The organism is Bradyrhizobium sp. BR13661, from assembly GCF_029892425.1.
GTDB lineage: Bacteria > Pseudomonadota > Alphaproteobacteria > Rhizobiales > Xanthobacteraceae > Bradyrhizobium.
The window spans coordinates 57672-113402 of record NZ_JARXWB010000008.1; the positions used below are offsets into that span (position 1 = coordinate 57672).

Sequence of the window (55731 nt, forward strand, 5' to 3'; positions counted from 1 at the left end):
GACCAGCAGCGTGGTAAAGCCCTTGCGCTGCCAGAGCGAGACCAGCTCGGCCTGCATGGTGATGCGCGTGAGCGAGTCGAGCTTGCCGAGCGGCTCGTCCAGGATCAGGATTTTGGGATCGTTGACCAGCGCCCGCGCCAGTGCGACGCGCTGTGCCATGCCGCCGGAAAGCTGATGCGGATAGGCGTTGCGGAAGTCCGACAGCCCGACCAGATCGAGCGCGGCGTCGACGCGGTGGCGCTGGCTCTTCAAAATGCCCTGGGCTTCCAGCCCCAGCGCAACATTGTCCCAGACCGTTCGCCAGGGAAACAGCGTCGGATCCTGGAACACCACCACGCGCGACGGATGCGGGCTTTTGATGCGAACCTCATCCTCGCGCAGGCTTCCGGCCTTGGGCTTGTCGAGCCCCGCGACCAGCCGCAGCAAGGTCGACTTGCCGCAACCGGACGGACCGAGCAGCGCGACGAACTCACCGGGCTCGACCGCGATGCTGACGTCGCTCAGCACCGGCAGCTCGGCACCGTCGATGTCGAAAGCGTGGCTGACTTGTTCGATGTCGAGCGCGGCGCCCGCCGAGAAATGGCTGATCGCTTCGGCAAGAGCGGCTACCATTTCACGGTCCCCTTCTGCCAGACCAAGAGACGGTCGCGGACTGCGAACAGCAGCGTGATCGCGCCGGAGCAGAGCAGCGACATCACGATCAGCGCCGCATACATGTTGGCATAGGCCGCCCAGCCCTGCGCCCATTGCAGGTACCAGCCAAGGCCGGCCTTGACGCCGATCATCTCGGCGATGACGAGCACGGCAAAGGACGCGCCGAGCCCCATGAACAGGCCGACGAAGACATGCGGGAGCGCGGCAGGGATCGCGACCTTCAGCACCAGGAAGGACGGCTTGGCACCGAGCGTGCGCGCGACGTCGTAATAAGCGCTGCTGACGCTCGCGACGCCCGACCAGGTCAGCACGGTGACGGGGAAACCGGTCGCAAGCGCGATCAGGAAGGTCGAGGCGCTCCAGCTCGACGGGAAGGTGAAGAAGGCGATCGGCAGCCAGGCAGTCGCCGGCAGCGGACCGATGAAGCGCAGCACCGGATGCACCCAATAGCCGACCGCGCGCGACCAGCCGATCGAGACGCCGGTCAGGAAACCGACCGTGGCGCCGATGATGTAGCCGCCGAGCTGAAGCTTGACCGAGGCGATGACGCTGTCGAGCAGTTTTGGCAGGTCATCGGTATAGACCTCGATGATGGCCTGCGGCGGCGGGAAGAACGGCAGCGGCAGCCACGCGAACTTTGCGGTCGCGACTTCCCACACCGTCAGGAACGCCCCGAGCGCGACGAGCCAGGGGGCGCGCTGGCGCAAGCCGCGGCCCGCCGAGCCGAGATAGTCGGCGCCGACGGTCCCGAACAGCGCGATCGCGGCGATGACGAAGGCGGCAATGCCGAGCGAATGCGAGCGCGACCAGTCGCCGACATCCTGCCACCACAGGCAGGAGAAGCCGAACGCGATCCAGGCGACGCTGGCGGCGACGCCGACGCCGGACTCCCGGAGCCAGATCGCGAGCACCGGCGCGCGCGATAGCCGCGGCGCGCCGGAAGCGAGCCCATCAGACAGCGAATACGTCGACATAGATGCGCTCCGCGAATTTGGCGGTATCGGTGCTCTGCTTGAAGACCTGCACGCTCTTGAGATCGTCGGCGTAGCCCTTCAGCTCGCGCTTGAGCACTTCGCCGACGGGATGATGATGATGAGTGTGGTAGCGCACCATGCCCTCGATATCGGCAAGCGACGCCGTCTTCGGCGCATACGGTTGGAACGACTTTGCCGTCACGGCCGGATTCTGCGCGGTGAACATCGCGGCATCGAGCAGCGCCTGCGTGAGGGCGCGCGCGACGTGAGGTTCTTCGCGAACCAGCGAGCCGCGCAGACCGAGGATGCAGCAGCTCTTGTCGCGATACTCGCCGTCGAGATTGGAGGCGACTTCCTTGTACTGCGTGTCCTTGAGCCAGAGATAGCCCAGCGGATCGGAGGACAGGAAGGCCTGCACTTCGCCCTTCTGAACCGCGACATCGAGCAGATTGCCCGGATAGGCGCGCCAGTCGACATCCTTGTTCGGATCAATGCCGAGTTTCGTCAGTTGGATCGAGAAGAAGTTCTTGTCGGGACCAGCGAGATCGCCGACCGCGACAATCTTGCCCTTGAGATCGGCGAGCTTGTTTACGCCGGAATCGGCCCGGCTGAGCACGCGCATGCAGCCACCATGAGTGCCCGCGGCAATCTTGACATCAAAGCCCTGCTCCAGCGGCTTCAGCCAGCGCAGCGCCATGCCGAGGCCGGCATCGCTCTTTCCGGTCGCGATGGCTTCGAGCAGCTGGTCGGTCGAACCGGAGTAATTGACGAGTTCGACGTCGAGATTTTGTTTCTGGAAGAAGCCGTGCTCGATGGCGACCGGCACAGGCGCAAGACAGACCGCGCCGGCATTCCACGACAGTTTGAGCTTGCGCGGCGCACCAGTGAGCACGGGCGCGTCCGAGGCTGTCCGGCACAGCGGAAATTCCGACAGATCGACACCGGGCGCGATCGCCTGCGGCGCAAAGGCCTGTGCCGCACCGAAGGCGCCGAGCGGCGCGGCAAACGCCGCAGCCAACCCCGCCTGGAGCAAATGACGTCGGTCGAGGCCCGATCCACCGCGCTTGTTGTCGTTGCCCATCAGCCCCACTCCTGAGTTGGCAAGGCTCCGCTATTGGCGCAACGCTTCGCGTTGCGCATGTTCCGTACGGAGCTGCGTTGAGAGAATATTCTTCGCAGGCGCTTCCTGCGCCGCGTTGATGCGATGCGTAAATCATGCGGCGCGGGTACCGCATCGTCAATGAAATGGAATTTCGAATGTGGCGCGACGCGAAGTCATTCTCTCCTTCGGCGCAGGGAATGGCGATGAAACGATTTTCGCTGCTGCCTGGTACAGCAAGGATGCGCCGCGACTCCACGGCCTGCTTCATTCCTGCGCATCCGCGGCCGTGCACACCCGGCATTCTCGAAAGCGACACCGCGCTGAAACGTCCTTGCCCGATGCGCGCGCAATACGGTTGGCCATTTCATTGACTGACGACCGCGCGATCATACACTTGATCGTCTCGCTGCATCGTTCGCTCACACGTCGTGAGCCAAGCACCAACCGGGCAACAAGACAGAACACATGAGCATCAACTCGCCTTCAGACCATTCCATCGCGCGCCGGTTCGCCGCCTCGCTGCTTGCAGCCGCCATCACGCTCTCGACCGCGGCTGCGTCGTTCGCCGCCGATGCGGTCGTGCTGCGCGTCGGCGACCAGAAGGGCGGCAATCGCTCGCTGCTCGAGATATCAGGCTATGCCAAGGACCTGCCCTACAGGATCGAATGGTCGGAATTCCCGGCGGCCGCTCCAATTCTGGAAGCGCTCAATGCCGGCGCGCTCGACGTCGGCTACACCGGCGATCTCTCCTTCCTGTCGGTTTATGCGGCGGGCGCGCCGATCAAGGCGATCGGCGGCACCAGGTCGGATGCGAAGACGCAGGCGATTCTGGTGCGCCAGGATTCGCCGATCAAATCGGCCGCCGACCTCAAGGGCAAGCGTCTCGCCGGCACGCGCGGCGGCTGGGGCCAGTTCCTGATCGATGCAACGCTGGAAAAGGCGCAGATCAAGCTGGAAGACGCGACCTTCGCGCCGCTCGGCCCTGTGGATGCCAAGGTCGCGCTGGTCGCAGGCTCGATCGACGCCTGGGCAGTGTGGGAGCCCTATGTCTCGTTCGCGACGCTGAAAGACAAGGCCCGCGTGATCGCCGATGGCGAGGGCCTGACGCCGACCATCACCTTCATCGTCGCCAGCGACAGCGCCATCGCCACCAAGCGCGCGGCGGTGCAGGACCTGGTCGAGCGGCTGAACAAGGCGCGTCTGTGGTCGCTCGATCATATTGCCGAATACGCAAAGAGCACGGCCGAGCTGACAAAACTGCCGGAAGACGTGCTGCTGTCGGCTTACACCGCGCAGCGCACCAGCCCGATCGTGATCGACGAGGTCGTAGTGAAGGAAATTCAGGCAGCCTCGGATCGCTCGACGCGATATGGCATCCTGCCGAAGACGCTCGACGTCAGCAAAGCCGTCGACCGCAGCTTCACGGCTGCAGCCGCGGGGTCAAATTAACGGCTGACGAGATGAGACGCGCTTGGCGCCCGGACGTCGGTGTGTTCCCTCCCCCCTTGTGGGGGAGGGCTAGGGAGGGGGGTAGCTCAGCAAAAAGTGCGACTGATGATGCATCAAAGTGTGCACAACAGAAAGAGTCCCCGAGTGGCCCCCCCTCCCTGCCCCTCCCCCACAAGGGGGAGGGAACGGAGAGAGCGCTGCTGTGGCCAGACTCAATTCGACTTCAATTTCACCCGCTCAAAGCGACAGCTTCGAAAATCGCGCACCTCGCATCACAGCCGGCCCGCTGCATCTCGCCGCGATCGTGCTCGCGCATTTCGCGTGTATGAGCCTGATCGTGTGGTTGTCGCTCTAGTCACCAGTACCCACGGTAATAGTGACGATAGTACGGGCGGTAATAGGGCCGGTAGTAGCCGTAGCGATATCCGTAATAGGGACGGTAGGGCCGGTAATAGCGAGGATAGACCGGCCCGTAGCCGTAGCCGTAATAGGCCGGCGCATAACCATAGCCGTAACCCGGATAGCCGCCGTAATACGGTCCCCCACCGTAATAGCCATAGGGCGCGCCGGCGATGGCGCTGCCGATGATCGCACCGGCCGCAAAGCCACCGAGGCCCCAGCCCCAGCCGCCACCACGCCAATGAACCTGGGTGACGTCATCGCCGACCGCGGCCTTCATGGTCGCGACATGGGTCGGCATCGGCGCCGCCACCGCCTGCCCGATCTGGCCGGTCATGACGCCGACCGTCAACGAGCAGGCAATTGCCATTTTCCAGACACTCATCGTCTTACTCCCTGTCTGACGTTTCGTTCGGGAAAGCATCGCATGCCATGATCTTGCATCCTTGCGCGAAGTCAAAGTCTGGAATTCTGCGTGCAGCGCACAAGACGGCTGCGCAGGCCTGATTTGTGAACGCCGGACGACGGCGCCGGAGGAGCCTCCCGCCGCGGCCAAAGCATTAAGCTTCCCGTGCGTTCGCAACCAACAAGCACCTTCCCGATTGACTATTCGTACCGTTACTATCGGTTCCAATGATGCGCGGCCGGAAGGCTTTTTCGCGGAGGCCTTGGTTGACGCCAGAATTTGGCTTGCGCGAGACGAGTGGGAGGATGACATGAGTGCCGCCGGAAATGAGCCGCTTGCCCGCCAGGCCTTGGCGTTTGTCCTGGCCGGTGGCCGCGGCAGCCGGCTGCTGGAATTGACCGACCGGCGCGCCAAGCCCGCGGTCTATTTCGGCGGCAAATCCCGCATCATCGATTTTGCGCTGTCGAACGCCGTGAACTCCGGCATCCGCCGCATCGCGGTCGCCACCCAATACAAGGCGCACAGCCTGATCCGGCATCTGCAGATGGGCTGGAACTTCTTCCGCCCCGAGCGCAACGAGAGCTTCGACATCCTGCCTGCGAGCCAGCGTGTCTCGGAGAACATGTGGTATGTCGGAACCGCGGATGCGATCTACCAGAACATCGACATCATCGAGGCGCACGCCTGCCGGTTCATCGTCGTGCTCGCGGGCGACCACATCTACAAGATGGATTACGAGGTGATGCTGCGCCAGCATGTCGACAGCGGTGCCGACGTCACCATCGGCTGCCTCGAAATGCCGCGCCAAGAATCTTCCGGCTTCGGCATCATGCATGTCGACGAGAACGGCTGGATCCAGCAATTCCTCGAGAAGCCCAAGGATCCGCCGCCAATGCCGGGCAAGCCCGACGTTTCGCTCGCCAGCATGGGCATCTACGTGTTCGACGCCAAATTCCTGTTCGACCAGCTCAAGCGCGACGCCGAGGATACGAACTCGAGTCACGATTTCGGCAAGGACATCATCCCCTACATCGTCAAGAACGGCCGCGCCATCGCGCATCAGTTCTCGACCTCGTGCGTGCGGACCGGCACCGAACCGCGCTCCTACTGGCGCGATGTCGGAACCGTCGATGCGTACTGGGCGGCCAATATCGACCTCACGGACGTGGTGCCGGAGCTTGATCTGTTCGACCGCGCTTGGCCGATCTGGTCCTATTCGGAAATCACGCCGCCCGCCAAGTTCGTCCATGACGAGGAGAGCCGGCGCGGTTATGCCGTGAGCTCGCTGGTCTCGGGCGGCTGCATCATCTCCGGCGCCTCGCTGCGCCGCTCGCTGCTGTTCACCGGCGTGCGCATCAACTCCTATGCCAGTGTCGAGAACGCCGTGATCATGCCTTACGTGAACGTCGGCCGCGGCGCGCGCTTGAAGAACGTCGTGATCGACCGCGGCATCGATATCCCCGAAGGCCTCGTCGTCGGCGAGGATCCCGAGCTCGACGCAAAGCGCTTCCGCACCACCGAGCAGGGCATATCGCTGATCACCCAATCGATGATCGACAGGCTCAATACATGACGCCTGTTCGCGTCCTCGCGGTCGCCTCCGAAGTCTATCCCATCGTCAAGACCGGCGGCCTCGCGGACGTCGCCGGCGCGCTGCCGATCGCGCTGAAAGCGCACGGCGTCGAGATGCGCACGCTGATGCCGGGCTATCCCGACGTGATGCGACGGCTCGCGGGCGCGCAGGAAATCCGGCGCTGGCCGGACTATTTCGGCGGCCCGGGCCGCCTGCTCGCCGGCTCCCATGAAGGCCTCGACCTGTTCGTGCTCGACGTGCCGCATCTCTATGGACGGCCCGGCAACCCTTACCTCACCCCTGATGGCGTCGATTGGCCGGACAACGGCGTGCGCTTCGCGGCGCTCTCGCGCGTTGCGGCCGATATCGGCCACGGCCTCGTGCCGGCCTTCGTTCCCGAAATCGTGCATGCCCATGACTGGCAGGCCGGGCTCGCACCGGCCTATCTGCATTATGACGGGGGGCAGCGACCGGGCACGGTGATGACCATTCACAACATGGCCTATCAGGGCAAGTTCGACCGCGCACTGGCAGACTCGATCGGGCTGCCCGCGGCAGCCTCGTTCGACGTCCACGGCCTCGAATATTTCGGCGGCATCAGCTTCCTGAAAGCGGGCCTGCAACTCGCCGATCGCATCACCACGGTGTCGCCGACCTATGCGCATGAAATCCAGAGCGATGAAGGCGGCATGGGACTCGGTGGCCTCTTGCGCGAACGCGCAAGCGTGCTGAGCGGCATCCTCAACGGCATCGACGTCGATGTCTGGAATCCGCAAGAAGATCCACACATCGCCTATCGCTTCGGCGCCCAGGACCTCACGTTCCGGGCCGCGAACAAGGCGGTGCTGCAGCAGCAGTTCAATCTCGATTCCTCCGACGAAGCTCCGCTGCTCGGCGTCATCAGCCGGCTGTCCTGGCAGAAGGGGCTCGACCTCCTGCTCGAGGCGATCCCGACAATTCTCGAGCAAGGCATGCAGCTCGCGCTGCTCGGCAGCGGCGACCGCGATCTTCAGGATCGCTATCAGGCGGCCGCGCGCGCCAATCCCGGCCGGATCGGTGTTCTGATCGGCTATGACGAGATACTGGCCCACCTGATCCAGGCCGGCTCCGACGCGCTGCTCGTGCCGTCGCGGTTCGAGCCGTGCGGTCTCACCCAGCTCTGCGCGCTGCGCTATGGCGCAGTCCCCATCGTCTCCCGCGTCGGTGGCCTCGAGGATACGATCGTTGATATCGACGAGACCGGACGTGACGCCACTGGGTTCAAGTTTGCTCCGGTGACGGCAGACGCCCTCGCCGGCACGCTGCGCAAGGCCAACACCGCCTTCCACGACAAGGCAGCCTGGCGGCGGCTGCAAAGAAGCGGCCTTGCGACCGACGTGTCCTGGCGCCACCGCGCCGGCGAGTACGCCGCGCTTTATCGCGGCCTGATGGCAGCGCGCCATACGTGAGGCTTTTCGTCGCCTCTCCCGCTTGCGGGGGGCAATCGCATATGGTCGCACGATGCAGCGGCATCGGCATTGGGCTCCCTCTCCCACTGCAGAGATTGATCGGAAGCCGAAGTCGCGGTGACCTTGCAGATTTGCAAAAATCCGGCAGAGTCTCGTCATCACCCGGTGAGAAGACAGGGCAAATGACGGTTGAACTGCATGGCTACCAGTACAGCGTGTATTCCTGGATTGCTCGGTTGGCTCTCCATGAAAAGGGCGTGATGCACAATTGGATCGAAGTAAATCCGTTCTCCGAAAATGTGCCTGCAAGCTACCTCGCCACCCATCCGTTCAAGCGCGTGCCCGCGCTGGTTCACAACGCATTCGCCGTTTACGAGACGGGCGCCATCACGCGATACGTGGATGAGGCCTTTGATGTTCCGAAGCTCCAGCCAACCGAGCCAAGAGAACGAGCCCGCTGCAATCAGATCATGTCGATCGTAGACAGCTATGCTTATTGGCCTCTGGTGAGACAGGTCTTTTCGCACAGGGTTTTCCGGCCCGCCCTGAGGCGACCGGTTGAAGAGAGCGAGGTTGAACGGGGCCTCGAATCAGCGCCAAGGGTACTTGCGGCTCTGGAGACAATTGCTGGCCAGGGGCAATACCTGACCGGCGAGGATCTGTCGTTAGCTGATATCCACCTCGCTCCGATGATCGGCTACTTCGTGTTGGCCCCCGAAGGGCTGGCACTTCTGCAGAAGCACATCAGGCTCAATCGTTGGTGGTCCGCGCTCTCCGGGAGAACTGCGCTCCTGGCCACGATGCCGCAATTGCCCCAAGCACCACAGTAACGACGGTTCCTGGCCCTTGGCACCGCGGCTCAACTACGGAAGTCCTCTTGTCATCGTAAAGGGATTGAAACCAGTTTCTGCGAGGGCAGCCCACGAAGCTGCGCCAAGATGCGGCAATCGGAAATAGAGTCGTGGCCTGGTCGGATCGGTATCCAACACGAACCCGGTCGGTAACGCTCGGGCACTTGTGGCGTAGAACCCGCCATCCGGCGACCTCTGGGATTCGATTGCAGCGATCAACGCCTTTGCCCTCTCGGTCCTGCCGAGCAATTCCATCAAGAGAGCCATTTGGCCCGTCCCTTCGGTCCACATGCCGTCTCGGTCTTCACCGTAAGAAAAGCCCTGGTCGACACTCATTCGCTGTTCGACGGTAGCAGTTGCCGATGCAAATTCCTTGGCCGCTCCGGGCAGCGCTGTTAAAGGCCAGACTTGAGCATCCAGAGCCAAAATCGGATTGCGCGTAACGCCGTCTTCGGCCGTGCCCGCTGCGAAACAGGCGCATGCCGAATCCCACATCACATCTACGAAGTGCTCAGCGGCCTTTGCCATATCACGCCAGTGCGAATTGCCTGTGCGGATTGCAAGAAGGCCAAATGCGGCGGCGAGATCAGTATTGTGTTCGGTCGATTTCCAAGTCCGGACTTCCGGCGTCGGTTCGTGGCCAAACGTACCGCCCATGAAACCGCCTGCACCGCGCGTATCGGCCCATTGCGCCACCCAGGCGCCAATCCGTGCTGCCCCGTCGCGGAACCGAGAGCCGGTGCTCACATCGTCAATCGACAGCAAAGCCAACATGGCCCATGCCATGTTGCCGTTATCGCCACCTACCTGATATCGATCTTCTAACCATTTGTTCTGAGTGTTGTCCCACCACCCCGGAAGTTTGATGCGGCCGTTCGCCACCGCGCCCGCGGCGTAAGCATTCCGGAGCCGGCCATCATGCCAGGTGCGGTCGTTGTCGATGGCCCAGAGAATCGCTGCGCCAATCCGGTCCGCTTTGTCTTGCTGACCGCAACCGACCAATGCGATGGCGGCAACCGCATTGTCATAAAGGTAGGCGGCATCATGGAGAGGCCCGGATTCGACAGTCGGATAGCTGGGCAAGAACAAAGGCCCAGGCGGCGCGTTATCGATTAGCCCAGCGAGGTATCCGCACGCCGACACTGTTGGTGTTGCTAGAGCCTGTGGTAACGCGGCGGCCATAATGATCATGACAGTCATTACGGTCCAGGCGTGAAAGAAGAGCCTGCGATAAGAGTAGAAACAATAAGTAGTTGGCTCCGGTAGCATCTCGCTGCCTCTCGGGTCTTCTTCAACCAATCGCCACAGAAGCACAGCGGACGCGGTCACAGTCGCAAGACGCCGCCGGGTTTGGAGCTACGCGACCCAATCTGTCCGACGAGTGCTACACCTTCACCCAAACACATACGAAGCCATCGCAACGTTTGCGACCTCGTCCACAAAAACGCGCATGCCCACGTCGCTGCCGGCAGCGCCAGCCGCGACCATCAGCGGCAACAAATGATCCTCGCGTGGATGCGCCAGGCGTGCGCTCGGCGCATTCTCCCAATCGACCAGCATCGCGTTGCGGCGCGCCGCATCCGGATTGCTGATGGCCTCGTTCAGATAGGCCTCGAAATCATACGAGACGGGCTTGGACTCGGCGCGTCCGAAACCGCGCATGTTGTGATAGGTGAGCCCGCTGCCGACAATCAAAATGCCCTCGTCGCGCAGCGAGGCGATCGTCTGCCCGACCTTGATGTGTTCGGCCGCGTCGTAGCTCGACTTCAGCGACAGCAGCACGATCGGCATATCGGCGTCAGGATACATCAGGCCGAGCGGCACGAAGGTGCCGTGGTCAAAGCCCTGATTGGGATCTTCCCGGCAATCGAAGCCCGCGTGTTTGAGCAGCGCCCTCACCTCCGCTGCCAGCTCGGGCTTGCCCGGCGCCGGATAGGTGATGTGATAGGTATGCTCGGGGAAACCGTAATAGTCGTACACCATCGGCGGATGCGCCGAGGTCGACACGGTGAAGGCATCGGCCTCCCAATGGCCGGTGATGACCAGCACCGCCTTCGGTCTTTCAGGCAGAAGCTGCGGCAGCCGGGCGAACTCCGCAGCGGTCTTGGCATATTGCACCCGCCGGTCCTCCATGAAGGGCCAGGGGCCGCCGCCGTGGGACAGGAACAGGGTCGGAAATCGCGTCATGTTTTCAGGCTCATCTCGATGACATTTTGCGCGGGCTTAAACGCCCCCGCGCTTCGCAGCGAGCATAGGCAAACCGGTATGGTTAGCAAGTCGTTAACGATTTGCCGCTCACAATCCTGATGTGGCCGAAGGAATCGGCCAGAAGACATGCGAGACGTTACGATGAAGAAGTTTGCGCTGGGGGACGTCGTCAACTCTGACAAGGGCCGCCGCGGCGTCGTTCGCGCCGCCTATCGGTCCAGGGAAGGCCAGCAGTTCTATGCCGTCGAGAAGGACGGTGCGATGGACTATCTGGAAGAAGACCGCCTGACGCTGGCGCCGCGCGTCGAGCTCGCGGCTTAAATCCAACTCATCTCCTGCTCTCGATTGCGAGCCGGTCCAGGCGCTCCGCCCAGGGGTCGTCGCCGCTCGCGATGCGATCGTTTGCGATCATCAGCAGATGGTCGCGGTCCGCAGCCCCATCCCAATGCGGCAACTCCTGAGCGTTGGGATCGCCGCTCTTCGCGAAGTTGATCCAGTAGGCCCGCATCCGGTTTGCGATCTCGCGATCCCGTCGCGAGAAGATGCCCGCGCCCGGCACGCCCTCGACGCCGAAGATGAACTGCAACTCGCGCCCATGGCCTTCGTCGGGATTGCCGCGACGGGCTTCCGGCACATAAGCAAAACGGTAGCGGAAGGTCGGCGCGCCGGTTGCAGCATGAAACCGTGCGAGCATCCGCACCGGCTCGGAGAAAACCCGGTCGGTGTAGACGCCAGCTGCAAGATCGGACGGCCTCTTGATGTCAGGATAGAGCTTGCGCAGCTCAGCGACGCTCTCGCCCGAGGATGACAGCGCCTCCTTGACCTCCGCCTCGCTGTCGAAGGTGGTCTCGTCATCGTTCGAACCGATGATGAGGGGAATGCGGCTCTCATGCCCGGCGGCAAATCCGGCAGCGATGTCTTCCGTCAGGAGGTTTCCGTCGATCGCCGGCGCAAAGCTGCGGGGAGCTTTGTCCAGCAGACGCTTTTCCGCGGCGAGCAGACGCTTCGGGGCGACCGCGCGCAAATCCGCCTCTTGCCCGAGTGCGGCGACAAACTGCTTAGCTGCGGTTTCGGCCTCCCGCGACGACGGCAGGCGCGCGCGGCCGGGCACCGACTGCAGAATGGCCTTCTGGAAGAGATCGCGTGATTGGGCGCATAGCATCAAGAGCGCGATCGATGTCGCGCCGGCGCCGTTGCCGAACAGCGTGACATTGTTCGCATCGCCGCCGAACGCGGCGATGTTGTCGTGCACCCAGCGCAGTGCCGCGATCTGGTCCATCAGGCCAAAATTGCCGGCGCCGCCGTCCGACAGCGCGGGATGCGCGAGCCAGCCGAGCGCGCCGAGACGATAATTCACGGTCACGACGATGAGCCCGGCCTGCGCGAGCCGTGAACCGTCGAGCAGCGGATCATTGGCGGTGCCCGTGACAAATCCGCCGCCATGGATGAACATCATCACCGGCAGCGGCCCGTCGACCCCGAACGGGCGAAACACGTTGAGCGTGAGGCAATCCTCGCGCGCGGCCGGCAGCGACGGTTGCAGACAGGGCGCGCCATAGTCGTAGGCGGTGCTCATCTCCGAACTTTCGGGCAAGCCTTGTGGCGGACGCCAGCGCAGGCTGCCTGCCGGCGGCGCTGCATAAGCGAGCCCCTTGAAGGACGCCACTTCGCCCTCGACGGCGCCGAGCATCTGGCCTTCACGCGTCAACGCAAATGGAAATTGGCCGACCGACTGGGCCATGGCCGCGCCGGGACAGAGCCATGCAAAGACTGCGATGAGCGCAAGCAGGGACCGCATCTTCGGGGAATCTCGATGCGCGGACATGTTCCCGGCAGGTTACGTCCGCGACGCGCGCAGAGGCAAGCGCTGTGGCAGCAGCTAGCCGCCCTTGGCGATAATCTCCGCCAGCGCGCGCCGCGCAATGATGCCGAGTTCGCCGAGCGTGGAATGTCCGGACTGCGCGGCTTCGATCAGACGCTCGGCGATGAACCTGCGGCTGTCGTGATCGCCGCCATGCGGCAGTTGCCGGCACGTCTCCTCGAGGACGACGTCCATGTTCGCTTTGGTTCGCTCACTCAACTCTGTCATGACGGATCAGTCGGTCGATGCGCGTGGCTAGTAACCGCAAGCATACACAGACGGATCGTCCATGATTAGCCCGGGTAATCACGGCCATTGTGCGTCGCGATGCGTGCATTGAAGCAAACGTTCGCGCCGCCACGATGATGCCGCAAACGGGACTACCGAAGATTGCACTTGGTCTGATGACAAGCCGGGCCTGCAGCGCTAGCCTGCCGGCAAAACAAGAGACACGGGAGGAAACACCATGCCGGAAGCTATGGTCGCCGCACGTGAGTCCGACGCGGCTGATGGAACCGTCCAACAATGCGATGTTGCCGTGGTCGGCGCCGGATTTGCCGGCCTCTATCTTCTCCATCGCCTGCGCAAGGCCGGCCTCTCGGCCGTCGGTCTCGAGGAAGCCGGCGATGTCGGCGGCACCTGGTACTGGAACCGTTATCCCGGCGCGCGCTGCGATATCCAGACCATCGACTACAGCTACACGTTCGATCCGGAACTCGACAAGCTTTGGACCTGGTCGGAGAAATACGCGACGCAGCCCGAAATCCTGCGCTATCTCGGCTTCGTCGCCGATCGCTACGATCTGCGTCGCGACATCCGCTTCAAGACCAAGGTCACCGAGGCCAAATGGGACGAGAAGGCCGAGCGCTGGCTCATCACCACCAACAATGGCGCGCCGGTCTCCTGCCGCCATTACATCATGGCCACAGGCTGCCTCTCCGCGCCCAAGCCGCCGGAGATCGACGGCGTCAAGGATTTCGAGGGCGAGGTCTATTTCACCGGACGCTGGCCGCATGACGGCGTCAATCTCGCCGGCAAGCGTGCCGCCGTGATCGGCACGGGGTCGTCGGGCATCCAATCGATCCCGCTGATTGCCGAACAGGCCGCGCATCTCACCGTATTCCAGCGCACGCCGAATTTCGCGCTGCCCGCGCATAACGGCCCCTCGCCGGCCGATCGCAGGGACATGTTCCAAAGCGACCGCGCGGCCTATCGCGAGCAGGCGCGCCAGTCGATGACCGGCGTTCCCTATCCGCAGCAATCCGTCGTGAGCTGGCAGCTCAGCGACGCCGAGCGTCGCGAGCGGTTCGAGCGCGCCTGGGCGGCTGGCGATCTCGTGCACATCCTGACGCAGCTCTGGGCCGACCAGGGCGTCGATGTCGACGGCAACAAGATCATCCAGGACCTGATCCGCGAGAAAATCTCGGCGGCCGTGAAGGACCCGGAAACTGCGGCCGCGCTGATGCCGCATGATCATCCCTTCGGCGCCAAGCGTCCCTGCCTCGATACCAATTATTATGCGACCTACAACCGACCGAACGTCACGCTGGTCAATCTGCGGCAGGAACCCATCAAGGAAATCACCGCAGGCGGCATCACCACCGACAAGCGCAGCTTCGATGTCGACGTGATCGTGTTCGCGACCGGCTTCGACGCGATGACCGGCGCGATCCGCGCGGTGCATCCGATCACCGGGCGTGGCGGCAGATCGCTCACCGATGTCTGGGCGCAGGGGCCGCAGAGCTATCTCGGGCTCATGGTCGCGGGCTTCCCGAATTTCTTCATGATCACCGGACCCGGCAGCCCGTCGGTGCTGTCGAACATGGCGGTCTCGATCGAGCAGCATGTCGACTGGGTCGTGGATCGCCTCGCAGGCTTGCGCGACGCGGGCTTCACCACGATCGAGCCGACCGAGACGGCACAGGCCGGCTGGAACAGGCACATGGCCGACTGCTCGATGGTGACGCTGCACCGGCTCGCCAACACCTGGTACACGGGCGCCAACGTGCCCGGCAAGGTGCAGGGCCTGATGCCTTACACCGGCGGCGTCGGCCCCTATCGCAGCATCTGCGACGAGGTCGTGAGCCGCGGCATGCTCGGCTTCAAGCTCACTGGACCCAACGGCGCCGTGCAATGCAATGACGGCGAGGTGGTGCGGCTGCAGCCGGACGTCCGGCTGGTGCTGAACCTGCTGGCATCGCTCAACCTGCCTCCGATCGAATCGATGGGCGCCATCGGCGCGCGCGCCTTCGTGGGCGAGTTCAACAAGGCCCGGCCCGCGGGACGGCCGATCGGCGAGATCGTCGATGGCACCTTGCCCGGTGCCGACGGTCCGCTGCCTTACCGCGTCTACAAGCCGGCGACGCCGGGACCGCATCAAATCGTGGTCTATTTCCACGGCGGCGGCTGGGTGCTCGGCGACGAGCAATCGGACGAGCCGTTCTGCCGCGACATGGTGCGACGGACCGGCATGACCTTCGTCAGCGTCGGCTATCGCCACGCGCCGGAGCATCGCTTCCCCGCTGCTGCCGAGGACGGTTATGCGGCAACGCGCTGGATCTCCGAGCATCTCGCCGAGCTCGGCGGCTTCGAGGGCCCGGTGCTGGTCGCCGGCTGGAGCGCGGGGGGCAACATCGCAGCCGTGACCTGCCAGCTCGCACGCGATCGCGGCGGGCCGCAGATATCAGGCCAGCTGCTGGTGTGCCCGGTGACGGATTGTACTGTCGATCGTCCCTCCTACAACGACAACGCGGAGGGCTACTTCCTGACGCGCTCGCTGATGGACTGGTTCTGGGACCTCTATTGTTCGCCAGCCGACCGCACCGATCCGCGCGTCTCGCCGCTGCGCGGCAAGGTCTCAGGCCTGCCGCCAGCGTTTGTCGTCACCTGCGAGTTCGATCCGCTCCGCGACGAGGGCATCGCCTATGCCGAGGCGATGGCAGCTGCAGCTGTCCCGGTCGAGCAGCTGAAGGCGCACGGCCATTTCCACTCGTCCTTCACGATGGTCGACGTGGTGATAACAGGCGTCCAGGGCCGGGTGCAGATGGCCGAGGCCTTGCGGCGCTTCGCAGGGCTTCCGCCGGAGGTCAGCCGCGGCGATGAGCACGGCCACGGCCATGCCAGCCCCGGCCACAGAATCGCGGCGGCCGCAAGTTAGGCGATCCGGAACCTTTTCCCTGATGCCGCGTTGTCGAAGCGTGGCATTGAGATGCAGCGATGGGTATGGGCCCTGGCACGCAAGGCTAGCGTGCCAGGGCTTTTTTTTGCGTGAGGCGGGGCGATGGGGGATGCATCCGGCAGCGATTCAAAGGTCGATTTCGGCGCGCCCGCAGTGCTGCAGAAATGGCCTTCACTCGGAAATCAGCGCCGGCCGGACCGCGAGCCCTATCAGGTCAGCGAAGGCACGCTCGATGCGTGCATCCTGGCCTTCATGGAGAAGCCGTCGTCATCCAGGCACCTCTATGAGATTCACACGACGGCGCAACCGCCGCTGGTGACCGAAATCCTGTCGCCCGAACATATCGCCGAGCTGGCGCGCTTGCGGGAATTTCTCTGAAGGCGCCCCCCGGACGACGGACGTCTCAGGAACCTTCTTCCGGTTCTTCCCGTTATCAGGGATCGGAAGCCGAGAATCCAACGCAAGGCGCGAGTGCCGGAGATGCGACAAGCTACGCCCGATTCAGCCGTGCCTTATGGCGCAGATCAAACCCTGTTCGTGGTGATCGATCGCCTCGACAAGGCAACCGAAATCCGTGTCGAACGCAGCGACCTGGAAGCTGCGATCGGCGAGATGGTCGCGGGATGCTTCAACGATCCCATCAAGGTGATCTCGTTCAACACGCTTGAGCACTGGATGAGGGACATCTCGGCCGATGTTGCCGACGAGATTCAGGCCCGCTGCGACATCGACGGGGTGACGCTGCCCGACTATCTCAGCGATTTCGTCGAGAGCCATAGCTGAGCCGCGACACGCTTCAAATCACAGGCAACAAAAAAGCGCCGCTTCCGCGGCGCTTTTCGTGTGGCCACATCAGTGATGCCAGAAGATCGCGAGCAGCAGGATGACCGGCAGCGGCACGCCAAGCAACCAGAGCAGAGCACCTCGTCCAAAGCCCATGACTTCCTCCTCCATGTTCATGACTGACATGACGCCCGAGAGAAGAGGAAGTTCCGCGCCTCACGGCGAGGGCGAATGCATTCAGAGCATGAATTTGCAGAAGTTACCGCTTGCGAGGGTCAGCCGCGCCGCCTGGCGGCGATGACCTCGATCTCGCGGCGCCGGTCGCCGGCGAAGGTCAGGAGCTTTTCGATCGTCGGCGTATCCGTGATCCGTTTGGCAAGTCGCTCGGCGCGCGCAGCCTGATCTTCGAGATACTGGATCGTGTTCAAGCGTCGCCCCCCAAAGCCCCACATTGCCGGGCACCCATCGTGCGGGAGGAGCAACTAACAGCCGGTTAAATCTGGCGCATCTCTATTGCACGACGTCGAGCCGGACATTGGCGACGCCCTTGTCGACCATGCCGAGCGCCTCGGCCGCCGATGGCGAGATGTCGACAACGCGTCCGCGCACGAAGGGCCCGCGATCGTTGACCCTGACGGTCACGAAGCGGCCGGAGGAGACATCGGTCACGCGCAGCCTGGTCCCAAATGGCAGCGTGGGATGGGCCGCGGTCAGCTCGCTCTTGTCGAACCTCTCCCCGCTCGCGGTCTCCGTATCCGAGTAGAAGCTCGCAACACCTTGCGACGCGGTCTGCTTCGCGCGCGATGTGTCGTCAGACGGATGCGGCCTGTAGATCGGACGCGGATGCAGTGCCGCCACCCGGTGCGGCCGCTCGATCGATGCCTGCCTCGTGGTCGGCGTCAGATCCGCCTTTTGACGGCCGACCGGAGATTGTGCGCAGGCCGCAAGCGAAGCGGCGCCGATGACGGCAAGCAGCAACCGGCACGAGGTTGCCGGCGAAATCCGGGAAGTTTCGGCACTTGCAATGCGAGACATGATGCGCCCTCCGAACACTCCTGAGTTTCGGTGGGCAATGAGGGCAGAACCTTGGCTGAACAAAAGCGGCCTTGCGGCCGCCATCGTTTCGCGCCGGCTGTGGCGATTTGACCACAGTCGCATGTCCTGAATCGACGCAGGACCAGCGAAGAATCAGCCTGATACGATGCGCCAGATGTTGGGTTGCGTCTCCGGCCGGGCCTCACCGGTCTCGACGTCCCCTCTGATGAGCCGCATGAGCTCACGCCGATAGAGCAGCCGCCAGCTGGTTTTCAGGCTGGCGAGAAAGTCGAGCTCCCGTTGCGTCAGCATGCACATCATGAACCCGGTCAGCTCGCGAGGCCGCGCCGAATTCTCAAGCCTACGGCCGGCTACCTCACGTAGTGTTACGCAACGTAACGCTTGCGGTCAGCCTGCGCAAGCTGGGATTGATGGAACTTCCGGCCGCGCGGAACGCGTTAGAAACATATGGAAACACGCCAGACGTTTAGAAATTCGGCCCCAGCGCGATCTTGGTGATCGTCCCGTTCCTGACTCCGATGCGCCATTCCGCCGAGCCGTTGGCGAACTGGGCGACATAGATGTCGCTGTCGAGTGCGGTGACACCGCGGAACGAGACCGCGCGCAACGCACCGAGCCGCGCCAGGATCGCCTGGTCGAACGGAAGCTGTGCACGCGTGATGTTCGCGACCTCGGTCGTCATATGCTCGTAGTCCGGCAGCCCCCTGCCGATGCCCTCGATGTAATGCCGCAGCATCGCCTCGCCATTGGCGATCGGAACGGCGCGGCGCGCGGCACGCCCGAGCCGAGCCCCGGCGCTGGCGGCCTCGAGATTGAGGAAGCGCGTCTGCCGGCCCGGCACCAGGATCTCCATGCATTTCCCTGATTTGTCGGCAATGACCCACGGATTGTTCACGGTGGTCTGCGCGACCCAGGTCATGTCCGACCTGACGACGCTCTGCGCCTTGCGCTCGCCGTTTGCATCGAGATTGAAGACCTGAATGTCGTCCTCGGTCTCGTTGTAGAGCATGATCCTGATCGGCGAGGTGCCGGCACGTCCGCGCACGCTTGCCTCTTCCGAACAGGGGACGATGCCGCCGAGTTCGTCATTGCCGTCGGCCCGGAAGATCACGTCGCCGGCCTTGCCGTCGGGCTCGAGCAGCAGGCGGAATTCCGCAGAACCGTTTTCGAACTTGGCGCCATAGATGTCGTAGCCGCCGGGCCCGACGCCGCGGAAGAAGATGGTCTCGACCGCGCCGAGCGCCACGAATGTCGCGCGCAGTTCGTCGATCTGCTTATGAATCTTCGCCGCAAGTGGAGCGCTCATGCGATCGTAGTTCGGCTTGCCCTCGCGCATATCCTCGATCCCGCGCAGGATCATCTCCTTGCTGCCCGCGACCGGGACCTGCTCCCTGAACCTGTCAGGCACTTCCGCCAGCCGGCGCGCGTAGTCGGCCTCGATTGCCTGGGCCGCGGCGGCGTCGATCCGCGGCGCGATGCGGGCGCCGGAGGCGACGTTCTGGATCAGCACACGTGCGATGTTGGCACCCTCGTCGCGCAGGAAGATCAGGAGATGGTCGCCCTGGAGCGAGAAGGCGTCGGTGCCTTCAGCCAGAATCGGCGATCCGCCTTGCCCGGTCTCCTGCACTTGCAGGCGATCGCCATCGCGCCGCACCGTCAGCACGCGGCTCGGCGCGATCCTGTACCAGCCGACATATTGATCGAGCGCCACCGGATCTGTCGCCGGCGCCGGCATCTCGGCGACGCCGATCGCGCGCACGTCGCGGCCGTTCATATGCAGCGTCAGCTCGGGCGCGCGATGCTCCGCGTCGAACGGGAACGTGATCTCGCCGAACGAAGCGGCATAGGACGCCGTCCCGTCGTTGCCGATGGTCAGGCGCAGCCTGCGCTGGCCGGTGAGCTGACCGTAGAGTTGATCGCCCTCGCGGAAAACAGCGAATACCGAGGTCGGGCTCATGGCATAGAAGTGGACAGACGGACGGTAATGCTCCGCCGGCACATGACCGAGGTCGGCACCTGATGGCACCGGGTCCGGCGTGCGATAGGCAATCATGCCGGCGGAGACGATCACGACCGGTACGACCGCGGCGGCGATCCACAGCCGCTTGCGCCAGCCGACCGCGACAGGCATCGCGGCGGCCGCGATGATGCGTTCGACCCGCGCGCGTACCGTCGAGGCCTGCGCCATCGCAAGCTCCATCGGCCGCGGCTTCACGGAGGCCGCGACGTCGAGCAGGATCTCCGCATACGAAAACCGGTCATCGATCATCTCGATGGCGCGGGCGTCGCTGATGATCTCGGCGAGCTCGGCAAGGCGCGACAACTGCCACCAGGAAAACGGACTGAACCAGAACATCACGCGGTTGAGCGAGGCGAGCAGCAGGATGTAGAAATCTCTGTTGGCGACATGCGCGCCCTCATGCGCGAGCACCGCGAGGCGCTTCTTCGCATCCCAGCGGAAAAACTGCGGCGGGACCAGGATGGTCGAACCGAAGGTGACGGGGCCGCCGACGTCACGGCTGACGCGCACATCGGCGCCGATCATGCCCTTCACCGGCTTCGCCGCACGCGCCAGACGCCAGGTCAGGCAGAGGCCGACGGCGAGCCGCAACAGCAGCAGGACGGCGATGCAGACATAGACGGTGGTGGCGACCATCCACCAGTCGATCGCGACGCCACGCTTCACCATCGGCGCGACGGCCGCTCCTGATGCGATCGGCAGCGTCGGCTGCGGCCGCTCCAGCATCGAGATATCGGCCGGCCAGGCTTCATCAGGCACCGGCATGGACAGAGGCAGCCGGTCGAGGGTGAGCGTCGGCCAATGCATCACGAACGGCATCGCCAGCGATGCCAGCAGCACGACGACCCAGGCCGTCATGTGGACATGCGGATTGCGCACGCGAAACAAGGCGAGACCGATCCAGACGACGCCTCCCAGCGCGAAGGAGCGTAACGCCGCCTCAGCCAGAGCTGCGATCATCTTTCTTCACTCCCCTTGCCTTCTTCGCCTTGGCCACCTGGTCGGCCAGCGCGCGCAATTGCTGCTGATCGAGCATCGCGTTGTCCACCATGCCGACGAGGACCTCCTCCATCGAGCCATTGCAGAACCAGTCGACGATGCGTTGTACCGCCTTGGCCGCGACCCGCGCGCGCGCCTCGGCAGCGTGGTAGACATAGGTACGTCCGTCAACCGTGTGGCGAGCATAGCCTTTTTCTTCGAGGCGGCGCAGCACCGTTCGTACCGTCGATTCCTTGAGGCGCCGCGACAGACGCTCGCGAACGATTTCGGCCGTGACCGGCCCATGGGCCCATACTATCTGCATGACCTCGTGCTCGAGGTCGCCCAGGTCGGGCAAACGATCGTCCATGGTGGCCTACCTAACGGCTTGAGATTCTTGTAATGCTACGAACCGTCGCACATAAGCGAGCGGCGGACAATTGCGATTCCGGTTGGGCCGGGCGGGCAGCTTACTTGCGGCCATCCTTCGAGACGCCCGCCTGCGGCGGGCCCTCAGGATGATGAAGACGTTTCACGGCAAGATATCAGACCCTCATGGTGAGGAGCCCGCCAAAGCGGGCGTCTCGAACCATGCAGGCCGAGCTCTCCCGGCTGTCTTCAGACGGCTTGGCTCAGCTCAGTATTTCGGCTCGTACATCGCCGAGTGGACCAGGCTCTTGACGTCGTTGGGCGCGGGCCCGTCGGCGAGGCCCCTCTGATAAGCGACATCAGCGACGGCCGTGGCAATGAGGGCCGAGACCTCGCGGATGCGCGGCAGTGCCGGATAGAGACTGCCCTGTGCGAGATCTTCGTTGCCGACGCAATTGGCGAGCGTATGGGCCGCCGCCATGAACATTTCATCGGTCACGAGCCGCGAGCGGCTGGCGATGACGCCGAGGCCGACGCCCGGGAAAATGTACGAGTTGTTGCCCTGGCGCGGCACGAAGGTGCGGCCGTTGAGCTTGACCGGATCATAGGGACTGCCGCAGGCGAACAGCGCGCGGCCCTCGGTGTAGCGATAGGCGTCCTCCGCCGAGCATTCGGCCTTCGAGGTCGGGTTGGACAGCGCGAACACGATCGGTTGCTCGTTGAGCTCGGCCATCGCCCTGAGCACCTCGGGTGTGAAGGCGCCGCCGACCGCGGCAACGCCGATGATCGCCGTCGGCTTCAGCGTCTTGATCGCGGTGAGGAAGTCGGCGATCGGCGCCTGGTCGGTGTGGGCATAACGCAGCTTGTGGCCATGGAGGCCCTCGCGCCGTGCAACGACGAGGCCGCGGGAATCCACCAGCCAGTTGCGCCGGAGCGCCTCGGCTTCCGTCGCGCCGTCCGCCATCATGGCGGAGACGACCAGATCGGCAATGCCGGTCGCCGCCTCGCCCGCGCCGAGGAAGAGAATGCGCTGGTCCCTGAGCTTGCCGCCGTTGACACGCAAGGCCGAGAACAGGCCGGCGAGCGCGACGGCTGCGGTGCCCTGGATGTCGTCGTTGAAGACGCAAGTCTCATCCCGGTATTTGTGCAGCAGCTTGAACGCGGAATGATTGGCGAAATCCTCAAATTGGATCAGCACGCCCGGAAACGACTTTCGCGCGGCAGTCATGAACTCGTCGACGAAGCTGTCATAGGCTTCGCCCGTGAGACGGTGCTCGCGCAGGCCGAGGTAGTAGGGATCGCCCAGCAGTTCCTCGTTGTTGGTGCCGACGTCGAGCACGATGGGCAGGCAATGCTCGGGATGCACGCCGGCGCAGGCCGAATAGAGCGAGAGCTTTCCGACCGGAATGCCCATACCGTTGGCGCCGAGATCGCCAAGGCCCAAAATGCGCTCGCCATCGGTGACGACGATCAGCTTGGCCGGATACGGCCAGTTCTTCAGTATCTCTCCGATCCGGCCCCGCTCGCGCGAGGAAATGAACATGCCGCGCGGCCGCTGGAAGATCAGGCCGAACTTCTGGCAGGCGAGCCCGACTGTCGGCGTGTAGATGATCGGCTGGATCTCGTCGATATTGTCGACGACCACGCGGAAGAACAGCGCCTCGTTGCGGTCATGCAGCGCATTCAGGGCGACATATTTTTCCAGATCGGTCGGCAGCGAGCGCAGATTGATCAGCACGCGCTCGACCTGCTCCTCGATCGTCAGCACGCAGGCCGGTAACAGGCCGCGCAAGCCGAGCGCGTCGCGCTCAGCCTCCGTGAAGGCCGTGCCCTTGTTGAACAGGGGATCGCGCAGCAGCGTCATGCCGTGCGCAGAATCGGGCGATGTCGAATGGGCGCTAACCCGAGCAGGTCTATTCACGAAATCCCCCAGGGAGTTTCTTATTGAAGGGCGAACATTGTCCGCCAGCGCTCACGCGAGATCAAGGACGTTGCCTCTTGGGCCGCGATTGTGATCTCGCACCGCAGCGAGATTTCTCGCGCGGACTGCACGCTGTTGAGGCAAATGTTAACGCGGCGATGCTCTTGCCCCTCATGGTGAGGAGGCGCGTCAGCGCCGTCTCGAACCATGAAGGCCCTTATCTCTCCCGTAGCGCATCCTTCGAGACGGCCGCTGCGCGGCCTCCTCAGGATGAGGACCAAGCTCGTGGCTATTCCGGCTTGATATCCGCAGCCTTCACGATCGGCCACCATTTCTCTGTCTCGGCCTTCTGGAAGGCGCCGAGCGCTGCGGGCGATTGCTGCGCAGCCGGCGGAATTTCCTGGCCCAGTTCGGCAAAGCGTTGCTTGACGGCGGGATCGGCAAGCGCCGCGACAATGGCCGCGTTGAGTTTTGTGACAATCTCTTTCGGCGTATTCTTCGGTGCCCAGATGCCGTGCCAGTACGAGATGTAGAGGCCCGGCAGGCCCGCCTCGTCGACGGTCGGCACGTCAGGCGCGGACGCAAGCCGCGTCGGCGACGTCACGGCGAACGCCTTGATCGCACCGTTCTTGTAATGCTGCAGCGAGTTCGAGGCCTGGTCGAACATGATATCGATCTGTCCGGCGACGAGATCGATCATTGCGGGCCCCGCACCGCGATAGGGCACGAACTGGAAATCGGTGCCGGTCTTCTCCTTGAAGAAGACGCCGGCGACATGCGCGCCAGTGCCGGCGCCGGCAGTGCCAGCCGTAGCCTTGCCGGGATTCGCCTTCAACCAGGCGATCAGCTCTTTCAGATTGTTGGCCTCGAGCGACTTCCGGCCAACGATCAGCTGCGTGCCCATCGCGACCAGCGCGACCGGCTCGAAATCGGCGACCACATCATAGGGCAGCTTGAAGATCCCGCCATTGAGCACATGCGTGCCCCAATGGCCGATCGTGATGGTGGTGCCGTCAGGCGTTGCCCGCGCGACGCGGGCCCCGGCGATGCTGCCGGAAGCGCCGGCGACGTTTTCGACCACGACCGTCGCACGCAATTCGGCTCCGATCCGCTCCGACAGGATCCGCGCCAGTGTATCGGTCGGCCCGCCCGCCGCGAACGGGACCACCAGCGTGATGGGACGCGATGAGAAAGGCTGGGCCTGGCCGGATGGGGTCCACACGAAGCATCCGACCAACGCGCAAATGACGATCACATGACCGCGCAACCCGACCCGCAGCCCCCGCATCACACTCTCCCAAGTTTCTTGTTGCCCGCATGTCATCAGCGGACTGGAGTACGAGTGAACGATGCCGGATGAGCCCAGGCAAGATGAAAAGTTTGCAACTAACGCCCGAGGCGCTGCAAAACGCACAGCGCCGGGCAGGTAGGGGCTCTGCCTTGCTGATGCAGCCCACTAAACCTTGACCCGGCGTGCCGTTCGCGGTTTCTGCCGCTATGCGATAGTCCGAACGAGCTCCATCGCACTTAACGCGGCTGGATTTGCGGAGGTGGAGTCATAGACCTCCCCTTGCTCACGAGGTGGACGTTACGCGCCGCGCTGATCGCGACCACACGCATGCTCCTCCCGTGACATAAAACTGTCAAGCGCGATCAATGTCCCCAAGGATCACATTTGCACAGCTGTTCCGCGACAGATTGACCGCGTGGAGGGCGGAATAAATCCCTCTTCGCAGCGTTTGTGTGAAGTAGAATCTCCGCCTCCCGCGCTATCCTTTTTTCAGAAAGCCAGAGATGAAAGCATTATCTTGCATTGCGGTTCTCGTGACCCTCATGAGCGGATCTGCTTTTGCGCAGACGCCGCCGCAGACCTCGACCAGGAAGGTCGACGGCACCGACAACGTCTACATCTTCCGCTATGGCGGCCATCAATCGATGTTCGTGGTGACGCCGCAGGGCGTGATCGCGACCGATCCGATCTCTTATCTGCGTCCTGCAAAGCCCTATATCGACGCGATCAAGGCCGTCACCGACAAGCCGATCAAATACGTCATCTACAGTCATCACCATTACGACCACATCGCCGGCGGCCAGCCGTTCAAGGACCTTGGCGCCACCTTCATCGCGCATCGCCGCACCAAGGAGCGCCTGCTCGAGCTCAAGAAACAGAATTCGCTGCTGGCCGATGTCGTGATGCCGGACCAGGTGGTCGACGACCAGAAGATCATCAAGCTCGGCGGCACCACGCTGGAGCTCGATTATGTCGGCCGCAACCATTCGGACAATTCGCTGGCGATGCGGTTGCCGAAGGAGAAGATCGTCTTCGTCGTCGATTTCGCGCCGATCGAAACCGTCCAGTTCCGCAACATTCCCGACAACGCCTCGCCGCTCGAATACATCGCCTCGCTGAAGAAGCTCGCGTCCCTCGACTGGGAGCGAATGATCCCCGGCCATCCCAACGCCGGCGGCCGGCTCGGCACCAAGAAGGATGTCGAGGACGACATCGCCTACATGGAGGATCTCTCGGCCGAGGTGAAGAAGGCGGCCGATGCCGGCAAATGCTTCGACGCCGCGATGAAGGACGTGAAGCTGCCGAAATACGAGAAGTGGGCGAACTACGAGACGAGCCTGCCCGCCAATGTCGAGCGCTTCTGCTACTGGTGGGGCCGGGGCTACTAACGGCTCGCGCCGAACGCGTAGGGTGGGTTAGACGAGCGACTGCGCAACGCGCGGTCGCTCGGCGTAACCCACCAACTTGTGGATCCGCGGAGGCAAACAGGGCTAACCCACGAGACTGCGCTTTGCCCACCCTACGAGACCTGTCGCGATGATGACATCATGCCCCTGTTTTGCCCGACGGAGCAAGTTAATTTCTCAAAATCCGAACTTCATCCGCATCGACCGGCAAGTCGTTGATTCCGCTATCGTCGGCTACTGTGCATGGGGTTGTTTTCGCCTCTCTCATTTCGCCCGCTTCTTGCCGTTCTTCCCTTCCTGCTCCAGCGCCTCGCGCACGTTCTTGAATTCAGCGAGCGAGGCCTTGTCGGCGCGCGGAAAGCGCAGGTCGAGTTTCTCCAGCTCGGCGACGATGACCGAGCCGATCACGACGCGGGCGAACCATTTGTGGTCGGCGGGCACGACATACCACGGCGCATGCGGCGTGGCCGTGTGGCGCACGATGTCCTGATAGACCGCCTGATAGCGTGGCCACAGCGCGCGCTCCTTGATGTCGTCCATCGAGAACTTCCACTGCTTGGCGGGAATCTCGAGGCGGTCGAGAAAGCGCAGGCGTTGCTCCTCCTTGGAGAGGTTGAGGAAGAATTTCAGCACCACGGTGCCGTTGCGGCAGAGATAGCGTTCCCAGGCAGAGATGTCCTCGAACCGTTCCCACCAGATGTTTTTGGTGACGACCTTTTGCGGCAGCTTCTCCTTGGCGAGGAGCTCCGGATGCACGCGGGTCACCAGGCATTCCTCGTAATGCGATCGGTTGAAGATGCCGATACGGCCGCGCTCGGGCAGTGCGACCATATGGCGCCAGAGGAAGTCGTGGTCGAGCTCCTTGCTGCTCGGCGCCTTGAAGGCCGTGACTTCACAGCCCTGCGGATTGATGCCTTCGAAGATCGCCTTGATCGCACTGTCCTTGCCGGCGGCATCCATGGCCTGGAACACGATCAACACCGACCAGCAGTCCTGGGCGTAGAGCTTCTCCTGAAACGCGACCAGCCGCTGCTTGTTGGCGTCGAGAATTACCTGCGCCGTCTCCTTGTCCAGATCGTCCTTCTCGTCCGTCTTGTAATTCTTCAGGTGGAACTTGCCGGACCCGTCGTGCCGGAATGGAGTGATGTAGCGGTCAAGTTCCTGGGCGAGCGACTTGGACGGGTTTTTGCTCATGAGCGCGGGGCACCTTGCGTTGCGACTTCAATCGGTCGAGCAGGCTACCAAGGATACCCTTGGGAAGGAATATGATGAAAAGCACCAGCAGCACGCCGTAGACGAGATTGTCCCAGCCGACCGCCTTGGTGCCGAAGCCGATGCGCAGGGTCTCCGCGAGCAGGATGGTGATGACGGCGCCGATGGTCGGGCCGAGCGAGACGAACAGGCCGCCGACGATCGCCGCGAACACCATCTGGAGCGACACGGCGATGCCGGAGACGGTGTCGGGCGTGATGAACATCTGGTACTGGCAATAGATCGCGCCCGCCAGCGCCGTCATCACGGCGCTGATCAAGGTGATCTTGAGCTTCTCAGCGGTGACGTCGACGCCCGTAGCGGCCGCGGCATCCTCATCCTCCGAGATCGCCTCGAGCGCGTAGCGGCTCATGCTGCGGTCGATCAGGTGCCAGACGACGATCCCGGCGAGCCAGACGCCGAGCGCGATCAGATACCAGGTGGCCTTGTCGTCGAATTGCAGCGCGATGAGCTTGTTGCCTGAAGCGCGGTTCGGCGTGTAGCCGAGCGAGCCGCCGGTGTAGTCGCGCGTCGCCGTGATGACCTGGAGCACGATGCCTGACAGCGCCAGCGTCACCAGCACGAAATAGTGCCCGGTGATGCGGAAGCGAAAGCAGGGATAGCCGACGATCAGCGCCAGCGCGCCGGCCGCGACCATGCTGATGGGAATGCCGATCCAGGGCGACACGCCGAGATGATTCCACAGCAGCGCGGTGACATAGGCGCCGATGCCCATGAAACCGCCATGCCCGAGCGAGACCAGACCGAACCGCCCCATCATCGACCACGATGTATAGGCGAACGACCAGATCAGGATCAGCACCAGAATGTGCAGGTGGTAGGGATCGCGGTAGACGAAGGGCAGCGCGACCAGCGCCGCCAGTCCGACAGCCCATGCTGCAAGTCGCCCCTGCCCCATCATCGGCGCCTCGCGAGCAGGCCCGCGGGCCGGATGAACATCATGACGATGAAGAAGGCGAAGGCGAGCACGTAGCCCCATTCGAGATCGGAGAACAGGCCGCCCAGCGAAATGATTTCCGCGAAGACGAAGGCCGCGATGAAGCCGCCGATGAAATTGCCGAGGCCTCCAAGCACGCAGATCAGGAAGGTGATCGGCCCAAAGGAGAGGCCGACGAATGGATGCACGTCATATTGCAGCACCAGCAGGCAGGCGGCGAGCCCGGCCAGCCCGCCGCCGATGGCTGAGGTGATGAGATAGATGCGTTTGGTGTCGACACCCATCAGCGCCATGATCTGACGATCCTGCGAGATGGCGCGGATCGCCGTGCCGGTGAAGGTCCGGGTCATGAACAGATAGACCGCGACCATGCCGACCAACGCCGCCAGGAACGACAGAAGCCGCGCGTAGCTGAAGTTCATGTCGCCGAAGGCGAGCACCGGCAGGCGGATGCCGAGGTTGCGGAAGTCGATGCCGAAGGCGACCGTCGCAAAACTCTGCAGCACGAACAGCACGCCACCGGTGGCGAGCAGCTGGTTGATCGGCGGCGCGGTCAGCAGCGGCGCGATCACGAGGAAATGCAGCAACGCGCCGAGGACAGCGACCAGCAGGACGGTCAGAGGCGCGGCGATGAAATAGCTGATGCCGTAATACTGCACCATGAAGTACATGGCGTACATGCCGATCATCACCAGCTCGGCGTAACAGATCCAGGTCACGTCGATGACGCCGAAGATCAGGTTCAGCCCGAGCGCGAGCAGCGCCAGCACGCCGCCGAGCAGGATGCCGTTGATGACGGCTTCCAGCAGATAGATATCGAAAATGTCCAGGAACGACTGCATCTGCCCTCACACCCCCAGATACGCTTCCTTGACCGTGTCGCTCGCCAGCATCTCGGCCGATGTGCCGGACGCCCTGATCGTGCCGGCCTCGATCAGATAGGCACGGTCGACCACACGCAGCACCTGCTGCACGTTCTGCTCGACGATCAGCACCGTCAGCCCGCGGCCGCGAATCCGCTTCACCAGCTCGAACACCTGCTGCACCACGACCGGCGCCAGTCCCGCCGACGGTTCGTCCAGCAGCAGGAGTTTGGGGTTGGACATCAGCGCGCGGCCGATCGCGCACATCTGCTGCTCGCCGCCGGACATGGTGCCGGCCATCTGACGGCGGCGTTCCTTCAGCCGCGGAAACAGGTCGAACACGAGCTCGAGCTGCTCCGCGTATCGACCGCGCGCCTCCTTCATGAAGGCGCCCATCTTGAGGTTGTCGTCGACCGTGAGTTGCGGAAACAGCCGCCGGTTCTCCGGCACATGCGCAATGCCGAGGCTGACGATCCTGTGCGCCGGCGTCGCGATGACATCGACGCCCTCCATCGCGATCGATCCGCGCGAGGGGCGGATCAGGCCGGAGATGACGCGCATAAGGGTGGTCTTGCCCGCACCGTTCGGCCCGATGACGCCGACGGCCTCGCCAGCCTTGACGTCGAGATTGACGTCGAACAGCGCCTGGAAGGTGCCGTAGCCGGCGTTGACGCCGCGAAGCTCCAGCATCATTGGCCTCCCGCGCGGCGGCGCGCTTCGGCGGCCGCCGCCTGCGTGGTCTCGGCATCGGTGCCGAGATAGACCTCGATCACGCGCGGATCGCCGGCGACCGCGCTCGGCAAGCCCTCCGAGATCTTCTCGCCGTGATCCAGCACCATCACGCGGTCGACGACGCGCATCAGCACGCCCATGATGTGCTCGACCCAGATGATGGTGATGCCGAGCTCGTCGCGGATGTTGCGCAGCATGTCGGCGGCCTGGCCCATCTCGGCCTCGTCGAGACCGCCGAGGCTTTCATCGGCGAGCAGAAGCTTTGGCGCGGTGGCGAGCGCCTTCGCAAGCTCGAGCTTCTTCAGGCCAGCTGCGCCGAGGCCATCGACGCTGGCATGGCGATCGGTCGGCAAGCCGACCATCGCGAGCGAGCGCTCTGCCGCCTCCTCGGCCTTGACGCGGCTGTGACGGCCCTGGCCGTAGAAACCGGCAAGCGCGACATTCTCGAAGATGCTCAGCCGCCGGAACGGCCGCGGGATCTGGAAGGTGCGGCCGATGCCGCGGTTGATGATCCGGTGCGGCGCAAGGCCGGCAATCTCCGAGCCATCGAACAGGATCGATCCGGCGCTCGGCGACAGCGTACCGGAGAGCATGTTGAAGATCGTGCTCTTGCCCGAGCCGTTGGGGCCGATCAGGCCGAGGATCTCGCCCCGATCGACCCTAAACGACACGTTGCTGACGGCGGTGAAGCCGCCGAACCGCTTCACCAGCCCACTGACCTCCAGCACCGCCCCCGCTCCGCTGCTACTGGTTGCTGTAGGTGGTGCCCTTGGGCAGCGGCAGCACGGCTTCGCGCTGCGCCTGGCTCTTGGGCCACACCACATAGGATTTGTCGTCGATGTACTGGATCACGACGGGGAACGAGCGCTCGTTCTGGCCGGCCATCGGCTGTCCCTCGCCGTAGAATTTGACGCCGAAGCCGAGCATCGTCCCGCCTTCCGGCAGATCGACGTCGAGCGCCGCCTTGCGCAGGGCATCGGGATCGGCGCCGCCGTACTTCTTGATTGCGCGCGGCAGCACTTCCGTCATGAAGACGTACGTGTTCGAGGCTGCCATTCCGACATGCGCCGAGCGGATGGCCACGCCCGGCTTCACCTTGTCAAACTCCTCGCCGACCATCTTGATGACCGGCGCAAGCTTGGGATCCATGGTCTTCTGGTTGGCGAGCCAGATCGAGATCGGATCAGTGTCGAAGAGATAATTGGCGTCGGTGCCAAGACCTTCCTTGAGCTTTTCATAGACGCCGTAGCCCGCACCATGACCGACGAGCGCCGCAAATTTCAGGCCCTGTTCGCGCGCCTGCCGCAGCAGCAGGGTGATATCGGGATTGTACCCGGTGTGAAAAACGACATCGGGCTTGGCGCGCTTCAGTTTCGTCACGAGCGCGGAGAGGTCCGGCGCGGTGGCGGAATAGCCTTCCTTCAGGACGACGTTGAAGCCCGCCTTCTTCGCACCGGCCTCGTTGCCCTTGGAGACGTCGACACCATAAGCACCGTCTTCGTGGATAATGGCGACCCGCAGGTCCTTCGGCTCCTTGCCGAACTTCTCCTTGGAATTCTGCGCGATGAAATCCATCGTCATCATGCCGAACTGATCGCCGCTCGCCTGCGGACGGAAGATGTATTTGTAGTTCTTGTCCGCGAGCACGGCCGAGGAAATGCAGGTGGTGATCCACATGAACTTCTTCGCCTGCTCAACGCGGGCTGCCACCGGTACGCACTGCGCCGAAGAGAAGAAGCCGAGCAGCATGTCGACCTTTTCCTGCTCGATCAGCCGCACCGCCTCGTTGATGGCGATGTCGGGCTTGCTTTGCGCGTCGGCGTAGACGGCCTCGATCTTGTAGCCCTCGACCCCGGTCTTGCTGTACTGGTCCAGCATGATCTTGGCGCCGATATATTGCAGCTCGGAGCCGCCGCCGGCGAGCGGGCCGGTCAGGTCGAAGATCACGCCGATCTTGATCTTTTTCTCTTGGGCCTCGGCCGAAACAGTCAGGCCCATCGCTGCAATCGCGATCAACAGCCCACGTACCAAGCGGACAGCCATGCGCAGGCGCATCTAAACCTCCCTGGACGATTGTGCATTGCAGTTTTTTGTTTCTGCTTTTCGCCCATCACATGGGCTCGGCCGCACGATGTCAAGCCTCGCGTCAGCGCGAGGCGAACTGCTGCGCCATGAAGGCCGTGACAAACCGCGGCATGGTCGGCGTGAGATCATCCATCCCGCGCACGAGATGGATGGCCGAAAGCTCCGGCTCGTCCTGATCAGCCAGATTGGCTTCGATCCGCGCGCGAGCCGCCTCTCCAGGCATATCAAGGTTGAGGATCTGGATCATGGCAAGTGCGCTACCGGTGACGACACAGTGCCAGTCCGCCTCGGCCGAATAGTCGGCGGGCGAGAGGCCGGTCTCCTCTTCGAGCTCTCGGACGACACTGCCGGGAATGTCGAGCGTGCCATCCCTGACATCGTCGAGATCGGGCGTGCCTGACGCGAAATAGATGCGCCCGGCATTGGCGGTGTGATGGGCCATTTCGCCCATCACGAAGGCGCCGTCGGACGTGCGCAGTGCGCCCATGCCGAACCCGTTGAACACGGCACGGTCGGGAAAGCCCCAGTCGCGCCAGGCCAAGAAGCTCGCGAAATCCGTCTCGAAATAGGTCGCGGCGAGATGACCGTCGGTGAAGACGGCATCGCACCCGAGCAGAACCCGGCCGTTCCAGAGTTTCGGCCGCGCCCGTTGCTGCTCGGCGAAATGCGCGGCGATGTCGGCGCGCCGCTCTTCGGCGAACGGCCAGACGACGGGGCGCACGGCAAGATCAAGCGTCGAGACGCGATGGATGGTCGGTGACGTCATGACGCCTGATTACCAAGCCTTCGCGTCAGTTATTTGGCGCTCCCCGTGGTCTTCTTGGCCTGGTCGACGAACTTGTTGGTAAAAGTCTTGCTGACGTCGATCTTGGCGTTGGCGACCTCCGGCGAGCCGACGCTGAACACCGCGAGCACGGCGTCTGCACCCTTCGGATCCATCTTGCCGGTCTCGGAGAACATCGGGATCGTGTTCTTCAGCGCGGCGAGATAGAGATCCTTGTTCTTGCCAACCATCTCGTCCGGCATCTTCGCCATGATCTCCTCGGGCGAATGCGAGTGGATCCAGGCGATCGTGGCGACCATCGCGTTGGTGAGCGCCTGTGTCTCCTTCTCGTGGCCGTTGATCCAGGCCACGGTCGAGTACAGCGCGCCGCCGGGATATTCGCCGCCAAAGGTCTCAAGCGTGTCCTTTTGCGTCCGGGTGTCGCTGAGGATGCGCAGATCCTTGTGGCTGCCTTGGAGCACGGTAACTGAGGGATCGAGCATCACCGCAGCGTCGATCTGACCCTGCTCCATCGCAGCCACCGCGGTGGCGCCGAGGCCGACGCCGATCACGGCGGTGCCGGCGGGGTCGAGGCCGTTCTTCTTCAGCAGATACTTCAGGAAGAAATCGGTAGAGGAGCCCGGCGCGCTGACGCCGACCTTCTTGCCGGCGAGATCCTTGATCGACTTGATATCAGCCGTGTGCGACGGCGCAACCACCAGCACGAGGCCGGGATAGCGGTCGTAGACCACGAACGCCTGAAGCTCCTGCTTCTTGGCGGCGAGATTGACGCAATGGTCGAAATAGCCCGAGACGACATCGGCGCTGCCGCCGAGCACGGCCTTGAGCGCGTCCGAGCCGCCCTTGAGATCGACCAGGTCGACGCTGAGGCCAGCCTTCTCGTATTCGCCGAGCTGCTTGGCCAGCACCGTCGGCAGATAGCACAGGCAGGCGCCGCCGCCGACCGCAACGGTCACTTTGCTTTGCGCTGCGGCAAAACCGGTGGTGAGCGTCAGCGCGAGCAGCGCGCCGGCGAGCCTGGCAATCGTGTTCTTCATTGGTTTCCTCCGTTCGGCTGGCGGCACCATAGAGCAGCGGGACCGGCTTGAGAAGGACGCGCAAGTGCGCTGGTCATCAGCCTTTTGGCGCAGCGGCATGCGCCCACGACAACAATCTCTGATGGTGAGAATCGTCCATGAATCACCTTGCTGACGGGCTGTCGATCACCACCGCCTTCGTCGCCGGATGCGGCGCGACCTAGATCGGCCCCGCCTGTTTCCGGATCTCGTTTGCGATCGGCTTAAGAACGTCCCCCGGAAGCTGGCCGACGAGCGTATAGCCCATGCCACGATCCGCCCATGCGAAGCCCGCGACATCGCCGGCCGCGTGCGGCATCATCGGCGCATCCTGACTGCCGCTGCTCATTGGACGTGTCAGCATGACGAGACGGTCGCCCTGATCGTCATCATACATGAACATCGCGGCTGGACCATGCGAGGTCGCAACCAGGCGCCCGCCCATCAGCCGGTAGCCCGACGTGGAGAGATCAGGCACCTTGACCGCCCGCTTCAGCCGGCTGGACACCCATTGCGTGAGCTCGGCACTGTCGGAAGCTCGTATCTCGACCGGCCGCACGCGGTCCGGTGCATAGACGTCATAGGAGTAGGCAGCCTCCTGCGCCAATGCGGACAATCCGTTCGAGCCATTCAGCGACAGACTACGCATGGTCCAGCCGCCGAGACCGCCGATGCCGAGCAGCAATAACGCCGCAATAGCTCCCCACGCTCGCAAAGGGGAACGCTTCCGGCGCTCGATGATTTGCGACAGGGTCAGCTCGGCCGGCACTGGTTCATCTGCGATCGAAGCTAACGCGCTGCGCAACTGCTCGCGCTGGCTGGCGAACGTCGCGACGCGCCCGGCGGCATCCGGATGATCGTTCAGATAGGAGGCAACCTCTCCACGGCGCTCGGGTGCAAGTGCGTGATCCACATAGGCGTGGAGATCATCTTCCGTGATCGGTCGCTGGCTCATTTGATGCTCCGCAATTCCACGACATTCCCCGGTGCAGCCCCCTCCATCTCCTGCTGCAACCTTTCCCGCGCGCGTGACAGGCGCGACATCACCGTCCCAACCGGGATATCCAGCATTTTTGCAGCTTCGGCGTAGGAAAAATCCTCGACTGCAACAAGCAGCAGCACGGCCCGCTGCTCCTCAGGCAGCCTTGCAAGCTTGTTCAGGACGTCCTGGTAGATCAGCCTGTGCTCCTGTGCGGCAGCACTCACGAGCTCACGCTCGCCTGCATCGTCGATCGGCATATGCCTTCCCCGAGTCGCGGCCTGACGGAATTGAGTGACCGCCAGATTGTGGAGGATGGTGAACAGCCAGGCGCGCACGCTGCCGTCACGCCGCTGATGCCAGCGGCTGACGGCGCGCTCCAGGCAATCCTGAACCAGATCGTCGGCGGTTGTGCGATCACGCATCAGCGCGCGCGCATAACGGCGGAGCGAGGGGATCAGTGGTTCGACCTGAACCAGCATGTCCTTCATGGGGCGCTCCGCCTGCCTTTCGTTGGCGCCCGATGGCGCGTCATTGCGTCTCGATCTGGACCGCGCCGCCGGGCCCAGCTGCATCACCGGAGGCAATCACGAGATATCGCTTTCCAGAGGCCCCGGACTGATCGACGATCTGGCGGATCGGACCAACTGCGTTGACGATAGCCGATCCGGCCGGATTCGTCATGAAGGCCGCCAACGGCTGCAGCGGGCCGCCTCCATCGTTCCGCTCCGCCAGCGCAAGCACATATTTCTGCTTGGGCTGAAGTCCCGTCACCGAAGCCTGCAATATCTGAATCAGGCCCTGGTCGAACAGCGAGACGCTGGTCGGCGCCGCGCCATCCTTCGATCCGTCCTTGGGGCCCATCGAAAGATGGGCGACCTGCCCGGCCACGCCCAGCGGTTGCAGGTTCTGGCGGTCATCCGGATTGGGCGCCGCGCCTGGAACGTAGGCGATCGCCTGCGGTGCCTGGCCGATCGGGACATTCGCAACCACGCTGTTCGTCGCAGTGTCGATCGCTGCGAGGGCGTCGGCGTTCTCGAGCCCGACATAAATGCGCGTGCCATCGCCGGACGGCCAGACGCCATGGGGCAGATTGCCGACCGGGATGGTCGCGACCTGCGAAAAATCGTCCGTGCGGAAGACCCTCACCAAGTTCAGGCCACCGATGGTGACATAAGCGAATGTGCCCTTGGCAGTATGCGCAAAGTTGACGTGATTCGTGATCGGTCCGGTGTCGATCGTCTTGATCAGGTTGAACGGGGGCTTCGCGTTGAACACCTGGGTCCGGCCGACATCTTTCAGCGTAAACCAGACCTGGCTTCCATCGGGCGTTGCCGCGATGTTCGGGCAGAACGGGCTCTCCTGCTTCACCGTGGCGATGATCTTGTGCTCGGCGACCGCGACCACATCGGTCTCGGGATTGAACGACGAGCAGATATAGCCGTACTTGCCGTCGGGTGAGAAGATCTGCATCCCCGGCCCGTTCGGGGTCGTGATGCGGGTCTTCTCCTCCAGGCTCTTCGCATCGATCACGGAGATGTAGTTTTCACCGCGAACGGTGACCCACACCTCCTTGCCATCCGGCGTAAAGAACGCCTCGTGCGGCGACCGCCCGACATAGGTCACGCGCTTGACCGCGTTGGTCGCGGTGTCGATGAAGCTCACCGAATTTGAGCCGATCGACACCACGGCGAGCGTCTTGTGATCGGGCGAGAAACCCATGCCGTGCACGAGAACCTGGCCCTTATAGAGCGGGCTGAAATTGCCGGGCTGCGGGTCTCCGAGGCGGATCACACCAAGCAGCTTGTTGTCGACCGGATCTGTTACCGAGACCGTGTTCGAGAACTGCTCCGCGGCATAGACGCGGTCGTGATGGCTGATCGGAATATCGGCGGCGAACAGCGCGCCCGGCGCCTGCCCTGCCCATGCGGCCGAGCCGGTGGCGAGCATCGTGGCCGCCAGGAAAATGCTCTTCATGATGTTGCTTCGCGACGTCTTCATCTATCACTCCTATTTCTTCATTCCGGCGGACATGTCCATCTGCATGCCCTGATGATGAACTGCTGCGGCTGTAACGGATGGCGGCTGCGTCGGGGCCGGCGTCGTGTCCGTTGCAGGTTCGCCGATCGCGAGCTTCATCGCCGCGATCTCCTGCATCTGATCGACGATGATTTCCTGGGCGATGCGTCGTAGCTGTTCGTTCTTGCCGTAACGCAGTTCGATGACCGCCATGTCGATCGCGCCCTGATGATGCGGATTCATCATCGCAACGAAGTCGCGATCGACATCGCCGGTCGGCTTGGCCGCCATGTCGTTCATCATCTTGGTCATCGCCGCGTCGTTCTCTTCCAGGAACGCATGCTCTTCCGCACCCTGCGCAACCGATGGGGCGGCGGGGTGGGCTTCGTGCGCGAGCACGAGCGACGGCAGCGCGAATGCGACGAGAATGCGCGCGCCGATGAGCGCCGTGCCGAGGCCCGGCCTCGGCCATCGGCATCTGCCTGCGAGCGCCGCAACGACGTGGCGAAACTGTAACTGGTGCATCCTGAACTCCCATGCAGGTGATCGCATGGGGGTATGACGCGTGGGTGCGCGTTCTATTCCGGCCGGCCAATCACATAAATGTCAGCAGGCAACTAGCCGCGACCGTCCACGGTCGGTCGCCAAACCAGGAGCCTGCGCTCCACCAGCGTCACGCCGAAGTCGATCAGGATGACGAAGGCCGACAGCACGAACATGCCGGCGAACACGCCGGCGACGTCGAATATGCCTTCTGCCTGCTGGATCAGATAGCCGAGCCCCGCCGCCGATCCCAAATATTCGCCGACAACGGCGCCGACCACGGCGAAGCCGACCGAAGTGTGCAGCGAGGAGAACATCCACGACAACGCCGACGGCCAATAGACGTGCCGCATCAACTGCCCCTCGCTCATGCCGAGCATGCGGCCATTGTCGAGCACGGTGCGGCTGACTTCCTTCACGCCCTGATAGACGTTGAAGAACACGATGAAGAACACCAGTGTCACGCCGAGCGCGACCTTGGACCAGATGCCGAGGCCCAGCCACAGCGCAAAGATCGGCGCGAGCACCACGCGCGGCAGCGCGTTGACCATCTTCACGTAGGGGTCGAACACCGCAGCCACCAACGGCTGGCGCGCGAACCAAAAGCCGATGAGGACGCCGCCGAGCGAGCCGATCACGAAAGCGAGGATCGACTCCACCAGCGTGATCCAGAGATGTTTCCAGATCACGCCCGAGACGAACCATTTGACGATCTGGTCGAACACGTCGACCGGATTGGAGAAGAAGAACGGCGGCAGCAGGATCTTGCCGAACACCGGCACTGATGACAGCAACTGCCACAGCGCGATGCAGACGATCGCGACCAGGATTTGCAGTGCAAGCAGCGTGACGCGCGACATTATACCGCCTCCGCCGCGTGGGTGGATTGCGCGTAACCCTTCATCACCTCATCCTTGAGCACGGCCCAGATCTCGCGATGGAGCGCATGAAACTCCTTGTCGAGCCGGACCTCGAAAATGTCGCGCGGGCGAGGCAGCGTCACGCGCCAGTCACCGATGATGCGCGAGGACGGCCCGGCCGACATGATCACGACGCGGTCGGCGAGCGCGATCGCCTCTTCCAGATCATGGGTCACGAACAACACGGCCTTGCGATCGGCATTCCAGAGGTCGAGCAGCAGATTGCCCATGACCTGGCGCGTCTGCGCATCAAGCGGGCCGAACGGCTCGTCCATCAGGAGGATTTTGGGATCGCGGATCAGCACCTGCGCCAGGGCCACGCGCTTGCGCTGGCCGCCGGAGAGCATGTGCGGATAGCGCCCCGCAAAGGCGCCGAGGCCGACGGAGGTCAGCCATTTCTGCGCCTGCGGCAGCGCGGCGCTGCGTGGCGTGCCCTTGATCTCGAGCCCGATCGCGACATTGTCGAGCGCGGTCTTCCAGGGAAACAGCGCATCGGCCTGGAACAAATAGCCGGCGTCCCGGTTCAGGCCGGCGAGCGGACGGTCAAATATCTTGACGTTGCCCGCAACCGGCTTGAGCAGCCCGGCGGCAACGTTGAGCAGCGTGGATTTCCCGCAACCAGTTGGCCCGACAATGGCGACGAACTCGCCCTGCGAGACCGTCAAATGGGCCTTCTCCACGGCCGTATAGACCCGCTCGTCCCCCAGCCGGAACGCAACCTTGGCATCTTCCAGCGCCACTGCCGTGGGCGTTGTCATGTGTTCCCTCCGAACTTGGCTTGATGCCTTAGCCGCTCGCGCGGCCAAGTTCAATCAAGGCGCCAAGCGTGCTACGCATGGGTCTGTCATTCCCTGCCCCATCGGGCGGGTCAAGCAAGAGAGCCGCGCCCAATGCCGTCCAGGCCGATGATTGGCTATGTGCACGTCACCAAGAGCTTCGGCCCCCTCAGGGCCGTCGACGATGTGTCGCTCGACGTTGCCGAGGGCGAGTTTCTGGCCGTCGTCGGCAGCTCGGGCTCCGGCAAGACTACGCTGCTCCGTCTCGCCAACCGGCTGATCGAGGCCGATGGCGGCACCATCACAGTGGAGGGCGAGGACGTCCAAAACATCGATCCGGTCGCGCTGCGGCGCCGGATCGGCTACGTCTTCCAGAGCGGCGGGCTATTCCCGCATCTGAGCGTCGCCGACAATATCGGGATTACGCCGAAGCTGCTCGGCGCACCGGCATCCGAGATCGTGGCACGCGTCGATGAGCTGATCGAGCTCGTGCAGCTCGATCGTACCGCGCATCGCAACCGGCTACCGGAGGCACTCTCGGGCGGCCAGCGCCAGCGCGTCGGCGTGGCGCGCGCGCTCGCCGCAAAGCCCCGCATCCTGCTGATGGACGAGCCGTTCGGCGCGCTCGACCCCCTCACTCGCGATGTGCTCGGCGAGGATTTTCGCGAGCTGCATCGCAAGCTCGGCCTGACCACGGTGATGATCACGCACGATATGACGGAGGCGATCCTGCTCGCCGATCGCATCGCGGTCATGCGCGGCGGCAAGCTGCTCGCGCAGGGCACGCCGGCGGAGCTGTCGGCGAGCAGCGACGGCTACGTGCTGGAGCTGCTGCGCTCACCACGGCGCCAGGTCGAGCGGCTGAACGCGCTGCTGCCGCAGAGTGGTGCGGCATGATTTTTTTCGCTGATCCGCGCTGGGGCGAAGCGCTGTCGCATTTGCCCGACTATCTCGGCAACCATGTGCGGGTGAGCCTCGCCGCACTTGCGCTCGGCCTCATCGTCAGTCTGCCGCTGGCGATCCTGACGCGCAATCGCCCGGCGCCGCGCGCGATCCTGCTCGCCTTCGCCAGCATCGTGCAGACGGTACCGGGACTGGCACTGCTTGCGCTGTTCTATCCGCTGCTGCTGCTTGCAGCCTCCGTGACGCTGAAATGGTTCGGCGTCTCCTTCTCGGCCTTCGGCTTCCTGCCGGCCATGCTCGCGCTGGCGCTGTATTCGATGCTTCCAGTGCTGCGCAACGGCATCACCGGGCTGAACGGCATCGACCCCGCACTGATCGAAGCCGCCAAGGGCGTCGGCATGACGGCGCGACAGTCGCTCGTCATGGTCGAGCTGCCGCTGGCGCTACCGGTGATGATGGCGGGCATCCGCACGGCCGCGGTCTGGGTGATCGGCACCGCGACGCTGTCGACGCCGATCGGGCAGACCAGCCTCGGCAACTACATTTTTGCCGGGCTGCAGACCCAGAACTGGGTGTTCGTCCTGTTCGGCTGCGTCGCTTCAGCCCTGCTTGCGCTCGCCGTCGATCAATTGCTGGGCCTGATCGAGAGCGGCTTGCGTCAGCGCGGCCGCGTGCGCGCCGGGCTTGGCGCGATCGGGATCGCGGCGCTGGTTGCAGCGACGCTGGTGCCGACGATGGGGCGCTCGTCGTCCGGCTATGTGGTCGGAGCAAAAACCTTCGCCGAGCAATATGTATTGTCGGCGCTGCTTCGAGACCGCCTCCAGGCGGCTGGTCTCTCCGCCACCGCGCGATCGGGCCTCGGCTCCAGCGTGATCTTCGGGGCCCTGAAGGCTGGCGACATCGATCTCTATGTCGATTACTCCGGCACGCTCTGGGCCAATCAGCTGCGCCGCACCGACATCAAGCCGCGCGCGGAGCTGGTCGCAGAGCTAAAGACGGCGCTCGCCAGGGACAACATCACCCTGCTCGGCGAACTCGGATTCGAGAATGCCTATGCGCTGGTGATGCCGAAAAAGCGCGCCGACGCGCTCGGCATCCGCACCATCGCCGATCTCCCAGCCCATACGTCGACGATGTCGATCGCCGGCGACTACGAATTCTTCTCGCGGCCGGAATGGGCGGCGCTGCAGAAAGCCTATGGCCTCCAGTTCGGCGCGCAGCGCCAGATGCAGCCGGACTTCATGTATGCAGCGGTGGCGAGCGGCGAGGTCGACGTGATCGCGGGCTACACCAGCGACGGGCTGATCGCGAAATATGATCTGGTTGCACTCGACGATCCCAGGCAGGCGATCCCGCCCTATGACGCCATCCTGCTGCTGGCACCGAAGCGCGCCAGCGACGAGCGGCTGAAGGCGGCACTGGGCCCGCTGCTCGGCAAAATCGACATCACCACCATGCGCGAGGCAAACTTGCGTGCCAGCGGCAATGACGCGAACTCGTCGCCGGACGTGGTGGCGAAGTGGCTGTGGGAGAAGGTCGGCGGGCGCTAGGCCATCACGCCCAGCGCACCGCCAGCTCTGCTACAGGACCGGCTTCTCGATCGCGCCGCCGGCGTCGACCCAATCCTTGAAGCCGCCGACGTTGTAGACGTGGCTGTAGCCCATGTCCCGAAGCAGCTTGCCGGCAAGGGCGGAGCGGCCGCCGGAGGCGCAGTACAGGATCACGGTCTTGTCCCGGGCGAAGGCCTTGTCGTAATAGGGCGACTCCGGATCGGCACGGAATTCCAGCATCCCGCGGGAGACGTTCACTGCGCCATGAACCTTGCCGCTCTTCTCGACCTCCGGCGCATCGCGCACGTCGAGCACGAGGACGTTGCCCTTGCCGATCATCTCCTTCGCCTCAGCCGGCGTGATCTTTATCACGACGGCGTTGGCTTCCTCCAACATCTGCTTTACGGATATTGCCAAATGAGCTCTCCTGAGTTTCGCGGTTTCTCGGACCTCCCCATACAAGGCATTGTCCGTCATCGCGTCCTTCATTCGGATGACAAGACAAGGCGTTCTAGAGTCCCCGGATCATTCCCGCACTGATCAGCAGCCTGTTCAGCCGCCGGCGCTGCAGAAAGCCTATGGCCTCCAGTTCACCGCGCAGCGTCAGATGCAGCCGGACTTCATGTATGCGGCGGTGGCGAGCGGCTGAAGGCGGCACTGGGCCCGCTGCTCGGCAAGATCGACATCACCACCATGCGCGAGGCAAACATTCGCGCCAGCGGCAACGATGCGAACTCCTCGCCGGACGCGGTGGCGAGGTGGCTGTGGGAGAAAGTCCGCGGGCGCTAGGCTATTCCTGCTCGCACCGCCGGGCATGCTCCGCACCGGCGCCCGTGCCCTGTCCCTCGGCTTTAGTTTGAAAACAACATGCGCGCTCGAAAGATTGCAACAGCGCAATATGATACTGTCACGCAAACGCCGTCGCCAGGAATGCGGCGAGGATGGCGCCGATCAGGGCGAACTTCACCGTATAGTATACACGCCTGTTCCAGGCCTTCATCCGCTTGCCGAGCAGTCGCACCTGGTAGGCGTAGCCGAATACGCGGTTGATCCAGCCGACGCGTTCACCCTCGACGTTCTGGGTCGCGCTTTCCCGGATGATGTGATCGGAGAACCAGCGGTTGACTGAAGTCATCACCTTGCTCGTCAGCGGCCGCTCGATGTCGCAAAACAAAATCAGCCGGTCGTCGCTGGTGGTATTCTCAGCATAGTGCAGATAGGTCTCGTCGAACAGCAGGGCCTCGCCGGCGTGCCAGGTATAGGGATCGCCGTCGATGAAGATGCGGCACTCGCCGGGCGATGTCGGCACCTGCAGGCCGAGGTGGTAGCGGATCGAGCCGGCAAAGGGGTCGCGATGCTGCACCAAGCGTCCGCCCGGCGGCAAGTTGGTGAACATCGCGCCCTTGATATTCGGGATCGAGCTCAATAGCGCGACAGTCCTGGGGCAGTTGGCGAGCGCTGAGGGCAGCGGCTCATCGTACCATTTCAGATAGAAGCGCTTCCAGCCGGTACGGAAGAAGGAGTTGAAGCCCCAGTCGTTGTACTTGTCAGCGGCCTTGATCTGGCCTTGCGCAAACAGTTGCAGCGCCTCCTCGCGGATGGTCTGCCAGTTGTCGCGCAGCACCTTCATCTCGGGGAACGATGCCTCCTCGATGATCGGCCGGTTCGGCACGGCCGAGAACATGTACATGAGCACATTGTACGGCGCCATCAGTGTCGAATGATCGGTGAACTGCCGCCAGAAGCCGAGCCGCACCTTGCCGCGGAAATGCACGGCGACCGTCGAGCCGATGAAGGCCCACAGCAAGAGGAATTGCGGCGAGAGGAGACGTAATACCATGGAAGATCCCGCAAAAAATCGACCTGCCAGAAACCTAACAGAAACATGCAACCACGTTCAAGACTGCGCCTCGCGCTTGAGCGGGAACCGTTGCTGCGGCGCTACAGCCCCCTAATCATACCGGCGTCGATCAGCAGGCGATTGAAGCGGCGCGCCTCGGCGCCGTCATCGCAACCGTAGAACATGCCTTTGCAGCGCAACATGATGTTCCGCTGCTCCGCAAACGACGGGTCGAGCGGAATACCGGCGGCTTCCTGGATTACCAGCGGCAGATAGGGACCGTCGATCGTGTCCATCACGGCCTCGCTCTTCACCGGCTCGAAATTGACCGCGTCGATTGCGTAATAGGTCGCATAGAGACGTCGATCATAGGCGTCGAGCTTCTTGCCGATCGCGCCTTCGTCGAGCCCGGGCTCGAGGATAGCAGGCGCGAACTCGGGCTGGTGATCGCCATAGCGTACGATCAGGAACGGCTCGCCGGCAAAATTCTTCTTCAACCCAGCGACGAAGGCTTTGTATTGCTCGGCGCTCATCGCCTGGCGGCGCAGATATTCGTCGATCGACGGCACGTTGCCCGGCGCGCGCCAGCCCGGCATCAGATCGGGACGGAAGCGCGTCTCCCAGGGAAAATGATTGGCACCGAGATAGATGAAGGTGAACAGCGGCTTGTTCGGCGTCCGCTCGCCCATCAGCCGCAGGGCCTTGTCGTAGAAGAAGCTGTCGGGCTCGACGTCCTTCGCACCAAGATCAAGGGAGTCGAGGAAGCGCTCGACACCGGTCGTCGTCTGAAAACTGCGCGCGCCCATGAAACCGCCATAGGCGGGATAGAGCGACATGGTGTCGTAGCCACAGCGACGCAAGCTGAGCGGCAGGCCGCGCTCGACGCGGCCCGATGCAATGCGCGTCACGAAATAGGCGAAGCGGCCGAACGAGCGCGAGGACAGACCAGCAAGCACGTTGTATTCGGTAAACCAGCTCGGCCCGCCATTGCTTTCAGCCAGGAAGGTGCGCTCCTTGCCGTCCCAGGACTTGAAATGGCTGCCATAACCCGGCGGCACCTTGATGCCCCGCGCGGCGCGGATGTCGAAGCTCGATTCATCATGGATCATGATGATGTTCGGCCGGCGGCCGGCCGGATGGCAGGCGTCGACCAGCGGCATATTGAGTCGCTCATTGGTCGCGGCGGCCGACTCCATGAAGCCGTACTGCATGAAATCCGAGACCGCAGTGACGCCGGAGCGGAAGAATTTCGAGAGATAGCCATCGTCGTAATAGCCGCGCCAGGCTTCGTCAGGATGATAGGCGGAATAGAACACCAGGGCGGCGAGACAGGCGAGCTTGCAGGTGAGCGCCGGAAGGCGGCGGATGCGGAACGGGTCGAGCCACCACAGCGCGTACATCAGGGGCAGCGTGACGAGGCCCGCCCCGATCACCGACCAGCGCAAATTCGGGAAGATCGTGAACAGGAACGCGACCGTGTCACGATCGATCATCATCAGGTCGATGAAGTTGACCGTCATCTGCACGACGTCGTGCTTGAGCCGCGACAGCAGCACCAGCACCACGACCATGGTCAGCGACAATGCGCCGGACAGCGCGGGTCGGCGCAGCAGCGTGATCCAGAAGAAGTTGAGGATGCCCCAGGCGAGCAGGAAGGAGAGGCGCGAACCGAAATCGGTCTCGGTCTCGTACATCAGCGCAAGTGCAGCGAAATGCGGCGCGGTCACAGCGAGCAGCCGCCAGATGCCGAGCGCGGCGACGCTCGCCAGGACGGCGGTGGTGGCGGAAGGACCTGGATTGGGCGCGGACGCCATCGACGACACGCTGAACTTGGGTCCGGCGCGGTGATGCTATGGCGCCTGGCCGACCTCGAGACGACCAGGGCGTCCGGCGCAGCCGGCTGCACCGTGTCATAAAACTGTAATGGAACAGTCACCGACAGGCAACGCGGAGGGCGATGCGACCTTTGCTTAATGTTAGCGGGAGGCGAAGGGCCGCAGCCCGGTCACCGCCTCGATCGCAGCACCGGCTACTCGATCACCTCGTCGGCCCGGGCGAGCAGGTTCGGCGGAATTGTCATGCCGAGCGATCTTGCGGTCTTCAGATTGACGATCGTCTCGATCTTGGTCGACCGCTGAATGGGAAGATCGGCCGGCCTCGCCCCCTTCAGGATCCGCGCCGCATAGCCGCCGACCAGACGCGAGGCGTCGTGCGCACTGGCCCCATAGCTCACGAGACCGCCCAGATCAACGAACTCGCGCTGAAAATACAGGGTCGGCAGCCGCTGCTTCGCCGAAGCCTCGATGATCTGGACGCGATTGACGATGAAGACCGGATCAACCGTCACGAACAGCGCCTCGACACGGGCTTGCGCGATCTCGGCAAAGGCTTTGTCGATATCGTCCTTTTGACTGGCCTTGAGCACGAGCAGGGTTTTTCCGATGGCCTTGGCCGCCACGCTGGCGCTTTCGAGCTGGGCCGCTGCGGTCGGCCGGTTGGGGTTCACCAAGACGCCGATCGTCGTCGCCGCCGGAACCAGTTCGCTGACCAGCTCCAGATTTTTGGCTCCGAGTTCGCCGGCGAGCCAGGTCACGCCAGTGACGTTGCCGCCAGGCCGGTTCAGGCTTTCGACCAGGCCCGTCGACACGGGATCGTCCCCGGTGAGGAACACGATAGGGATAGCGGACGTGGCGCGCTTGGCCGCAAGCGCGGCCACGTTACCGCCCATCGTGACGATCACGCCGACCTGCTTCTGGACGAGCTCAGCCGCGAGTTCGGGCAACCGGTTGAACTGCCCCTGAGCCCAACGATATTCGATGGCGACGTTGCTACCTTCGATCAGCCCGGCGGCTTTGAGCCCCTCCTGGAAGCCGGTGACCACCGTGACAAAGGTCTCCGGCGAACCGCTGGCAAGGAAACCGATCGTCGGCCGCGTGGCTTGAGCGAGCGCCCGGTTCGTCCAGATCGGCAAGGTGCCGGCTGCGAGAAAAAATGTGCGTCGATCCATCTCTGCCGTACGCATGAAAATATCGAAGTGAAACAATATGGGCGCGAGTGTATGCGGCGCGGCATCAGCCGCCAATACCAAGTTGAGCAGGATTCCGGACCAGGGCGGCGCCTAGCGCGTCGCGATCCCCGCGATGAACAGATCGATCACCTCCTCCGCCATCCGCTCGATCTCGCCCTCCTCCACGCCCCAGCGCGGGAAATGCCCGTCGAGGTTCATCCGGGCGAAGCCATAGATCAGGGAGCGGCCGGCGATCAGGATGCGCTTGAGGTCTGCCGATCGCAGCAGGCCCTGCGCGGCCGCTTCAGTCAGCAACCGCTCGGTCAGCGCAACCAGCTCGGCATTGTCGCGCGTCAGCTCGGCGGAGCTGCCATGGGCGAAATAGCGCCCCGTGGAGATGATCTCGAAATGCGCGGGGTTGCGCATTGCCCATCGCACATAGGCAATGCCAAAGGCGCGGAAGCGCTCCAGCGGGTTGGCGGGGCGAGCCTCATCCAGTGTGGCCTCGATCTCGGCACGAAAGCGCCGCTGCGCCTCCTCGGCCACCGCAGCCATCAATGCGTCGCGGTTGGGAAAATGCCGGAACGGCGCTCCCGGCGACACCGCAGCCCGGCGCGCCGCCTCGCGCACTGAGACCTCGGCGCCTTCCTCTGCCAGCTGCAGTGCAGCATCGATCAGCACGCGGCGGAGGTCGCCGTGATGATAGGGCCGGGCTTCGGATGTCTGGTGACGGGCGCGAGGCTTGGACGTCTGACGGGGCATCGCGCCTTCTAACATCACCCGAACGTGAATGTAAGCAGCGATTACACCATTGACGGTCGCGTCACCACGAAATGTAATCGATGATTACATAATGGAGGAGATCGCCATGTCCCAACGTCAAAGCTGGTTCGAAGGCTGGCGGCTGCTCGCCGTCCTCACACTGAGCCTGATCATCTTGAGCCTATGGATCGCCTCGATGCGGCAGTTCGAGGTCGAGGGCGTGCGGATGGTGATCCGCTTCACGGCACGCAGCTCACTGCTGCTGTTCTGCCTCGCTTTTGGTGCAGCAGCGCTGGCGCGGCTGTGGCCGAACGCCTGGACGCGCTGGCAGCGCCGCAACCGCCGCTATCTCGGCCTCAGCTTTGCGGCCTCCCACGCCATCCATGCCGTTGCGATCATCGTCTTCGCCAGGATGGATCCGGCGGCCTTTGCGGAAGCCACCTCGCCTGCTTCCTACATCTTCGGCGGAATTGGCTATGCCGCGATCATCGCGATGAGCGCGACCTCGTTCGACCGCACGGCGGCGCTGATCGGGCCCCGCGCCTGGCGCACGCTGCATCTCATCGGCGGCTATTATCTCTGGTTCCAGTTCATGGTGTCGTTCGGCAAGCGCGTGCCGGCCATGCCTGCCTACGCGGCGTTCCTCATTCCGCTCCTGATCGTAATGGCGCTGCGAATGATCGCGATGGCCGCGCGCCAGACCCCGCAGACCGCCAAGGCGTAACCGCACTAGCGGCCGAGGCCCTCGAGCTCTCGGGCACGGGCCTCGGTCATGCGGCGCAGGCACTCGCCGGCATCGACGCGGGCGATGGTGCCCTCGCCCATGCCGTAATAGAGGCAATTGGCGTCGCGGTACTGGATCCAGAGCCGTTGCGCGGCGCGAAGCTGGTCGCGTTGCGCATCAGCCGCATTCTTCATCGCCTGCTGATAGGCGACGGTCATGCGCTTGTCCCATTGCGCGGTCTGGGCCTTCAGGCATTCAACCATCTCCGCGGTCGAGCCGTCGCAGGACCTGGGATCGCCCTGGTCGCCAGCCTTCGCAGCGGACGCCAGGATGCAAAGGACGATGACGAGAAGGTTTCGCATCGTCAGCCCTGCGGCAGCAGCCCGAGCCGCTTGGCAATGATGCGATCGACTGTGCGCTTGGGCAGCGCAGTGGTCATGAAGTGTCGGAACCAGTCCGGCGTGATCTGATAGCGCACCCTGGGGCTTGCCGCCGTAAGCGCCTCGAACACGACCTCGGCGATCCGTTCGGCCGGCAGGCCGGTCGCGCCGAGGTTCATCATGAAGGCCATGACCTTGTTGAGTGCCGGGAAATAAGGTGAGTTCTTGTAGACCGAGAGATCGATCTCCTCGGCCTTGCTCCAGATCGGCGTCTTCACCGCACCTGGGGCGACGATGATGACGTCGATGCCAAACAGCATCAGTTCGCGGCGCAGGCTCTCCGAGAGGCCCTCGACCGCGTGCTTGGAGGCGCAGTAGGGTGCCGACAGCGGATTGCCGTTCTTGCCCGCAACCGAGCTGATCATCACGATCCGCCCCTTCGGCCCCTTCAGCGACGGATCCGCGCCGAGCAGCGGGCCGAACGCTTGCGTTGCGATGACGGGTCCGATGACGTTGATGTCCATCTGGCGGCGGAATTCGTCGGCCGAGAGTTCGAGCACGGGACCGGCGACCGCGACGCCGGCATTGTTGACGAGGCCAGCCAGCGTCTCGCCGGCCAGGGCCTCGCGCACCTGGCGCGCGGCGGCCAGCACCGCGGCCTCATCGGTGACGTCGAACAGCAGCGGCGTGAAATTCACGCCGAACTCACCCGTCAGCCGATCGGCATCGGCTTGCTTGCGGACGCTGCCGAAGACGCGATAGCCGCGCCCGATCAGGAATTTCGCGATGGCCCAGCCAATGCCGGTAGATGCGCCGGTGACGACGACAGATCGCATGGTCCTCTCCCCCTTCAGTGCCCCGCGATCAATGTAGAGAGAGGCAGCGCCGGCGCAATGCCATCAGGTTCTCAAGCCGCGCACAAATGAGCTTTTTCGAATCCGTGCCGTGCCGCAAGAAGGCGTATCAGGTGTCGACTCTTAAGATGAAGCAGCGCGCGAACGTCGCAGATTGCGATTGATTGCGCCCTGAGAGCATGGATGAAGAGCCGAGTCCTAGACTCTGAGGACACTGCGCTTTTGACGATCGCGACTTCTGAAAAAGTTTTGAAAAACGACGCGCGGTCAAGAATGTGGTTTAAGTGTCAGTTCTTGGCTCTCTGAGAGCACATCAACTCGCGAAGAATTTGAATGAAGCAGCAATGCTTCGCGCCAGATGAAAAGAGCGAGACCGCTGTTGGCGGTCTCGCTCAGATATAATCTCGAAGATTTAAGATTTGGTTTGGCGAGCGAAGCTTTTTGTTTTTGCTTTTGTCCCGGACCAGCGCAGCGAAGCGGAGCGCAGAGCCGGGACCCAGAAGCCGCAATGGGCCCCGGATCAGCAGCGCACCGCTTGCGCGCTGCGCTGCATCCGGGGCACGCAAGCCCTAGTTCTTCGACTTGTCGACCAGCGCGCCCTTCTTGATCCAGGGCATCATGTCGCGGAGTTTCGCGCCGACTTCCTCGATCGGGTGAGCGGCGAGCTTTGCGCGGGTCGCCTTGAACGAGGTCTGGTTCACCTTGTTCTCGAGCATCCAGTCGCGGGCGAACTTGCCGCCCTGGATGTCGGCGAGAACGCGCTTCATCTCGGCCTTGGTCTCTGATGTCACGATGCGCGGACCGGTGACATACTCGCCATACTCCGCCGTATTGGAGATCGAGTAGTTCATGTTGGCGATGCCGCCTTCATAGATCAGGTCGACGATCAGCTTCACCTCGTGGAGGCACTCGAAATAGGCCATTTCGGGCGCGTAGCCGGCTTCGACCAGGGTCTCGTAGCCAGCCTTGATCAGCTCGACCAGACCGCCGCAGAGCACGACCTGCTCGCCGAACAGGTCGGTCTCGCACTCTTCCTTGAACGTGGTCTCGATGATGCCGGCGCGGCCACCGCCCACGGCAGAAGCGTAGGACAGGCCGAGGTCATGGGCATTGCCCGAGACGTCCTTGGCGATCGCGATCAGGCAGGGCACGCCGCCGCCGCGCTGATACTCGGAGCGCACGGTGTGGCCGGGGCCCTTCGGCGCGATCATCAGCACGTCGAGGTCAGCACGCGGATCGAGCAGGTTGAAGTGGACGTTGAGGCCGTGCGCGAACACGAGGGCAGCGCCCTTCTTCATGTTGTCGTGCAGGTGCTCGCGATAGATGTCGCCCTGGAGCTCGTCCGGGGTGAGCATCATGACGAGGTCGGCCCATTTGGCGGCGTCGGCGACTTCCATCACCTTGAAGCCGGCGGCCTCCGCCTTCTTGACCGAGCTCGAGTCCTTGCGCAGCGCGATGGCGACTTCCTTGACGCCCGAATCCTTCAGGTTGAGCGCATGGGCGTGGCCCTGGCTGCCATAGCCGACGATGGCGACCTTCTTGCCCTTGATCAGGTTCAGGTCGGCGTCGCGATCGTAATAAACACGCATAGTCGTTTCCTCGTTCAAGGCCAGAATCGGCCGATAGTCAGATGTCCGAAGGGTGAAATTTGCGGATTTCGGGGGCTGTCTAGAGCATTTCGGCCCCTGAGGGAAACCCGTTTCTGCATGGAAATCCGCGACATCATGCATCCATGAAAACGGGGTAGAGGGAGGCGAGCAGCAGGAGCGCCATCAGGATATTGAAGGCGCGGACCAGCCGCTCCGAGGTCAGCACCGGGCGTAGTGCAGTGCCGAAAAGAGCCCAGACCACGGTCGAGACCGTGCCGACCAGGAGGCTGATCAGGGTCTGGATCGCGATGTTGACCGGGAACTGGGCAATCGCCGCGTAAGCCGTGATGGTGCCGATCACGATCACCCAGCCCTTGGCATTGATCCACTGGAACATCGCCGCGCCCCAGAACGTCATCGGGCCGCGGCCGTCCTCGCTGCCCGGCGTGGTCGGGCCAGACATGGCGATCACGATGGCCAGATAGATCAGGTACGCAGCGCCGGCGTATTTCAGGATGGTCTGGAGGATCGGATAGGCCAGGAAGATCGTGCCGAGCCCGAGGCCCACTGCGGCGACCATGAAGGCAAAGCCAAGGACGATGCCGACGATGTGCGGAATCGTGCGCCGGAAGCCGTAGGTCAAGCCCGAGGCCAGCAGCATGATGTTGTTCGGTCCGGGAGTGAAGTACATCACCACCATGAACGCGAGGAAGGCATAGAAGAGCGAGTGGGCCATGTTCACCTCACGCAGTCTTCGGCAGCGCTTGCGGCCGCTTGACCAGCACCATCACGGCGATGCCGCCGATGACCGTCAACATGCCGGCAAGGCGCAGCGGCCCGAACCGCTCGCCGAACACGATGCTGGACGCAGCAGAACCGACGAACGGCACCAACAGCGCGAACGGCACCACCTGTGCCGCCGGATAATCACGTAGCAATCGCCCCCAGAGCCAATAGGCGATGCTGGTGGAAACAGCACCGATCGCCAGCAGGCAGATCAGACCCGTCAGCGACATGTGGATCAGCGACTGGAACGTCGGCATTGGCCCATTCACGACGAGTGCCAGCGCGAACACCGGCACTGCGGTCGCAAGACAGAGCCAGGCGAACAGATCGAACATCGGAACGCCGCGTGCGCCGCGCAGCAAGAGATTGCCGACAGCGAAGCTGACCGGCGCGATCATCAGCACCGCGAAGGCGCCGAGGCTGAAATCATAGCCGACGGTGCCACAGATCATCAGCAGACCTACCGCAGCGATGACAACGCCGAGCGTCTGCACCGGCGTCGGCCGTTCGCCAAATGCGATGGCGGCAAAGCCGATGGTGAACAGCGCCTGGCTCTGCACGACGACGGAGGTCAGCCCGACCGGCACGCCATGAGCGATGCCGTAGGCCTGGCTTAGGAACTGGCCGAGAAACAGCGTGAAGCTGATCGCGATCAGAAGAGACCAGGCGATCCTGGGCTTGGGAATGAACAGGCACGGCACCGCGGCGATGGTAAAGCGCATTGCGGTCATCAGCTCCGGCGAAAACTCGTCGAGCGCAATCCGGCTCGCCACAAAGGCAAGCCCCCAGATGATCGCCACCAGGAGGGCGATGAGGATGTCGGCCGGCTTCATTGTTGTTTCCGGTTCTGCCCAGTTGTGCAGCCCTGCTTGTTCTTCTCGTCTAGCCTTGCTCGCCGGCTTTCGGTTTGCGGAGGAGATAGGTGCCGTGCATCGGCGCGTGATAGTCGACCGAGACCAGCGTGAAGCCGACATCGGTCAACATCCGCTCCATCACCCAGCCGAAGGTGGAATATTCATCGCGCATATGCGTCACCACGCTCTCGCGCGAGAAATCGTGGTTCTTGATGTGGTAGTCGGCCCATTGCTCGACGTCGCGCTCGACCGCGTCAGGCATCGAGGCATAGACGATGTCGCGCAAATAGAAGGTCGCGCCGGGTTTCAGCGCGCGAAAGATCCGCGACATCGCCACAGCCTTCCAGAAGTCGGGCAGATGATGCAGCGTGAACTCGCTGACGATCAGATCATAAGACTCGGGCCGATAGGCGAAGCTCAGCAGGCCGGCCGATTGCGTGCGCACGGACGCCTTGCGGTCGCGGGCATAGATCTCGGCGAGCGCCAGCATCGCTGGCGAGATGTCGATGGCGTCGACCTCGGCGCCCATCAGCGCGGCTTCGGTAGCAAGCACACCGTTGCCGCAGCCGATATCAGCGATGCGCCAGCCGCGCTGGACTCCCAGCATTTTCAGCGCGGCGCGCGCCCGCAGATCGGCATCGTCGTGGGCATCGTAGATCGACGCCACCGCGGGCTCGATGCCCATCCGGTTCCGCTCGTTGTAATACCAGTCGCGCGCCAGCATGGTTCACATCCCCTCAGGCCCGCGACCGATCGCGGCAACACCGGTGCGCGACACCTCGACAAGGCCGAGCGGGCGCATCAGGTCGATAAACTGGTTGATCTTGTCGGTATTGCCCGTGATCTCGAACACGAAGCTCTCGGTGGTGGCGTCGATCACGCGGGCGCGGAAGGCATCGGCGAGCCTGAGCGACTCGACGCGATGCTCGCCCTGCCCGCGCACCTTCACCATCGCCAGCTCGCGCTCGATGGAGCGGCGGGTCTCGGTCATGTCGACGACCTGGTAGACCGGGATCATGCGGTCAAGCTGATGCTTGATCTGCGCGATCACCATCGGCGTTCCCGTGGTGACGATGGTGATGCGCGAAAGGTGCTTCTGCGCTTCGGTCTCTGAGACCGTGAGGCTCTCGATGTTGTAGCCGCGGCCGGAAAACAGGCCGATGACGCGCGCGAGCACGCCCGGCTCGTTCTGCACGAGCACCGCAAGCGTGTGCGTCTCGTTCGGATCGTGACGCTCCTCGATGAAGTAGGCGGATGCGGGCTGGTTCATTGTCGTCCCCTCTTGTCTCGTCCTCATGCCATCGCTGGCGCGCCCGTCCCGACCCAACGGCGGAACAGATCGAAATCGATATTGCCGCCGGACAGCACGAGACCGACGCGCTTGCCCTTCAGCTTGCTCTTTTCCTGCAGCGCCGCGGCGAGTGCGGCAGCACCGGCACCTTCGGCGAGATTGTGGGTATCGGTCCAGTAGGCACGGATCGCCGCGGCGACCTCGTCGTCAGTGACCTGGACAATGCGCGAGGCGCGTTCACGGATCAGCGCGAACGCATCCGCGTCCGGAATGCGCGTCGCCATGCCGTCAGCGCGTGTGTTCGCGGTCTCGGTCGCCACGATCTTGCCGGCTGCCAATGAGAGCGCGTAGGATGGCGCTTCCGTCGACTGCACGCCAACGATCTCGGTCTTCAGGCCGAGGAGATCGCGCGCCATGATGCAGCCGCAGATGCCGGAGCCCTGCCCGATCGGCACATAGAGCACATCGAGATCCGGCGCGGAGCGGAACAGCTCGAGGGCATAGGTCGCGACACCTAGTACAAGATCCGGGTGGAACGACGGCACCATGTGAAGGCCAGAGAACTGCGCGCGGCGCTCGGCCTCCTCCCGCGCAGCCTGAAAGTCCTCGCCATGCTCGACGAGTTCGGCACCGAGCGCCTTCATCGCGCGGTTCTTCTCGACCGAATTGCCGCGCGGCACGTAGATCACCGCGGGCACGCCGTGGCGGCCGGCGGCAAAAGCCAGGCTCTGGCCGTGATTGCCGCGGGTCGCCGAGATGATGCCCGGTGTGTTCGGCCGTTCACGCTTGAGCCGGTCGAGATAGACCAGCCCGCCGCGCACCTTGAAGGCGCCGATCGGCGTGTGGTTCTCGTGCTTGACCACGACCTCGGTGCCGAGGCGCTCAGCGAGCAAGGGCCAGGCGCGCGCCGGCGTTGCCGGCACCGCCTGCCCCACGATCGCATGTGCGCGCTCGAGCTCCGTCAGGTCGAACATGACGTCACACCAGCGCCTTGCCGCCGGCGAACGCCTTCGCGGTCGCCTCGTCATTGGCCTGCTCGGGCAACAGCATCTCGTTGTGCGCCTTGCCGGAGGGAATCATCGGGAAGCAGTTTTCGAGCGCCGCGACACGGCAGTCGAACAGCACCGGCCGCTTGACCGAGATCATCTCCTGGATGGCGCCGTCGAGATCGGACGGCTTGTGCACCTGGATGCCGACGCCACCATAGGCTTCCGCGAGCTTGACGAAATCAGGCAGCGCCTCCGAGTAGGAATGCGACAGCCGGTTGCCGTGGAGCAGTTGCTGCCACTGCCGCACCATGCCCATGTACTGGTTGTTCAGGATGAAGATCTTGATCGGCAGCTCGTACTGAACCGCCGTCGACATCTCCTGCATCGTCATCTGCACCGAGGCATCGCCTGCGATGTCGATGACGAGGCTATCCGGGTGCGCCACCTGCACGCCGACCGCGGCCGGCAGGCCGTAGCCCATGGTGCCGAGACCGCCCGATGTCATCCAGCGATGCGGCTCCTCGAAGCCGAAGAACTGCGCCGCCCACATCTGGTGCTGACCGACCTCGGTCGTGATGTAGGTATCCTTGCCGCGCGTCGCCTCGAACAGGCTCTGGATCGCGTGCTGCGGCAGGATGACGTCGTTGCTCTTCTTGTAATAGAGCGAGTTGCGGGCACGCCACTGCGCGATCTGCTGCCACCAGGTCTTGATGTCAGGCTTCTTCGCCTCGGCCTTGAACACCTGCAGGATGTCGCCGAGGATGTTGGCGCAATCGCCGATGATCGGCACGTCGACACGGATGTTCTTGTTGATCGAGGACGGATCGATGTCGATGTGGATCTTCTTCGAGTTCGGCGAGAACGCATCGACACGGCCGGTGATGCGGTCGTCGAAGCGCGCGCCAACGCACAGCATGACGTCGCAATCATGCATCGTCATGTTGGCCTCGTAGGTGCCGTGCATGCCGAGCATGCCGAGCCAGTTCTTGCCCGACGCCGGATACGCACCCAGGCCCATCAGCGTGGACGTGATCGGGAAGCCCGTGACCTCGACCAGCTCGCGCAGCAGCTTGGTGGCTTCAGGTCCGGAATTGATCACGCCGCCGCCGCTGTAGATGACTGGACGCTTGGCGCCTGCGAGCAGCGCCACCGCCTTGCGGATCTGCGCCGCATCGCCCTTCACGCGCGGCGCATAGGAGCGGTGGACGTCGGATTTGCGCGGCGGATGATAGGTGCCGGTGGCGAACTGCACGTCCTTGGGAACGTCGACCAGCACCGGGCCCGGGCGGCCCGTGGTGGCAACATAAAAG

At 63.5% G+C, this 55731-nt stretch carries 56 protein-coding genes and 1 pseudogene (2 of these 57 running past the window's edge); 14 read left to right on the plus strand and 43 right to left on the minus strand.

Features of this window, described 5'->3' with window-relative positions:
• The 3 genes in view from M2427_RS15430 to M2427_RS15440 are tightly spaced (each overlapping or abutting the next) and all read right to left on the minus strand, a layout consistent with a single transcriptional unit that may run on beyond the window.
• A protein-coding gene (locus M2427_RS15430; protein ID WP_280707234.1) for an ABC transporter ATP-binding protein crosses the window boundary here: on the minus strand, nt 1-612 show its 5' portion. The gene continues 183 nt to the left of window position 1, outside the view; only the first 612 of its 795 coding nucleotides appear in the window; the start codon lies at nt 610-612; the stop codon falls past the left edge of the window.
• A complete protein-coding gene (locus tag M2427_RS15435; RefSeq protein ID WP_280707235.1) occupies nt 606-1628 on the minus strand; it encodes an ABC transporter permease subunit in 1023 nt (340 codons plus the stop codon). The genes M2427_RS15430 and M2427_RS15435 overlap by 7 nt, the downstream gene beginning before the upstream one ends.
• On the minus strand, nt 1606-2709 hold the full coding sequence (locus tag M2427_RS15440) for an ABC transporter substrate-binding protein (RefSeq protein WP_280707237.1): 1104 nt from the start codon (nt 2707-2709) through the stop codon (nt 1606-1608). The genes M2427_RS15435 and M2427_RS15440 overlap by 23 nt, the downstream gene beginning before the upstream one ends.
• Before the next feature lie 176 nt (nt 2710-2885).
• Here M2427_RS15440 and M2427_RS15445 point away from each other — a divergent pair, with 176 nt between their 5' ends.
• Both M2427_RS15445 and M2427_RS15450 read left to right on the plus strand, forming a co-directional pair.
• Nucleotides 2886-3101 (plus strand): hypothetical protein, encoded by a 216-nt coding sequence (locus tag M2427_RS15445; RefSeq protein ID WP_280707238.1) that lies wholly within the window; start codon nt 2886-2888, stop codon nt 3099-3101.
• A gap of 94 nt (nt 3102-3195) precedes the next feature.
• The gene (locus M2427_RS15450) at nt 3196-4179 is read left to right on the plus strand and encodes an ABC transporter substrate-binding protein (RefSeq protein ID WP_280707239.1); all 984 of its coding nucleotides are present in this window, start codon (nt 3196-3198) and stop codon (nt 4177-4179) included.
• Nucleotides 4180-4534: 355 nt separating this feature from the next.
• Here M2427_RS15450 and M2427_RS15455 read toward each other — a convergent pair whose 3' ends face one another.
• A complete protein-coding gene (locus M2427_RS15455; RefSeq protein WP_280707240.1) occupies nt 4535-4963 on the minus strand; it encodes a hypothetical protein in 429 nt (142 codons plus the stop codon).
• Nucleotides 4964-5294: 331 nt separating this feature from the next.
• On the opposite strand from M2427_RS15455, the gene glgC reads away from it, so the two are divergent.
• The 3 genes from glgC to M2427_RS15470 all read left to right on the plus strand — a co-directional run bounded on the left by glgC (nt 5295) and on the right by M2427_RS15470 (nt 8835).
• Nucleotides 5295-6557: a glucose-1-phosphate adenylyltransferase gene (glgC, locus tag M2427_RS15460; protein ID WP_280707241.1), complete on the plus strand. Its 1263-nt coding sequence runs from the start codon at nt 5295-5297 to the stop codon at nt 6555-6557.
• Nucleotides 6554-8005, plus strand: coding sequence for a glycogen synthase GlgA (glgA, locus tag M2427_RS15465; protein WP_280707242.1), 1452 nt, complete (start codon nt 6554-6556; stop codon nt 8003-8005). The genes glgC and glgA overlap by 4 nt, the downstream gene beginning before the upstream one ends.
• A 182-nt stretch (nt 8006-8187) precedes the next feature.
• Complete coding sequence (locus tag M2427_RS15470; protein ID WP_280707243.1) at nt 8188-8835, plus strand: glutathione S-transferase family protein; 648 nt, start codon at nt 8188-8190, stop codon at nt 8833-8835.
• 33 nt (nt 8836-8868) lie between these two features.
• On the opposite strand, the gene M2427_RS15475 is transcribed toward M2427_RS15470, so the two are convergent.
• Both M2427_RS15475 and M2427_RS15480 read right to left on the minus strand, forming a co-directional pair.
• Entirely contained in the window at nt 8869-10056 is a 1188-nt protein-coding gene (locus tag M2427_RS15475) for a hypothetical protein (protein WP_280707244.1), read from the minus strand.
• A 192-nt stretch (nt 10057-10248) separates the two neighbouring features.
• Nucleotides 10249-11043 (minus strand): class III extradiol ring-cleavage dioxygenase, encoded by a 795-nt coding sequence (locus M2427_RS15480; RefSeq protein ID WP_280707245.1) that lies wholly within the window; start codon nt 11041-11043, stop codon nt 10249-10251.
• A gap of 162 nt (nt 11044-11205) precedes the next feature.
• On the opposite strand from M2427_RS15480, the gene M2427_RS15485 reads away from it, so the two are divergent.
• Nucleotides 11206-11385: a hypothetical protein gene (locus tag M2427_RS15485; protein ID WP_280707246.1), complete on the plus strand. Its 180-nt coding sequence runs from the start codon at nt 11206-11208 to the stop codon at nt 11383-11385.
• Nucleotides 11386-11392: 7 nt separating this feature from the next.
• Here the strand turns inward: M2427_RS15485 and M2427_RS15490 are convergent, their stop codons facing one another.
• Nucleotides 11393-12862 carry a carboxylesterase family protein gene (locus M2427_RS15490; protein ID WP_280707247.1) on the minus strand — a complete coding sequence of 490 codons (1470 nt, stop codon included), beginning with the start codon at nt 12860-12862 and terminating at the stop codon, nt 11393-11395.
• Between the two features lie 81 nt (nt 12863-12943).
• Nucleotides 12944-13120 (minus strand): hypothetical protein, encoded by a 177-nt coding sequence (locus M2427_RS15495; RefSeq protein WP_249141655.1) that lies wholly within the window; start codon nt 13118-13120, stop codon nt 12944-12946.
• 271 nt (nt 13121-13391) lie between these two features.
• On the opposite strand from M2427_RS15495, the gene M2427_RS15500 reads away from it, so the two are divergent.
• The 3 genes from M2427_RS15500 (at nt 13392) to M2427_RS15510 (ending at nt 16886) form a co-directional block, all read left to right on the plus strand.
• Nucleotides 13392-16082, plus strand: coding sequence for an alpha/beta hydrolase fold domain-containing protein (locus tag M2427_RS15500; RefSeq protein WP_280707248.1), 2691 nt, complete (start codon nt 13392-13394; stop codon nt 16080-16082).
• Nucleotides 16083-16205: 123 nt separating this feature from the next.
• Nucleotides 16206-16481: a hypothetical protein gene (locus tag M2427_RS15505; RefSeq protein ID WP_280707249.1), complete on the plus strand. Its 276-nt coding sequence runs from the start codon at nt 16206-16208 to the stop codon at nt 16479-16481.
• 102 nt (nt 16482-16583) lie between these two features.
• Nucleotides 16584-16886: a hypothetical protein gene (locus tag M2427_RS15510; protein WP_280707250.1), complete on the plus strand. Its 303-nt coding sequence runs from the start codon at nt 16584-16586 to the stop codon at nt 16884-16886.
• Nucleotides 16887-17161: 275 nt separating this feature from the next.
• Here the strand turns inward: M2427_RS15510 and M2427_RS15515 are convergent, their stop codons facing one another.
• The 7 genes from M2427_RS15515 to M2427_RS15545 form a co-directional block, all read right to left on the minus strand.
• Complete coding sequence (locus M2427_RS15515) at nt 17162-17314, minus strand: hypothetical protein (RefSeq protein WP_164933937.1); 153 nt, start codon at nt 17312-17314, stop codon at nt 17162-17164.
• Between the two features lie 82 nt (nt 17315-17396).
• Nucleotides 17397-17921: a septal ring lytic transglycosylase RlpA family protein gene (locus M2427_RS15520; RefSeq protein WP_280707254.1), complete on the minus strand. Its 525-nt coding sequence runs from the start codon at nt 17919-17921 to the stop codon at nt 17397-17399.
• A gap of 153 nt (nt 17922-18074) precedes the next feature.
• A complete protein-coding gene (locus M2427_RS15525) occupies nt 18075-18233 on the minus strand; it encodes a hypothetical protein (RefSeq protein ID WP_280707255.1) in 159 nt (52 codons plus the stop codon).
• A 175-nt stretch (nt 18234-18408) separates the two neighbouring features.
• The gene (locus M2427_RS15530; RefSeq protein WP_280707256.1) at nt 18409-20922 is read right to left on the minus strand and encodes a M56 family metallopeptidase; all 2514 of its coding nucleotides are present in this window, start codon (nt 20920-20922) and stop codon (nt 18409-18411) included.
• Nucleotides 20903-21310 carry a BlaI/MecI/CopY family transcriptional regulator gene (locus M2427_RS15535; protein WP_280707257.1) on the minus strand — a complete coding sequence of 136 codons (408 nt, stop codon included), beginning with the start codon at nt 21308-21310 and terminating at the stop codon, nt 20903-20905. Before M2427_RS15535 ends, M2427_RS15530 begins: the two co-directional genes overlap by 20 nt.
• Nucleotides 21311-21577: 267 nt before the next feature.
• Nucleotides 21578-23230, minus strand: coding sequence for an NAD-dependent malic enzyme (locus M2427_RS15540; RefSeq protein WP_280707258.1), 1653 nt, complete (start codon nt 23228-23230; stop codon nt 21578-21580).
• Nucleotides 23231-23519: 289 nt separating this feature from the next.
• Nucleotides 23520-24518 (minus strand): tripartite tricarboxylate transporter substrate-binding protein, encoded by a 999-nt coding sequence (locus tag M2427_RS15545; protein ID WP_280707259.1) that lies wholly within the window; start codon nt 24516-24518, stop codon nt 23520-23522.
• 545 nt (nt 24519-25063) lie between these two features.
• Between M2427_RS15545 and M2427_RS15550 the strand changes: the two genes are divergently transcribed.
• Nucleotides 25064-25909, plus strand: a complete 846-nt coding sequence (locus M2427_RS15550; protein WP_280707261.1) for an MBL fold metallo-hydrolase — start codon at nt 25064-25066, stop codon at nt 25907-25909.
• Nucleotides 25910-26191: 282 nt separating this feature from the next.
• On the opposite strand, the gene M2427_RS15555 is transcribed toward M2427_RS15550, so the two are convergent.
• From M2427_RS15555 to M2427_RS15620, 14 genes are all read right to left on the minus strand, one after another.
• A complete protein-coding gene (locus tag M2427_RS15555; RefSeq protein WP_280707262.1) occupies nt 26192-27121 on the minus strand; it encodes a polyphosphate kinase 2 family protein in 930 nt (309 codons plus the stop codon).
• The gene (locus M2427_RS15560) at nt 27081-28100 is read right to left on the minus strand and encodes a branched-chain amino acid ABC transporter permease (protein ID WP_280707263.1); all 1020 of its coding nucleotides are present in this window, start codon (nt 28098-28100) and stop codon (nt 27081-27083) included. Before M2427_RS15560 ends, M2427_RS15555 begins: the two co-directional genes overlap by 41 nt.
• A complete protein-coding gene (locus M2427_RS15565) occupies nt 28097-28978 on the minus strand; it encodes a branched-chain amino acid ABC transporter permease (protein ID WP_280707264.1) in 882 nt (293 codons plus the stop codon). Before M2427_RS15565 ends, M2427_RS15560 begins: the two co-directional genes overlap by 4 nt.
• A gap of 6 nt (nt 28979-28984) precedes the next feature.
• On the minus strand, nt 28985-29689 hold the full coding sequence (locus M2427_RS15570; RefSeq protein ID WP_280707265.1) for an ABC transporter ATP-binding protein: 705 nt from the start codon (nt 29687-29689) through the stop codon (nt 28985-28987).
• The gene (locus M2427_RS15575) at nt 29689-30459 is read right to left on the minus strand and encodes an ABC transporter ATP-binding protein (protein ID WP_280707267.1); all 771 of its coding nucleotides are present in this window, start codon (nt 30457-30459) and stop codon (nt 29689-29691) included. The genes M2427_RS15570 and M2427_RS15575 overlap by 1 nt, the downstream gene beginning before the upstream one ends.
• 16 nt (nt 30460-30475) lie before the next feature.
• Nucleotides 30476-31786, minus strand: a complete 1311-nt coding sequence (locus M2427_RS15580) for an ABC transporter substrate-binding protein (protein ID WP_280707268.1) — start codon at nt 31784-31786, stop codon at nt 30476-30478.
• 91 nt (nt 31787-31877) lie between these two features.
• Nucleotides 31878-32582, minus strand: a complete 705-nt coding sequence (locus M2427_RS15585) for an NUDIX hydrolase (RefSeq protein WP_280707270.1) — start codon at nt 32580-32582, stop codon at nt 31878-31880.
• 29 nt (nt 32583-32611) lie between these two features.
• Nucleotides 32612-33637 carry an ABC transporter substrate-binding protein gene (locus tag M2427_RS15590; RefSeq protein WP_280707271.1) on the minus strand — a complete coding sequence of 342 codons (1026 nt, stop codon included), beginning with the start codon at nt 33635-33637 and terminating at the stop codon, nt 32612-32614.
• 199 nt (nt 33638-33836) lie between these two features.
• Entirely contained in the window at nt 33837-34610 is a 774-nt protein-coding gene (locus tag M2427_RS15595; protein ID WP_280707272.1) for an anti-sigma factor, read from the minus strand.
• Complete coding sequence (locus M2427_RS15600; protein ID WP_280707273.1) at nt 34607-35125, minus strand: sigma-70 family RNA polymerase sigma factor; 519 nt, start codon at nt 35123-35125, stop codon at nt 34607-34609. Before M2427_RS15600 ends, M2427_RS15595 begins: the two co-directional genes overlap by 4 nt.
• A 40-nt stretch (nt 35126-35165) precedes the next feature.
• Complete coding sequence (locus tag M2427_RS15605) at nt 35166-36635, minus strand: YncE family protein (protein WP_280707274.1); 1470 nt, start codon at nt 36633-36635, stop codon at nt 35166-35168.
• Nucleotides 36636-36644: 9 nt separating this feature from the next.
• On the minus strand, nt 36645-37178 hold the full coding sequence (locus M2427_RS15610) for a DUF305 domain-containing protein (protein ID WP_280707275.1): 534 nt from the start codon (nt 37176-37178) through the stop codon (nt 36645-36647).
• Nucleotides 37179-37270: 92 nt separating this feature from the next.
• Complete coding sequence (locus M2427_RS15615; protein WP_280707276.1) at nt 37271-38056, minus strand: ABC transporter permease; 786 nt, start codon at nt 38054-38056, stop codon at nt 37271-37273.
• A complete protein-coding gene (locus M2427_RS15620; protein WP_280707278.1) occupies nt 38056-38874 on the minus strand; it encodes an ABC transporter ATP-binding protein in 819 nt (272 codons plus the stop codon). Before M2427_RS15620 ends, M2427_RS15615 begins: the two co-directional genes overlap by 1 nt.
• A 132-nt stretch (nt 38875-39006) precedes the next feature.
• Between M2427_RS15620 and M2427_RS15625 the strand changes: the two genes are divergently transcribed.
• Entirely contained in the window at nt 39007-39789 is a 783-nt protein-coding gene (locus M2427_RS15625) for an ABC transporter ATP-binding protein (protein WP_280707279.1), read from the plus strand.
• The gene (locus M2427_RS15630) at nt 39786-41345 is read left to right on the plus strand and encodes an ABC transporter permease/substrate-binding protein (protein ID WP_280707280.1); all 1560 of its coding nucleotides are present in this window, start codon (nt 39786-39788) and stop codon (nt 41343-41345) included. Before M2427_RS15625 ends, M2427_RS15630 begins: the two co-directional genes overlap by 4 nt.
• Nucleotides 41346-41375: 30 nt before the next feature.
• On the opposite strand, the gene M2427_RS15635 is transcribed toward M2427_RS15630, so the two are convergent.
• On the minus strand, nt 41376-41762 hold the full coding sequence (locus M2427_RS15635; RefSeq protein ID WP_280707282.1) for a rhodanese-like domain-containing protein: 387 nt from the start codon (nt 41760-41762) through the stop codon (nt 41376-41378).
• Nucleotides 41763-41907: 145 nt separating this feature from the next.
• On the opposite strand from M2427_RS15635, the pseudogene M2427_RS15640 reads away from it, so the two are divergent.
• Nucleotides 41908-42134, plus strand: a pseudogene (locus M2427_RS15640) (ABC transporter permease); the annotation flags it as partial.
• A gap of 118 nt (nt 42135-42252) precedes the next feature.
• On the opposite strand, the gene M2427_RS15645 reads toward M2427_RS15640, so the two are convergent.
• From M2427_RS15645 to M2427_RS15660, 4 genes are all read right to left on the minus strand, one after another.
• Nucleotides 42253-43185 carry an aspartyl/asparaginyl beta-hydroxylase domain-containing protein gene (locus M2427_RS15645; RefSeq protein ID WP_280707283.1) on the minus strand — a complete coding sequence of 311 codons (933 nt, stop codon included), beginning with the start codon at nt 43183-43185 and terminating at the stop codon, nt 42253-42255.
• Nucleotides 43186-43286: 101 nt separating this feature from the next.
• The gene (locus tag M2427_RS15650; protein WP_280707284.1) at nt 43287-44999 is read right to left on the minus strand and encodes a sulfatase-like hydrolase/transferase; all 1713 of its coding nucleotides are present in this window, start codon (nt 44997-44999) and stop codon (nt 43287-43289) included.
• A gap of 215 nt (nt 45000-45214) precedes the next feature.
• On the minus strand, nt 45215-46207 hold the full coding sequence (locus M2427_RS15655; RefSeq protein ID WP_280707285.1) for an ABC transporter substrate-binding protein: 993 nt from the start codon (nt 46205-46207) through the stop codon (nt 45215-45217).
• A 96-nt stretch (nt 46208-46303) separates the two neighbouring features.
• Nucleotides 46304-46873, minus strand: coding sequence for a TetR/AcrR family transcriptional regulator (locus tag M2427_RS15660; protein WP_348521926.1), 570 nt, complete (start codon nt 46871-46873; stop codon nt 46304-46306).
• Nucleotides 46874-47060: 187 nt separating this feature from the next.
• Between M2427_RS15660 and M2427_RS15665 the strand changes: the two genes are divergently transcribed.
• Entirely contained in the window at nt 47061-47678 is a 618-nt protein-coding gene (locus M2427_RS15665) for a hypothetical protein (protein WP_280707287.1), read from the plus strand.
• Nucleotides 47679-47683: 5 nt separating this feature from the next.
• Here M2427_RS15665 and M2427_RS15670 read toward each other — a convergent pair whose 3' ends face one another.
• The 9 genes from M2427_RS15670 to M2427_RS15710 form a co-directional block, all read right to left on the minus strand.
• Nucleotides 47684-48040, minus strand: coding sequence for a lysozyme inhibitor LprI family protein (locus tag M2427_RS15670; RefSeq protein WP_280707288.1), 357 nt, complete (start codon nt 48038-48040; stop codon nt 47684-47686).
• A gap of 2 nt (nt 48041-48042) precedes the next feature.
• Nucleotides 48043-48894, minus strand: coding sequence for an SDR family oxidoreductase (locus M2427_RS15675; protein WP_280707290.1), 852 nt, complete (start codon nt 48892-48894; stop codon nt 48043-48045).
• A 587-nt stretch (nt 48895-49481) separates the two neighbouring features.
• Complete coding sequence (ilvC, locus tag M2427_RS15680) at nt 49482-50642, minus strand: ketol-acid reductoisomerase (protein ID WP_348521927.1); 1161 nt, start codon at nt 50640-50642, stop codon at nt 49482-49484.
• Entirely contained in the window at nt 50635-51237 is a 603-nt protein-coding gene (locus tag M2427_RS15685; protein WP_280707292.1) for a LysE family translocator, read from the minus strand. Before M2427_RS15685 ends, ilvC begins: the two co-directional genes overlap by 8 nt.
• A gap of 7 nt (nt 51238-51244) precedes the next feature.
• A complete protein-coding gene (locus M2427_RS15690; RefSeq protein WP_280707293.1) occupies nt 51245-52120 on the minus strand; it encodes an EamA family transporter in 876 nt (291 codons plus the stop codon).
• A 49-nt stretch (nt 52121-52169) separates the two neighbouring features.
• Complete coding sequence (locus tag M2427_RS15695) at nt 52170-52865, minus strand: class I SAM-dependent methyltransferase (RefSeq protein WP_280707294.1); 696 nt, start codon at nt 52863-52865, stop codon at nt 52170-52172.
• Nucleotides 52866-52868: 3 nt separating this feature from the next.
• Nucleotides 52869-53411 carry an acetolactate synthase small subunit gene (gene ilvN / locus M2427_RS15700; RefSeq protein WP_280707295.1) on the minus strand — a complete coding sequence of 181 codons (543 nt, stop codon included), beginning with the start codon at nt 53409-53411 and terminating at the stop codon, nt 52869-52871.
• Nucleotides 53412-53434: 23 nt separating this feature from the next.
• Nucleotides 53435-54406 carry a threonine dehydratase gene (locus M2427_RS15705; protein ID WP_280707296.1) on the minus strand — a complete coding sequence of 324 codons (972 nt, stop codon included), beginning with the start codon at nt 54404-54406 and terminating at the stop codon, nt 53435-53437.
• Nucleotides 54407-54410: 4 nt separating this feature from the next.
• A protein-coding gene (locus tag M2427_RS15710) for an acetolactate synthase 3 large subunit (RefSeq protein ID WP_280707297.1) crosses the window boundary here: on the minus strand, nt 54411-55731 show its 3' portion. It continues 455 nt past the right edge of the window; the window shows 1321 of its 1776 coding nt (coding positions 456-1776); the start codon falls outside the window, past its right edge — the gene reads right to left on this strand; it ends in the stop codon at nt 54411-54413.

Excerpts from the sequence above, each read along its gene's own strand:
- M2427_RS15435 (WP_280707235.1), bottom strand. The coding sequence starts at position 1,628 with ATGTCGACGTATTCGCTGTCTGATGGGCTCGCTTCCGGCGCGCCGCGG.
- M2427_RS15440 (WP_280707237.1), bottom strand. The coding sequence starts at position 2,709 with ATGGGCAACGACAACAAGCGCGGTGGATCGGGCCTCGACCGACGTCAT.
- M2427_RS15445 (WP_280707238.1), top strand. The coding sequence starts at position 2,886 with ATGTGGCGCGACGCGAAGTCATTCTCTCCTTCGGCGCAGGGAATGGCG.
- M2427_RS15450 (WP_280707239.1), top strand. The coding sequence starts at position 3,196 with ATGAGCATCAACTCGCCTTCAGACCATTCCATCGCGCGCCGGTTCGCC.
- M2427_RS15455 (WP_280707240.1), bottom strand. The coding sequence starts at position 4,963 with ATGAGTGTCTGGAAAATGGCAATTGCCTGCTCGTTGACGGTCGGCGTC.
- glgC (WP_280707241.1), top strand. The coding sequence starts at position 5,295 with ATGAGTGCCGCCGGAAATGAGCCGCTTGCCCGCCAGGCCTTGGCGTTT.
- glgA (WP_280707242.1), top strand. The coding sequence starts at position 6,554 with ATGACGCCTGTTCGCGTCCTCGCGGTCGCCTCCGAAGTCTATCCCATC.
- M2427_RS15470 (WP_280707243.1), top strand. The coding sequence starts at position 8,188 with ATGACGGTTGAACTGCATGGCTACCAGTACAGCGTGTATTCCTGGATT.
- M2427_RS15475 (WP_280707244.1), bottom strand. The coding sequence starts at position 10,056 with ATGACTGTCATGATCATTATGGCCGCCGCGTTACCACAGGCTCTAGCA.
- M2427_RS15480 (WP_280707245.1), bottom strand. The coding sequence starts at position 11,043 with ATGACGCGATTTCCGACCCTGTTCCTGTCCCACGGCGGCGGCCCCTGG.
- M2427_RS15485 (WP_280707246.1), top strand. The coding sequence starts at position 11,206 with ATGAAGAAGTTTGCGCTGGGGGACGTCGTCAACTCTGACAAGGGCCGC.
- M2427_RS15490 (WP_280707247.1), bottom strand. The coding sequence starts at position 12,862 with ATGCGGTCCCTGCTTGCGCTCATCGCAGTCTTTGCATGGCTCTGTCCC.
- M2427_RS15495 (WP_249141655.1), bottom strand. The coding sequence starts at position 13,120 with ATGGACGTCGTCCTCGAGGAGACGTGCCGGCAACTGCCGCATGGCGGC.
- M2427_RS15500 (WP_280707248.1), top strand. The coding sequence starts at position 13,392 with ATGCCGGAAGCTATGGTCGCCGCACGTGAGTCCGACGCGGCTGATGGA.
- M2427_RS15505 (WP_280707249.1), top strand. The coding sequence starts at position 16,206 with ATGGGGGATGCATCCGGCAGCGATTCAAAGGTCGATTTCGGCGCGCCC.
- M2427_RS15510 (WP_280707250.1), top strand. The coding sequence starts at position 16,584 with ATGCGACAAGCTACGCCCGATTCAGCCGTGCCTTATGGCGCAGATCAA.
- M2427_RS15520 (WP_280707254.1), bottom strand. The coding sequence starts at position 17,921 with ATGTCTCGCATTGCAAGTGCCGAAACTTCCCGGATTTCGCCGGCAACC.
- M2427_RS15525 (WP_280707255.1), bottom strand. The coding sequence starts at position 18,233 with ATGCTGACGCAACGGGAGCTCGACTTTCTCGCCAGCCTGAAAACCAGC.
- M2427_RS15530 (WP_280707256.1), bottom strand. The coding sequence starts at position 20,922 with ATGATCGCAGCTCTGGCTGAGGCGGCGTTACGCTCCTTCGCGCTGGGA.
- M2427_RS15535 (WP_280707257.1), bottom strand. The coding sequence starts at position 21,310 with ATGGACGATCGTTTGCCCGACCTGGGCGACCTCGAGCACGAGGTCATG.
- M2427_RS15545 (WP_280707259.1), bottom strand. The coding sequence starts at position 24,518 with ATGCGGGGGCTGCGGGTCGGGTTGCGCGGTCATGTGATCGTCATTTGC.
- M2427_RS15550 (WP_280707261.1), top strand. The coding sequence starts at position 25,064 with ATGAGCGGATCTGCTTTTGCGCAGACGCCGCCGCAGACCTCGACCAGG.
- M2427_RS15555 (WP_280707262.1), bottom strand. The coding sequence starts at position 27,121 with ATGAGCAAAAACCCGTCCAAGTCGCTCGCCCAGGAACTTGACCGCTAC.
- M2427_RS15560 (WP_280707263.1), bottom strand. The coding sequence starts at position 28,100 with ATGATGGGGCAGGGGCGACTTGCAGCATGGGCTGTCGGACTGGCGGCG.
- M2427_RS15565 (WP_280707264.1), bottom strand. The coding sequence starts at position 28,978 with ATGCAGTCGTTCCTGGACATTTTCGATATCTATCTGCTGGAAGCCGTC.
- M2427_RS15570 (WP_280707265.1), bottom strand. The coding sequence starts at position 29,689 with ATGCTGGAGCTTCGCGGCGTCAACGCCGGCTACGGCACCTTCCAGGCG.
- M2427_RS15580 (WP_280707268.1), bottom strand. The coding sequence starts at position 31,786 with ATGCGCCTGCGCATGGCTGTCCGCTTGGTACGTGGGCTGTTGATCGCG.
- M2427_RS15585 (WP_280707270.1), bottom strand. The coding sequence starts at position 32,582 with ATGACGTCACCGACCATCCATCGCGTCTCGACGCTTGATCTTGCCGTG.
- M2427_RS15590 (WP_280707271.1), bottom strand. The coding sequence starts at position 33,637 with ATGAAGAACACGATTGCCAGGCTCGCCGGCGCGCTGCTCGCGCTGACG.
- M2427_RS15595 (WP_280707272.1), bottom strand. The coding sequence starts at position 34,610 with ATGAGCCAGCGACCGATCACGGAAGATGATCTCCACGCCTATGTGGAT.
- M2427_RS15600 (WP_280707273.1), bottom strand. The coding sequence starts at position 35,125 with ATGAAGGACATGCTGGTTCAGGTCGAACCACTGATCCCCTCGCTCCGC.
- M2427_RS15605 (WP_280707274.1), bottom strand. The coding sequence starts at position 36,635 with ATGAAGACGTCGCGAAGCAACATCATGAAGAGCATTTTCCTGGCGGCC.
- M2427_RS15610 (WP_280707275.1), bottom strand. The coding sequence starts at position 37,178 with ATGCACCAGTTACAGTTTCGCCACGTCGTTGCGGCGCTCGCAGGCAGA.
- M2427_RS15615 (WP_280707276.1), bottom strand. The coding sequence starts at position 38,056 with ATGTCGCGCGTCACGCTGCTTGCACTGCAAATCCTGGTCGCGATCGTC.
- M2427_RS15620 (WP_280707278.1), bottom strand. The coding sequence starts at position 38,874 with ATGACAACGCCCACGGCAGTGGCGCTGGAAGATGCCAAGGTTGCGTTC.
- M2427_RS15625 (WP_280707279.1), top strand. The coding sequence starts at position 39,007 with ATGCCGTCCAGGCCGATGATTGGCTATGTGCACGTCACCAAGAGCTTC.
- M2427_RS15630 (WP_280707280.1), top strand. The coding sequence starts at position 39,786 with ATGATTTTTTTCGCTGATCCGCGCTGGGGCGAAGCGCTGTCGCATTTG.
- M2427_RS15645 (WP_280707283.1), bottom strand. The coding sequence starts at position 43,185 with ATGGTATTACGTCTCCTCTCGCCGCAATTCCTCTTGCTGTGGGCCTTC.
- M2427_RS15650 (WP_280707284.1), bottom strand. The coding sequence starts at position 44,999 with ATGGCGTCCGCGCCCAATCCAGGTCCTTCCGCCACCACCGCCGTCCTG.
- M2427_RS15655 (WP_280707285.1), bottom strand. The coding sequence starts at position 46,207 with ATGCGTACGGCAGAGATGGATCGACGCACATTTTTTCTCGCAGCCGGC.
- M2427_RS15665 (WP_280707287.1), top strand. The coding sequence starts at position 47,061 with ATGTCCCAACGTCAAAGCTGGTTCGAAGGCTGGCGGCTGCTCGCCGTC.
- M2427_RS15670 (WP_280707288.1), bottom strand. The coding sequence starts at position 48,040 with ATGCGAAACCTTCTCGTCATCGTCCTTTGCATCCTGGCGTCCGCTGCG.
- M2427_RS15675 (WP_280707290.1), bottom strand. The coding sequence starts at position 48,894 with ATGCGATCTGTCGTCGTCACCGGCGCATCTACCGGCATTGGCTGGGCC.
- ilvC (WP_348521927.1), bottom strand. The coding sequence starts at position 50,642 with ATGCATGATGTCGCGGATTTCCATGCAGAAACGGGTTTCCCTCAGGGG.
- M2427_RS15685 (WP_280707292.1), bottom strand. The coding sequence starts at position 51,237 with ATGGCCCACTCGCTCTTCTATGCCTTCCTCGCGTTCATGGTGGTGATG.
- M2427_RS15690 (WP_280707293.1), bottom strand. The coding sequence starts at position 52,120 with ATGAAGCCGGCCGACATCCTCATCGCCCTCCTGGTGGCGATCATCTGG.
- M2427_RS15695 (WP_280707294.1), bottom strand. The coding sequence starts at position 52,865 with ATGCTGGCGCGCGACTGGTATTACAACGAGCGGAACCGGATGGGCATC.
- ilvN (WP_280707295.1), bottom strand. The coding sequence starts at position 53,411 with ATGAACCAGCCCGCATCCGCCTACTTCATCGAGGAGCGTCACGATCCG.
- M2427_RS15705 (WP_280707296.1), bottom strand. The coding sequence starts at position 54,406 with ATGTTCGACCTGACGGAGCTCGAGCGCGCACATGCGATCGTGGGGCAG.